Source organism: Stenotrophomonas sp. TWI700, assembly GCF_039673645.1.
Lineage (GTDB): Bacteria > Pseudomonadota > Gammaproteobacteria > Xanthomonadales > Xanthomonadaceae > Stenotrophomonas > Stenotrophomonas maltophilia_AA.
The window spans coordinates 1-54143 of sequence record NZ_JBDJMB010000016.1 but is presented as its reverse complement, the minus strand read 5'-3'; the positions used below and the strand labels follow the sequence as shown (position 1 = coordinate 54143).

General features: G+C 67.4%; 58 protein-coding genes and 1 pseudogene (1 of these 59 running past the window's edge). 20 read left to right on the top strand and 39 right to left on the bottom strand.

Going from position 1 to position 54143, the window contains the following annotated elements; genetic code table 11:
• The 5 genes from lptB to ABE473_RS12545 form a co-directional block, all read right to left on the bottom strand.
• On the bottom strand, positions 1-225 hold the start of the coding sequence (lptB, locus tag ABE473_RS12565) for an LPS export ABC transporter ATP-binding protein (protein WP_019185407.1). It extends 495 nt beyond the left edge of the window; only the first 225 of its 720 coding nucleotides appear in the window; its start codon is at positions 223-225; its stop codon lies off the left edge, out of view.
• Complete coding sequence (gene lptA / locus ABE473_RS12560; protein WP_179460945.1) at positions 225-773, bottom strand: lipopolysaccharide transport periplasmic protein LptA; 549 nt, start codon at positions 771-773, stop codon at positions 225-227. Before lptA ends, lptB begins: the two co-directional genes overlap by 1 nt.
• A 115-nt stretch (positions 774-888) precedes the next feature.
• Positions 889-1449, bottom strand: coding sequence for an LPS export ABC transporter periplasmic protein LptC (lptC, locus tag ABE473_RS12555; protein ID WP_346489705.1), 561 nt, complete (start codon positions 1447-1449; stop codon positions 889-891).
• A complete protein-coding gene (locus tag ABE473_RS12550; RefSeq protein ID WP_176990837.1) occupies positions 1446-1994 on the bottom strand; it encodes an HAD hydrolase family protein in 549 nt (182 codons plus the stop codon). Before ABE473_RS12550 ends, lptC begins: the two co-directional genes overlap by 4 nt.
• 43 nt (positions 1995-2037) lie before the next feature.
• On the bottom strand, positions 2038-3039 hold the full coding sequence (locus ABE473_RS12545; protein WP_346479505.1) for a KpsF/GutQ family sugar-phosphate isomerase: 1002 nt from the start codon (positions 3037-3039) through the stop codon (positions 2038-2040).
• Between the two features lie 53 nt (positions 3040-3092).
• Between ABE473_RS12545 and ABE473_RS12540 the strand changes: the two genes are divergently transcribed.
• From ABE473_RS12540 to ABE473_RS12530, 3 genes are all read left to right on the top strand, one after another.
• Complete coding sequence (locus tag ABE473_RS12540) at positions 3093-3323, top strand: BolA family protein (protein ID WP_088432818.1); 231 nt, start codon at positions 3093-3095, stop codon at positions 3321-3323.
• A gap of 82 nt (positions 3324-3405) precedes the next feature.
• Positions 3406-4680 carry a UDP-N-acetylglucosamine 1-carboxyvinyltransferase gene (gene murA, locus ABE473_RS12535; protein ID WP_179460949.1) on the top strand — a complete coding sequence of 425 codons (1275 nt, stop codon included), beginning with the start codon at positions 3406-3408 and terminating at the stop codon, positions 4678-4680.
• Positions 4677-4985 carry an EF-hand domain-containing protein gene (locus tag ABE473_RS12530; protein WP_176990833.1) on the top strand — a complete coding sequence of 103 codons (309 nt, stop codon included), beginning with the start codon at positions 4677-4679 and terminating at the stop codon, positions 4983-4985. Before murA ends, ABE473_RS12530 begins: the two co-directional genes overlap by 4 nt.
• Before the next feature lie 33 nt (positions 4986-5018).
• Here the strand turns inward: ABE473_RS12530 and ABE473_RS12525 are convergent, their stop codons facing one another.
• From ABE473_RS12525 to purM, 5 genes are all read right to left on the bottom strand, one after another.
• A complete protein-coding gene (locus tag ABE473_RS12525; RefSeq protein WP_176990832.1) occupies positions 5019-5702 on the bottom strand; it encodes a DUF3108 domain-containing protein in 684 nt (227 codons plus the stop codon).
• Between the two features lie 2 nt (positions 5703-5704).
• The gene (locus ABE473_RS12520; RefSeq protein ID WP_346489726.1) at positions 5705-6448 is read right to left on the bottom strand and encodes a DUF3108 domain-containing protein; all 744 of its coding nucleotides are present in this window, start codon (positions 6446-6448) and stop codon (positions 5705-5707) included.
• A gap of 101 nt (positions 6449-6549) precedes the next feature.
• The gene (gene purN, locus ABE473_RS12515; RefSeq protein ID WP_346489704.1) at positions 6550-7203 is read right to left on the bottom strand and encodes a phosphoribosylglycinamide formyltransferase; all 654 of its coding nucleotides are present in this window, start codon (positions 7201-7203) and stop codon (positions 6550-6552) included.
• Positions 7200-7682, bottom strand: a complete 483-nt coding sequence (locus tag ABE473_RS12510) for a hypothetical protein (RefSeq protein ID WP_346489703.1) — start codon at positions 7680-7682, stop codon at positions 7200-7202. Before ABE473_RS12510 ends, purN begins: the two co-directional genes overlap by 4 nt.
• An 8-nt stretch (positions 7683-7690) precedes the next feature.
• Positions 7691-8716 carry a phosphoribosylformylglycinamidine cyclo-ligase gene (purM, locus tag ABE473_RS12505; RefSeq protein WP_346489725.1) on the bottom strand — a complete coding sequence of 342 codons (1026 nt, stop codon included), beginning with the start codon at positions 8714-8716 and terminating at the stop codon, positions 7691-7693.
• Positions 8717-8854: 138 nt separating this feature from the next.
• Between purM and ABE473_RS12500 the strand changes: the two genes are divergently transcribed.
• The 3 genes from ABE473_RS12500 to hda are packed head-to-tail and all read left to right on the top strand — an operon-like array spanning position 8855 to position 11849.
• A complete protein-coding gene (locus ABE473_RS12500; protein WP_257018780.1) occupies positions 8855-9973 on the top strand; it encodes a DUF2066 domain-containing protein in 1119 nt (372 codons plus the stop codon).
• Positions 9970-11142 carry an AI-2E family transporter gene (locus ABE473_RS12495; protein ID WP_346489702.1) on the top strand — a complete coding sequence of 391 codons (1173 nt, stop codon included), beginning with the start codon at positions 9970-9972 and terminating at the stop codon, positions 11140-11142. The genes ABE473_RS12500 and ABE473_RS12495 overlap by 4 nt, the downstream gene beginning before the upstream one ends.
• On the top strand, positions 11139-11849 hold the full coding sequence (hda, locus tag ABE473_RS12490; RefSeq protein WP_176990827.1) for a DnaA regulatory inactivator Hda: 711 nt from the start codon (positions 11139-11141) through the stop codon (positions 11847-11849). Before ABE473_RS12495 ends, hda begins: the two co-directional genes overlap by 4 nt.
• 8 nt (positions 11850-11857) lie before the next feature.
• On the opposite strand, the gene murU is transcribed toward hda, so the two are convergent.
• Genes murU through ABE473_RS12470 form a run of 4 tightly spaced genes read right to left on the bottom strand, consistent with a single transcriptional unit; the run spans position 11858 to position 15466 of the window.
• Positions 11858-12562: an N-acetylmuramate alpha-1-phosphate uridylyltransferase MurU gene (gene murU, locus ABE473_RS12485; RefSeq protein WP_346489701.1), complete on the bottom strand. Its 705-nt coding sequence runs from the start codon at positions 12560-12562 to the stop codon at positions 11858-11860.
• The gene (locus ABE473_RS12480; RefSeq protein WP_346489700.1) at positions 12559-13584 is read right to left on the bottom strand and encodes a phosphotransferase; all 1026 of its coding nucleotides are present in this window, start codon (positions 13582-13584) and stop codon (positions 12559-12561) included. Before ABE473_RS12480 ends, murU begins: the two co-directional genes overlap by 4 nt.
• Before the next feature lie 58 nt (positions 13585-13642).
• Positions 13643-13912, bottom strand: coding sequence for a GlsB/YeaQ/YmgE family stress response membrane protein (locus ABE473_RS12475; RefSeq protein WP_176990824.1), 270 nt, complete (start codon positions 13910-13912; stop codon positions 13643-13645).
• Positions 13913-13972: 60 nt separating this feature from the next.
• A complete protein-coding gene (locus ABE473_RS12470; protein ID WP_346489699.1) occupies positions 13973-15466 on the bottom strand; it encodes a M20 family metallopeptidase in 1494 nt (497 codons plus the stop codon).
• A 253-nt stretch (positions 15467-15719) separates the two neighbouring features.
• Here ABE473_RS12470 and ABE473_RS12465 point away from each other — a divergent pair, with 253 nt between their 5' ends.
• The 4 genes from ABE473_RS12465 to ABE473_RS12450 all read left to right on the top strand — a co-directional run bounded on the left by ABE473_RS12465 (position 15720) and on the right by ABE473_RS12450 (position 18823).
• Positions 15720-15995 carry a ComEA family DNA-binding protein gene (locus ABE473_RS12465; protein WP_179461006.1) on the top strand — a complete coding sequence of 92 codons (276 nt, stop codon included), beginning with the start codon at positions 15720-15722 and terminating at the stop codon, positions 15993-15995.
• Between the two features lie 383 nt (positions 15996-16378).
• Positions 16379-17440: a L,D-transpeptidase gene (locus ABE473_RS12460; RefSeq protein ID WP_346479515.1), complete on the top strand. Its 1062-nt coding sequence runs from the start codon at positions 16379-16381 to the stop codon at positions 17438-17440.
• 27 nt (positions 17441-17467) lie between these two features.
• Entirely contained in the window at positions 17468-18175 is a 708-nt protein-coding gene (locus ABE473_RS12455) for a murein L,D-transpeptidase catalytic domain family protein (protein ID WP_346489698.1), read from the top strand.
• 36 nt (positions 18176-18211) lie between these two features.
• The gene (locus ABE473_RS12450) at positions 18212-18823 is read left to right on the top strand and encodes a HutD family protein (RefSeq protein WP_346489697.1); all 612 of its coding nucleotides are present in this window, start codon (positions 18212-18214) and stop codon (positions 18821-18823) included.
• A 16-nt stretch (positions 18824-18839) separates the two neighbouring features.
• Here ABE473_RS12450 and ABE473_RS12445 read toward each other — a convergent pair whose 3' ends face one another.
• From ABE473_RS12445 to ABE473_RS12390, 12 genes are all read right to left on the bottom strand, one after another.
• Positions 18840-20453 carry a flavodoxin domain-containing protein gene (locus ABE473_RS12445; RefSeq protein WP_346489696.1) on the bottom strand — a complete coding sequence of 538 codons (1614 nt, stop codon included), beginning with the start codon at positions 20451-20453 and terminating at the stop codon, positions 18840-18842.
• Positions 20450-21430, bottom strand: coding sequence for an FAD:protein FMN transferase (locus ABE473_RS12440; protein WP_346489695.1), 981 nt, complete (start codon positions 21428-21430; stop codon positions 20450-20452). The genes ABE473_RS12445 and ABE473_RS12440 overlap by 4 nt, the downstream gene beginning before the upstream one ends.
• Positions 21431-21552: 122 nt before the next feature.
• On the bottom strand, positions 21553-22359 hold the full coding sequence (locus tag ABE473_RS12435) for a DUF4198 domain-containing protein (RefSeq protein ID WP_346489694.1): 807 nt from the start codon (positions 22357-22359) through the stop codon (positions 21553-21555).
• 25 nt (positions 22360-22384) lie between these two features.
• Positions 22385-22903 (bottom strand): DUF2271 domain-containing protein, encoded by a 519-nt coding sequence (locus ABE473_RS12430; protein ID WP_102789113.1) that lies wholly within the window; start codon positions 22901-22903, stop codon positions 22385-22387.
• Positions 22904-22926: 23 nt separating this feature from the next.
• Positions 22927-23565, bottom strand: coding sequence for a PepSY-associated TM helix domain-containing protein (locus ABE473_RS12425; protein ID WP_346489693.1), 639 nt, complete (start codon positions 23563-23565; stop codon positions 22927-22929).
• Positions 23566-23685: 120 nt separating this feature from the next.
• Positions 23686-26109 carry a TonB-dependent receptor gene (locus tag ABE473_RS12420; protein ID WP_346489692.1) on the bottom strand — a complete coding sequence of 808 codons (2424 nt, stop codon included), beginning with the start codon at positions 26107-26109 and terminating at the stop codon, positions 23686-23688.
• Between the two features lie 140 nt (positions 26110-26249).
• On the bottom strand, positions 26250-26687 hold the full coding sequence (locus ABE473_RS12415) for a hypothetical protein (protein ID WP_346489691.1): 438 nt from the start codon (positions 26685-26687) through the stop codon (positions 26250-26252).
• A 120-nt stretch (positions 26688-26807) separates the two neighbouring features.
• A complete protein-coding gene (locus ABE473_RS12410; RefSeq protein WP_346489690.1) occupies positions 26808-27494 on the bottom strand; it encodes a Fe2+-dependent dioxygenase in 687 nt (228 codons plus the stop codon).
• A gap of 51 nt (positions 27495-27545) precedes the next feature.
• Entirely contained in the window at positions 27546-29867 is a 2322-nt protein-coding gene (locus ABE473_RS12405) for a catecholate siderophore receptor Fiu (RefSeq protein WP_346489689.1), read from the bottom strand.
• A gap of 146 nt (positions 29868-30013) precedes the next feature.
• Positions 30014-30394 carry a hypothetical protein gene (locus ABE473_RS12400; RefSeq protein WP_346489688.1) on the bottom strand — a complete coding sequence of 127 codons (381 nt, stop codon included), beginning with the start codon at positions 30392-30394 and terminating at the stop codon, positions 30014-30016.
• 89 nt (positions 30395-30483) lie between these two features.
• Positions 30484-30816, bottom strand: coding sequence for a non-heme iron oxygenase ferredoxin subunit (locus tag ABE473_RS12395; RefSeq protein ID WP_176990811.1), 333 nt, complete (start codon positions 30814-30816; stop codon positions 30484-30486).
• The gene (locus tag ABE473_RS12390; RefSeq protein WP_346489687.1) at positions 30813-31349 is read right to left on the bottom strand and encodes a GNAT family N-acetyltransferase; all 537 of its coding nucleotides are present in this window, start codon (positions 31347-31349) and stop codon (positions 30813-30815) included. Before ABE473_RS12390 ends, ABE473_RS12395 begins: the two co-directional genes overlap by 4 nt.
• A gap of 642 nt (positions 31350-31991) precedes the next feature.
• On the opposite strand from ABE473_RS12390, the pseudogene ABE473_RS12385 reads away from it, so the two are divergent.
• A pseudogene (locus ABE473_RS12385) lies at positions 31992-32438 on the top strand (RHS repeat-associated core domain-containing protein); the annotation flags it as partial.
• A gap of 690 nt (positions 32439-33128) precedes the next feature.
• On the opposite strand, the gene ABE473_RS12380 reads toward ABE473_RS12385, so the two are convergent.
• Positions 33129-33494: a hypothetical protein gene (locus ABE473_RS12380; RefSeq protein WP_346489686.1), complete on the bottom strand. Its 366-nt coding sequence runs from the start codon at positions 33492-33494 to the stop codon at positions 33129-33131.
• 72 nt (positions 33495-33566) lie between these two features.
• Here ABE473_RS12380 and ABE473_RS12375 point away from each other — a divergent pair, with 72 nt between their 5' ends.
• A complete protein-coding gene (locus tag ABE473_RS12375; protein ID WP_346489685.1) occupies positions 33567-34019 on the top strand; it encodes a hypothetical protein in 453 nt (150 codons plus the stop codon).
• 120 nt (positions 34020-34139) lie between these two features.
• Here the strand turns inward: ABE473_RS12375 and ABE473_RS12370 are convergent, their stop codons facing one another.
• From ABE473_RS12370 to ABE473_RS12345, 6 genes are read right to left on the bottom strand one after another with little or no spacing between them, the layout of a single operon-like run.
• Positions 34140-35396, bottom strand: coding sequence for a cysteine desulfurase (locus ABE473_RS12370; protein WP_346489684.1), 1257 nt, complete (start codon positions 35394-35396; stop codon positions 34140-34142).
• The gene (sufD, locus tag ABE473_RS12365; protein ID WP_346489683.1) at positions 35393-36655 is read right to left on the bottom strand and encodes a Fe-S cluster assembly protein SufD; all 1263 of its coding nucleotides are present in this window, start codon (positions 36653-36655) and stop codon (positions 35393-35395) included. Before sufD ends, ABE473_RS12370 begins: the two co-directional genes overlap by 4 nt.
• On the bottom strand, positions 36655-37419 hold the full coding sequence (gene sufC / locus ABE473_RS12360; RefSeq protein ID WP_319207732.1) for a Fe-S cluster assembly ATPase SufC: 765 nt from the start codon (positions 37417-37419) through the stop codon (positions 36655-36657). The genes sufD and sufC overlap by 1 nt, the downstream gene beginning before the upstream one ends.
• Positions 37420-37464: 45 nt before the next feature.
• On the bottom strand, positions 37465-37872 hold the full coding sequence (locus tag ABE473_RS12355; protein WP_319207730.1) for a lysozyme inhibitor LprI family protein: 408 nt from the start codon (positions 37870-37872) through the stop codon (positions 37465-37467).
• Positions 37869-39344: a Fe-S cluster assembly protein SufB gene (gene sufB / locus ABE473_RS12350; protein ID WP_176990805.1), complete on the bottom strand. Its 1476-nt coding sequence runs from the start codon at positions 39342-39344 to the stop codon at positions 37869-37871. Before sufB ends, ABE473_RS12355 begins: the two co-directional genes overlap by 4 nt.
• A 13-nt stretch (positions 39345-39357) precedes the next feature.
• The gene (locus ABE473_RS12345; RefSeq protein ID WP_026070170.1) at positions 39358-39810 is read right to left on the bottom strand and encodes an SUF system Fe-S cluster assembly regulator; all 453 of its coding nucleotides are present in this window, start codon (positions 39808-39810) and stop codon (positions 39358-39360) included.
• Between the two features lie 173 nt (positions 39811-39983).
• Between ABE473_RS12345 and ABE473_RS12340 the strand changes: the two genes are divergently transcribed.
• Together ABE473_RS12340 and ABE473_RS12335 are read left to right on the top strand one after the other, a co-directional pair.
• A complete protein-coding gene (locus ABE473_RS12340) occupies positions 39984-40451 on the top strand; it encodes an SET domain-containing protein-lysine N-methyltransferase (RefSeq protein WP_176990804.1) in 468 nt (155 codons plus the stop codon).
• A gap of 121 nt (positions 40452-40572) precedes the next feature.
• Complete coding sequence (locus tag ABE473_RS12335; RefSeq protein WP_346489682.1) at positions 40573-41115, top strand: type 1 glutamine amidotransferase domain-containing protein; 543 nt, start codon at positions 40573-40575, stop codon at positions 41113-41115.
• A gap of 37 nt (positions 41116-41152) precedes the next feature.
• On the opposite strand, the gene ABE473_RS12330 is transcribed toward ABE473_RS12335, so the two are convergent.
• From ABE473_RS12330 to ABE473_RS12315, 4 genes are all read right to left on the bottom strand, one after another.
• Complete coding sequence (locus ABE473_RS12330; RefSeq protein ID WP_346489681.1) at positions 41153-41749, bottom strand: DUF1439 domain-containing protein; 597 nt, start codon at positions 41747-41749, stop codon at positions 41153-41155.
• 98 nt (positions 41750-41847) lie between these two features.
• Positions 41848-42381: a hypothetical protein gene (locus tag ABE473_RS12325; protein WP_346489680.1), complete on the bottom strand. Its 534-nt coding sequence runs from the start codon at positions 42379-42381 to the stop codon at positions 41848-41850.
• A 52-nt stretch (positions 42382-42433) separates the two neighbouring features.
• Positions 42434-42745 (bottom strand): DUF3861 family protein, encoded by a 312-nt coding sequence (locus ABE473_RS12320; protein ID WP_346489679.1) that lies wholly within the window; start codon positions 42743-42745, stop codon positions 42434-42436.
• Between the two features lie 290 nt (positions 42746-43035).
• Entirely contained in the window at positions 43036-43434 is a 399-nt protein-coding gene (locus tag ABE473_RS12315; protein ID WP_019185677.1) for an HU family DNA-binding protein, read from the bottom strand.
• A gap of 363 nt (positions 43435-43797) precedes the next feature.
• Between ABE473_RS12315 and ABE473_RS12310 the strand changes: the two genes are divergently transcribed.
• Together ABE473_RS12310 and ABE473_RS12305 are read left to right on the top strand one after the other, a co-directional pair.
• Complete coding sequence (locus tag ABE473_RS12310; protein ID WP_176990800.1) at positions 43798-44232, top strand: OsmC family protein; 435 nt, start codon at positions 43798-43800, stop codon at positions 44230-44232.
• An 86-nt stretch (positions 44233-44318) separates the two neighbouring features.
• The gene (locus ABE473_RS12305) at positions 44319-45992 is read left to right on the top strand and encodes an amidohydrolase (protein ID WP_346489678.1); all 1674 of its coding nucleotides are present in this window, start codon (positions 44319-44321) and stop codon (positions 45990-45992) included.
• 12 nt (positions 45993-46004) lie between these two features.
• Here the strand turns inward: ABE473_RS12305 and ABE473_RS12300 are convergent, their stop codons facing one another.
• The gene (locus tag ABE473_RS12300; RefSeq protein WP_346489677.1) at positions 46005-46880 is read right to left on the bottom strand and encodes a PhzF family phenazine biosynthesis protein; all 876 of its coding nucleotides are present in this window, start codon (positions 46878-46880) and stop codon (positions 46005-46007) included.
• A gap of 204 nt (positions 46881-47084) precedes the next feature.
• On the opposite strand from ABE473_RS12300, the gene ABE473_RS12295 reads away from it, so the two are divergent.
• The 3 genes from ABE473_RS12295 to murD are packed head-to-tail and all read left to right on the top strand — an operon-like array spanning position 47085 to position 52464.
• A complete protein-coding gene (locus ABE473_RS12295) occupies positions 47085-49688 on the top strand; it encodes a bifunctional aspartate kinase/diaminopimelate decarboxylase (protein ID WP_346489676.1) in 2604 nt (867 codons plus the stop codon).
• Positions 49689-49721: 33 nt separating this feature from the next.
• Entirely contained in the window at positions 49722-51074 is a 1353-nt protein-coding gene (gene murL, locus ABE473_RS12290) for a UDP-N-acetyl-alpha-D-muramoyl-L-alanyl-L-glutamate epimerase (RefSeq protein WP_346489675.1), read from the top strand.
• Positions 51055-52464 (top strand): UDP-N-acetylmuramoyl-L-alanine--D-glutamate ligase, encoded by a 1410-nt coding sequence (murD, locus tag ABE473_RS12285; protein ID WP_346489674.1) that lies wholly within the window; start codon positions 51055-51057, stop codon positions 52462-52464. The genes murL and murD overlap by 20 nt, the downstream gene beginning before the upstream one ends.
• Positions 52465-52470: 6 nt before the next feature.
• On the opposite strand, the gene ABE473_RS12280 is transcribed toward murD, so the two are convergent.
• Positions 52471-53067, bottom strand: a complete 597-nt coding sequence (locus ABE473_RS12280) for an SMI1/KNR4 family protein (RefSeq protein WP_346489673.1) — start codon at positions 53065-53067, stop codon at positions 52471-52473.
• Between the two features lie 217 nt (positions 53068-53284).
• On the opposite strand from ABE473_RS12280, the gene ABE473_RS12275 reads away from it, so the two are divergent.
• On the top strand, positions 53285-54079 hold the full coding sequence (locus ABE473_RS12275) for a dienelactone hydrolase family protein (RefSeq protein ID WP_346489672.1): 795 nt from the start codon (positions 53285-53287) through the stop codon (positions 54077-54079).
• The last annotated feature ends 64 nt before the right edge of the window (positions 54080-54143 follow it).

Here is a 54143-nt window from a genome sequence, read left to right as displayed (position 1 = left end):
CTTGGCGCGGGTGTACATCGGGTCGCTGGTGATGTCCTTGCCGTCCAGCACGATGCTGCCGGCGTCGGTCTCGACCAGGCCGACGATCATGTAGAAGCAGGTGGTCTTGCCGGCACCGTTGGGGCCGAGCAGGCCGACCACTTCACCGGCCTCCAGGGTCAGCCCGAAATCCTTGACGACTTCACGCTGCTTGTAGCGCTTGCGCAGGCCTTTGGCGACGAGCATTACTTCTTGCTCCCGGGGGTCGGTACGGTGGTCTTGGCGGCCGGCGTGGCCGGCGCCGCGGTCTTGTTCTTGGGCTGGATCACGGTGCGCACGCGGGTGCCGTCGCCACCGCTGTTCATCTCGCCGGTGCGGGTGTTGTACGTCATCTTCTGGCCGGCATTGGTGCCGCGCGCGCTCTTGACCTGGTAGTTGCCGGTCATGGTCAGCACTTCGGCCTTGATGTCGTAATCGATGCGGTCGGCGCTGGCGTCCATCCAGCTGCCGTCATCGAGCTGCTGCTTGAGCTTGGCCTGCTTGCCGGTGAACACGGCGCGCACCGCTTCGCCGTCCTTCATGTAGATCTCGGCATCGGCGCTGCGCAGATCGAGCGTGCCCTGGGTGACCACCACGCCCTGGGACAGCGTGGTCTTGCCATCGCCCACCAGCGTGCCCGACTGGGTGCCGGCATCGATGGTCATCGGTTCATTGCGGTCGGTGGACTTCGCGCTGGCCGCGAACGCGGGGGCGAGAAGACTGATCGCGCATGCGGCTGCAAATAGGATCTTCATTGAATGGGTCTGTCCTGCCAGAGTAGGGGTCGTGACCAGCGGTAAGCCTGGCCGGTGAATCGGGGTTCCTGTGCAGCCGGCGCCGGTCGGTGGACGTCGCCGGGGCTGCCGTGGCTCAGCGCTGGGGCGTGTAACGGCCCTTGGCCTGGCTCAGGAAATGGTAGGTCTTGGTTTTGGAATCCAGCTCGAAACCAACGCCGGACTGGCTCATGCCCGGGCGGGTCATGGTGACCAGGGCATCGGTCTTGGCGCGGCTTTCGTTCGGGAACACATCCAGGTGATCGGTGCGGAAGGTGGTGGGCGGCACGCTGGCGATCTTCGGGCTGTCGCCGCTGACGTTGCCGACCAGCTTCAGCTGATCGCCCTTCGCGCTGACCCAGCCGGTATCACTGCGCAGTTCCCAGTGATTGCCGTCCTGATCGGGCAGCAGGAACAGGGGCGTGGTGATGTTCATCGTCTCATCGCTGCGCGCACGTTCCAGCAGCGGGGCGCGCAGGGTGGTGGATTCCTTGCCCTGTTCGTCCAGCGCCACGATCTGGAAATCATGCAGCACGTAATCCTTGGTGGCGTCGTCCCCCACCTCGGCCGTGCCTTTGTCGCGATCATGCAGCGCCAGCCAGCCGGTGAAGGCGGCAGCCACCAGCAGACCGATGCCGAGAGCGCTACGCATGTTCATGCGCCGAACCTCGCCAGCACCGCATCCACATGGCCCTGCGCGGCCAGCAGCACATCGCAGAGCTCGCGCGCCGCGCCCTGGCCGCCGTCGCTGCGGGTCTGCCAGTGCACGCGTTCGGCGATCCACGGGTGGGCGTTGGCCGGGGCGACCGCCAGGCCGACCGCGCACAGCGGCGCCAGGTCGGGCAGGTCATCGCCCATGAAGGCCACCTGGTCCAGGCCGATGCCGTGCTGCCCGCACAGCGCCTTGACGCTGGCCAGCTTGTCGCCGACCGCGATCTGGGTATCGATGCCCAGGTCCGCGCCGCGCCGGAGCGCGGACTGGCTGTTGCGCGCGGTGATCAGCACCGGGTGGATACCATGCTGCTGCAGTAGTTTCAGGCCGAGTCCGTCCTGCACGTAATACGCCTTGCTCTCGTTGCCGTCCTTGTCGTAGTAGAGCCGACCGTCGGTGAGCGTGCCGTCCACGTCGAAGCAGGCCAGCCGGATACGGCCGGCGGCGGCATGCAGGTGGGACGGAAAACCGGGCAACGGGGAGTAAGGCATCGTCTGGGGGGAGCTCAGCTGAATGGAGGAAGACAACTGTGGTTTAAACCACCCGGGCCCGCAACAGGTCATGAATGTTGAGCGCGCCGACCAGGTGGCCCTCGGCATCGACCACCAGCAGGCCGGTGATCTTGTGGGCTTCCATCAGCTGCGCCGCCTCGGCCGCCAGCTGATCGGCGCCGATCGTGCGCGGGCCACGGGTCATCACATCGGCGATCCGCGCGCTGCGCACGTCCAGGTCGGTATCCAGCGCGCGGCGCAGGTCGCCATCGGTGAACAGGCCGATCAGACGGTTGTCCGCATCCACCACGGCGGTCATGCCCAGGCGCTTGCGGCTCATTTCCACCAGGGCCTCGCTGAGGCTGGCATCGACGCCGACCCGCGGCAGCTCATCGCCGCTGTGCATGACGTCGGTGATGTGCAGCAGCAGGCGGCGGCCCAGGCTGCCGGCCGGGTGCGAGCGGGCGAAATCGTCGGCGGTGAAGCCGCGGGCATCCAGCAGGGCCACGGCCAGCGCATCGCCCATGGCCAGCGAGGCGGTGGTGCTGGAGGTCGGGGCCAGGGCCAGCGGGCAGGCCTCGGCCGGCACGCTGACATCCAGATGAACGTCGGCCGCGCTGGCCAGGCTGGACTGCGGCCGGCCGGTCATCGCGATCAGGCGGTTGCCCTGGCGCTTGAGCACCGGCAGCAGCATCAGCAGCTCGTCGGACTCGCCCGAGTAGGACAGCGCCAGCACCACGTCGGCGCTGGTGATCATGCCCAGGTCGCCATGCCCGGCTTCACCCGGATGCACGTAGAAGGCCGGGGTCCCGGTCGAGGCCAGCGTGGCGGCGATCTTGCGCGCCACATGGCCGGACTTGCCCATCCCGGTGGCGACCACGCGGCCCTTGCTCTGCAGCATCAGCTGGCAGGCCTGGCTGAACGCTTCGCCCAGCCGGTCGGCGACCGCGCCCAGCGCATCGCGCTCGATCTCGAACACGCGGCGGCCGCTGGCGACCAGTGCCGCCGCGTCGGCCGGATGGGGGAGTTGGGGCGAGACAGCCATGCGAGCGCCACGTGGAAGAGTAGAATGAGCGCTCATTTTATTAGGAAAGCCCGTTGGACGCCGAGACCATCCGCAATCTGATCGAAACCGGCCTGCCTGGCGCCCGCGCGGACGTGCAGGGTGACGACGGCGTGCACTTCGAGGCCACCGTGGTCTGCGACGCCTTTGCCGGCAAAATGCCGCTGGCGCGCCACCGCATGGTCTACGCGACTCTGGGCGATCTGATGGGCGGGGCGATCCACGCGCTGGCGCTGAAGACCGTCACCCCGGCCGAAGCCGGCTAGTCAGCCGAGTGATGGTTGGCTATACCTCACCGATTCAATCAGCCGACCAACGGTCGGCTCTACCTCATTCCAAGTAGATTCCATGGCCAAGATCGTAGTGACCGGCGGCAAGCCGCTGCACGGTGAAGTGAACATTTCCGGCGCCAAGAACGCTGTCCTCCCCATCCTGTGCGCGACCCTGCTGGCCGATGCGCCGGTGGAGATCACCAACGTGCCGCACCTGCACGACGTGGTCACCACCGTGAAGCTGCTCGGCGAGCTGGGTGCCAAGGTCACCATCGACCAGGGCACCCTGTCGCGCGGCAGTGCGATCGTGGTCGACCCGCGTTCGGTGGACCAGCACGTGGCGCCCTACGAGCTGGTCAAGACCATGCGCGCCTCGATCCTGGTGCTGGGCCCGCTGCTGGCCCGCTTCGGCGCGGCCGAAGTGTCGCTGCCGGGCGGCTGCGCGATCGGCTCGCGTCCGGTTGACCAGCACATCAAGGGCCTGCAAGCCCTGGGGGCGGAAATCACCGTCGAGAACGGCTTCATCAAGGCCCAGGCCAAGCGCCTGAAGGGTGCGCACTTCACCTTCGACATGGTCAGTGTCACCGGCACCGAGAACGTGCTGATGGCCGCCGTGCTGGCCGAAGGCACCACCGTGCTGGACAACGCGGCGATGGAACCGGAAGTCACCGACCTGGCGCACTGCCTGATCGCGCTCGGCGCGAAGATCGAAGGCCTCGGCACCGCCCGCCTGGTGATCGAAGGCGTGGAGAAGCTCTCCGGCGGCCGTCATGAAGTGCTCCCCGACCGCATCGAAACCGGCACCTTCCTGGTGGCCGCGGCGATGACCGGTGGCAAGGTCACGGTCAACCGCGCGCGCCCGAACACCATGGATGCGGTGCTGGCCAAGCTGGTCGAGGCCGGTGCGAAGATCGAGACCACCGAAGACAGCATCACCCTGGACATGGAAGGCAAACGCCCGCGCGCGGTCAATCTGACCACCGCGCCGTACCCGGCGTTCCCGACCGACATGCAGGCGCAGTTCATGGCGCTCAACTGCGTGGCCGACGGTGTGGGCGTGATCAACGAGACGATCTTCGAGAACCGTTTCATGCACGTCAACGAACTGCTGCGCCTGGGCGCGGACATCCAGGTCGAAGGGCATACCGCGATCGTGCGCGGTGCCGAGCAGCTCAGCGGCGCGCCGGTGATGGCGACCGATCTGCGCGCCTCGGCCTCGCTGATCCTGGCGGGCCTGATGGCCGAGGGGGATACCACCATCGACCGCATCTACCACCTCGACCGCGGCTACGAGAACATCGAAGAGAAACTGTCTTCGCTGGGCGCCACCATCCGGCGTGTCGCGGCATGATCCTGCGCGGCCGGTTCACCCGCCGCCGCAAGGCGCTGCTGGTCCTGGTGCTGATCGTGCTGGCATGGCTGGGTTATGCCTGGTACGCCGGCATCGCGATCACCCAGGGCATCCAACAGGAAGACATGGACTGGAACGCGGACGGCACGGTCAGCCGTACCGAGGTGTTCCAGTCGTTCTATGCGGTCGGCGTGGAGAAGAAGGTCGACGGCAACCGCCACTGCAGCACCTACTACTGGCGCGACACGCGCCAGCAGATCCGGGTCGACTGCAGGACGGTGTTCGGCGAAGCCAAGCCGGAATGAAAAAACGCCCGCGCAAGCGGGCGTTTTTCTTGGTCAGTTCATGCCCTTGATCGTCAGATCCAGCGCATCCTTGCCGCTCTCACGCTGCAGCAGGCGCGCCGGCACCGGGAACTCCGGCACGATCCAGGCGATCAGTTCCTTGTTGCCATCCACGCGCGACACCTTGGTCGCGTCGTAGGACTTGCCTCCCACCGTGATCTTTTCCTTGCCGACCACCTTGTAGGACATCGGCTTGATCCGGCCTTCGTCGACCATGCGGTAATTCAGCGGCTTGCCGGCGGCCAGATCGCGCGCGATCGCCAGGTTGATCAGCAGGGCATCCATGTCACCGGCCTTGAGCGCGACCGGACCACGGCGGTCCGGCTTGACGTCGCCGGTCCAGGTGGCCTGGTTGCTGCTCCAGTTGTAGGTGGCATCCACGTTGCGCTTCTTGACCAGCAGCACCGAACGGTCGTTGCTGCTCAGCGGGCGCAGGCGGCCGTTGGCTTCCTCGAACACGGTGTTCTGGCTGAGGTCGGCCAGCTGGTTCTTGACGTTGAGGCTGTAACGCCACTTGTTGGCGCCTTCGCTGGTGAGGGTCATGGTGCCGTTGGCCTGCATGCCCATGTAGCTGGCCTGGTAATCGGCCTTGAACGGCTGCAGTGCCATCGCAGGCAGGCTCACCACGGCGAGCGCGCCAGCGGCGATCCAGGTCAGCGGACGGTTCAGTGTGGTCATGCTCAGACTCCTTGGTATTCGATCAGGCGCAGATCAATCCGATCTTCGCCGTCTTCGCGTTGCAGGATGCGCACCGGCGTGGGGACACCGTTGGCGATCCAGAGGATGGTTTCGTCATTGCCGCCGTTGGTGCGGTACACCCGCAGCGCGTTGTAGGACAGATCGCCGACCGGCACGTTTTCGGTGTCCGGCGCGGCCTGGTAGTCGTGCTGGCGGACGCGGCCCACGTCCACATAGCGGTAATGCATCTGCCCGCCGGGGCGGGCGTCGCGCATGATCGCCAGGTTCAGCAGCAGCGCGCTCTGGTCGCCGGGCTGCAGCGGAATCGGCTGGCGGCGTTCCTTCTTCAGGTCGCCCAGCCACTGCGCGGTGCCGGCCTTCCAGTCATAGGTGCCGGTGACCTTCTTGCCGAGGAACAGGCCTTTGCGCACCGTGCTCTGGCTCAGCGGCACATAGATGCCGTTGCGGTTCTCGAAGACGGTGCTCTGTTCCAGGTTCAGCCCGAGCACGCTGGCAAAGCCGCTGCGGCCGATCACCTGCATGTCCACGCGCCACTGGTCGCCGCCGGTGTGGGTGACGCGCATGGTCGCATCGCCGGCCTGCTTGCCCTTGTAGAGGGCTTGGTAGGTGGCGGTGAACGGCTGCAGCGGCGGCGCCTCCCAGTCCATGGCGGGCAACGCGGGCAGCGGTGGCGTGGGCGTCTCCTGCGCGTGGGCAAGAGCAGCGGTGCACAGCAGGGATGCCATCAGCAGCACGGGCTTGAACACAGGCGTTCTCATGCGGGCCGGTCGGGGGAGGAGGGGGAAAGAATGCCAGCGCCGGGATCAGCGGCGCGTGTGCGCGGCGCTTATCGGTTCAGCTGTCCGGCGCAATCTAGGCGCAGCGGGCTAAACAGGGGGTGACCATCGAGCTGGAGCTGACCTGCCTGTTCAGTTACGCGGCCGCTGACCAGCAGGGCCAGGCTGGCAATCAGCAGTGGATGCTCCACCGCCAGCACCCGCAGGGCCAGCGTTTCGGCGGTGTCGCCGGCGTGCACCGGCACCCGGGCCTGGGCCAGCACGGTGCCGGCATCCAGTTCGGGCACCACGAAGTGCACGCTGGCACCGTGCTCGGCATCACCGGCCTCGAGCGCGCGGGCATGGGTGTGCAGGCCCTTGTACAGCGGCAGCAGCGACGGATGGATATTGACCAGGCGCCCGTCGAAACGCGCCACGAAGGCCGGGCCGAGGATGCGCATGTAGCCGGCGCAGACGATCCAGTCCGGGGCGAAGGCCTCCAGCGCCTCGGCCATCGCCGCGTCGAAGGCGGCGCGGTCAAGGAAGTCCCTGGGCGAGCGTGCCCAGCGCTGCTCCGGGCCGACCTTGAGCAGGGCCGAGGCCTCGGGTTTGTCCGAGAGCACGGCCACAACCTGCGCATCCAGCCGCTGCGCGGCGATGGCGTCGAGGATGGCCTGCAGATTGCTGCCCCGGCCGGAGGCGAGTACGGCGATACGGCTGCTCATGCGGTTTCGAAGGCCGCCTTGACCGCCGGGCGTGACAGCACCACCAGGGTGAACACCCCGAGCGCGGTGCCGAACGGCATGAAGATGCAGGCGATGCCGGCCACGACCATGCACAGCAGGTAGCGTCGGCGCTGCGCCAGGCAGCGCCCGGCGTAGGCCATGTAGCCGGCCAGGACCAGTCCGGCCGCGCAGCCGAGGCCGCCGATCAGCACGAACACCCAGCCGATCAGGCGCGGATCGAACGGCGGCGGCGCCTCACCGGGCGCCAGCGGCGTCGGCGCGGCGAACATCACCGCCAGCCCCATCAGCAGGTAGATCAGCGGGAACAGCGAGAACAGGGCGGTCAGGCCGGCCACCACATAGTGGAAGACCGACAGCAGCTGCAGCTGCGAGGTGTCACCCGCGGTGGCCGGCAGGGCCGTCGCCGCTGCGACGGGCAGCGACGGCGGTTGAGCAGCAGCCTCCGGGCGGGGCTCCATGACCGGGCTCAGCCGATCTTGACGCGTTCAGCGCCGTCGGCGGTGGTCACTTGACCGATGGTCCAGTGCTCCAGGCCCTGCGCGGCCACGGCCGCACTGACCGCGGCGACCTCGTCGGCGGCCACGATCAGCACGAAGCCGATGCCGCAGTTGAAGGTGCGCCACATTTCGCTGTCGGCCACGGCGCCTTCCTTCTGCAGCCACTGGAACACCGGCGGCAGGGTCCATGCATCGGCCTGGATGTCCAGGCCCAGGCCCTCGGGCACCACGCGGATGATGTTCTCGGTCAGGCCGCCACCGGTGATGTGGGCCATGCCGTGGATCGCCGCGCCGTGGGTCTTCAGCAGCGCCAGGATCGGCTTGACGTACAGGCGGGTCGGCGCCATCAGCGCATCGACCAGCTTGACCCCGCCCTCCAGCTCCAGCTCGGCCGGCTGGCCGGCGCGGTCGTAGATGCGGCGCACCAGCGAGTAGCCGTTGGAGTGCGGGCCGGAGGAGGCGATGCCGATCAGCACGTCGCCGGCCGCCACGCTGGCGCCGTCCTTCAGTTCGCTTTTCTCGACGCCGGCGACGGTGAAGCCGGCCAGGTCGTACTCGCCCGGGGCATACATGTCCGGCATTTCCGCGGTTTCACCGCCGATCAGCGCGCAACCGGCCTCGGTGCAGCCGTTGGCGATGCCGCCCACGACCGCCGCAGCGGTGTCGATGTCCAGCTTGCCGGTGGCGAAATAATCCAGGAAGAACAGCGGCTCGGCGCCTTGGACCAGCACGTCGTTCACGCACATGGCGACCAGATCGATGCCGATCGTGTCGTGGCGGCCCAGCTGTTGTGCAAGCTTCAGCTTGGTGCCCACGCCGTCCGTACCCGAGACCAGGACCGGCTCGCGGTACTTGTTGGATAGGTCGAACAGGGCGCCGAAGCCGCCCAGCCCGCCCATGACTTCCGGGCGGAAACTGCGCTTCACCAGCGGCTTGATGCGCTCGACCAGCGCATTGCCCGCGTCGATGTCGACACCGGCGTCGCGGTAGGTCAGGGGAGAGGGATGGGACGGGGAATTGGTCACGGGCGTCGGCGCTGCGCTGGGGTGAAAGCGCGATTTTAACAGGCCACGTTGGCGCGCAGGCCCTATTCGGGCAACAATTCCCCCCGGATACGCTCAATGGAAGTCCTGATGCGCCGCAGCCTCTTTTTCATGATGTTCCTCGCGCTGTGCCTGCCGGTGGCCTCGATGGCCCAGAGCGGCCTGCGCACCGAAGGCGATGTGGCCAGTGCCAGTGGCGCTTACGAGGCCGAGGTCCCGGTCAACAGCCAGGCCGATTCGGACCGCAACGGTGCCCTGGCCAGGGCGCTGGGCAACGTGCTGGCCAAACTCTCGGGCGACCGCAGCGTGATGAGCCGCCCGGGGGTGATGCAGGCCCTGCGCAATGCCAAGGATTACGTGGCCAGCTATGACTACCGCCAGGACCAGAGCACCTCGGCCGGTGGCGCGCCGAGCTACCGCACGATCCTGGTCGCCCGGTTCCGCGAGGATGACGTTGACGGCCTGATCTCGGCCCTCGGCCTGCCGCTGTGGCCGCAGCCGCGTCCCAAGCCGGTGATCTGGCTGGCCATCGACGACGGCTCCGGCCCGCGCCTGGTGACCGTCCAGCAGGCCAATGCGGCCCGCCCGCTGCTGAATCGCGCCATCGAGCGCGGCTACAAGCTCGGCCTGCCCTCGGGCAGCGCGGCCGAGCAGGCGCTGGTCGGCGCGATCTGGCGCCAGGACACCGCGTCTGTCGCCCGTGCCTCGGCGCGCTACGCCCCGCCGATGCAGCTGATCGGCAAGCTGTACCGGCAGGGCAGCGGCTGGGTCGCCGACTGGGTGTTCGTCGACGGTGGCAAAGAGCTGAACAAGTGGACGACCAAGGACAGCGATGCCCGTCGCGCCATGGCCAGTGGCGCCGACGGTGCCGCCGATGCGCTGGTGCGCCGGTACGCCAAGGCCGGTGCCGCCACCGGTGCCGCCGGCACGTACACCATCGTGGTGCTGGGCCTGAACAGCGCCGAGGACTACATGCGCCTGGCCGCCGGCCTGCGTGAGACCGCCGTGGTCCGCAACGTCACCCCGGTGCGTGCCTCGGGCGACCGCCTGGAGCTGTCGCTGGAGATGACCACCGGCCTGGCCGGCCTGAACCGCATGCTGGGCGACAACGGCGTGATCGCGCCGACCGCGCCGCTGCCGGTGCCGATCGATGAAACCAGTCCCTCGGCCCTGCCGCCGCCTGCCAGCAACGAGTACCGCCTGCGATGATCCTCACCCCCGAAGCAGAAATCGCGCAGTTCCTCCGACGGTTGAAATTCGTACTGGTGGCGCTTTTCGCCGGCTGGGTGATCTGGCTGCTCGGCCCGATCCTGACCCCATTCGTGCTGGCGTTGGCGCTGGCATGGCTGGGCGACCCGCTGGTCGACCGGATCGAGGCCACCGGCCGCTCGCGCAACACCGGCGTGGTGCTGGTGTTCGTGGCCATGATCCTGCTGATCACCGCCGCGCTGCTGATCCTGGTGCCGATGATCGAGCGCCAGATCGCCACCCTGGTGGCGGCGATCCCGCAGGCACAGCAGTGGCTGATGGAAAAAGGCATCCCGTGGTTCGAGCAGAAGACCGGGCTGGAGATCATGCAGTGGATGGACCCGGACCGCCTGATCGAATGGGTGCGCAGTCACTGGCAGCAGGCCGGCGGGTTCGCCAAGACCTTCTTCGGCTACGTGCAGCGCTCGGGCTTCACCATGGTGACCTGGGTGGTCAACATCCTGCTGCTGCCGATCCTGGCGTTCTACTTCCTGCGCGACTGGGACAAGCTGGTCGAGCGCGTGGCCTCGATGATCCCGCGCAACCACGTCGGCACCATCACCAAGCTGGCGCGTGAGTCGGACGAGGTGCTGGGTGCGTTCATCCGTGGCCAGTTCCTGGTGATGATCGCGCTGGGCGTGGTGTACGCCGCCGGCCTGTCGCTGGTCGGCCTGAAGCTGGGCCTGTTGATCGGCCTGGTCGCCGGCCTGATCAGCTTCATCCCATACCTGGGCGCGACCACCGGCATCGTGATGGCGGTGGCGGCCGCGCTGGTGCAGGCGCAGGGCTTCGATCTGAAGCTGCTGATCCTGGTCGGCGTGGTGTTCACCGTGGGCCAGCTGCTGGAAAGCTACGTGCTGACCCCGCGCATCGTCGGCGACAAGATCGGCCTGCACCCGGTGGCAGTGATCTTCGCGGTGATGGCCGGTGGCCAGCTGTTCGGCTTCCTCGGCATGCTGCTGGCGCTGCCGGTGGCCGCGGTCAGCAACGTGCTGCTGCGTTACGCGCACCAGCGCTATCGCCAGAGTGATCTGTACGCCGGTGAAAAGTCGGCGATCGTGCTCGATGCCTATGCCGACAAGCCCGAGATCGTGGTCGTGGGCAATCCGAAGGGACCCGACGCGCAGTGAGTGTCGTCCCGCAGTTGCCGCTTGCCCTGCGCTACCCGCAGGACGAGCGGCTGGAGACCTTCATCGGTGCGCCGGACGGCGCGCTGGCGCAGCTGCGCGCCATTGCCGTGGGCGCCGCGCACGACTGGGTGTACCTGGAAGGCGCGCCGGGCACCGGCAAGACCCATCAGGCGCTGGCGATGTGCTCGCTGGCCGAACAGGCCGGCCGCCAGCCGACCTACCTGCCGCTGAAGGCGGTGGTCGGGCGCACGCGCGCCGCGCTGGAATCGCTGGAAGGCCGCGACTTGGTCGCGCTGGATGGGCTGGACGCGGTGGCCGGGCAGCGCGACGACGAAGTGGCGCTGTTCGATTTCCACAACCGTGCGCGCGCGACGGGGATCACCCTGCTGTACACCGCGCAGCACGCACCGGACCAGCTCGGGCTGGTGTTGCCGGACCTGCGTTCACGCCTGCAGCAGTGCGTGCGCGTGGTGCTGCAGCCGCTGGACGACGAAGGCCGTGCGGCGGTGCTGCGCGAGCGCGCGGCGCGACGTGGCCTGGCGATCGATGAGGCGGCGATCGAATGGCTGCTGACCCGCACCGGTCGTGAACTGGGCAGCCTGGTCAGCCTGCTGGACTGGCTGGACCGCGAATCACTGGCGGCGCAACGCCGCATCACCGTGCCGTTCCTGCGCCAGGTTCTGGAAGACGGTCCGCACCTGTTGTAAGGGCGGGGTCAGGCGTTCAGTTCCGCATCCAGCTGCGCCAGGCGTTCGGGCGTGCCCACATCGGTCCATCGCCCGCGATGGTGCTGGCCGGTCACGCGGCCCTGCGCCATGGCGTGCCGCAGTAGCGGGGCCAGGCCGAATTGCGGCGGGGTTGCGGCGGCGCCGACGGTCGCGCCGATCACCGCGCGCCACCCGTCGATGATCGCCGGGCGGTACACGCCCACACCGGCATAGGTGAGTCGCGCGCTGTCGCCGTCATCGCTGACGCGACCATCGGCGTGCAGGATGAAATCGCCGCGCGGGTGCTGCGCGGGATTGTCGACCAGCACCAGATGCGCGTCACCGGTGGGCATGCGCGGCAGCGTGGCGAGCTCCACATCCGTCCACACATCGCCGTTGATCACCAGGAACGGTGCCTCGCCGAGGATCGGCAGCGCGTTGAGAATGCCGCCGCCGGTTTCCAGCGGCACCGCGCCTTCGTCGACGAAGTGCAGCCTCAGGCCCCAGCGCGCACCGTCGCCGAGCGCGGGCGCGAACTGGTCGCCGAGCCACGCGGTATTGATCACCACCTCATCGATGCCGGCCGCTGCGAGCCGTTCCAGGTGCCAGACGATCAGCGGCTTGCCGCCGGCGACCAGCAGCGGCTTGGGCGTGTGCAGGGTCAGCGGGCGCATGCGCTCGCCCTTGCCGGCCGAGAAGATCATCGCTTTCATGGGCGCGCCAGCACCGGCTCGGCGATGCGGGCCAGGGCCGGTTTGATCCGCAGCTCGAACAGATCGTGCAGTGGTGCCAGTTCGGGATGGCGGGGCAGCACCTCGTCGAGATACTGGATGAAACGGGGGGCGTCCTCGAAGTAATGGCCCTTGCCGTCGCGGTCGCGCAGGCGCACGAACAGGCCGAGGATCTTCAGGTGCCGCTGCACGCCCATCCAGTCGGCGTCACGCAGGAACTGCGGCCATGGCCGTACCGGCAGACCGGCCGCCAGCGCCTGTGCGTGATAGCGCGCCAACCACGCGTCTACGCGCGCGATCGGCCAGCTCAGGAACGCGTCCTTGAACAGGCTGACCGGGTCGTACGCGATCGGCCCGCGCACCAGATCCTGGAAGTCCAGCACCGCCGGGCCACCGTCGATCGGCATCAGGTTGCGCGGCATGAAATCGCGGTGGGTCAGCACCTGCGGCTGCTGCAGCGCATTGTCCATCAGCAGGCGATGCATGCGCTGCAGGTTCTCGATCTCGCCGCAGTCCAGCTCCAGGCCGAGGTGACGCTGCAGGAACCATTCGTCGAACAGGCCGGCGTCGCGCTGCAGCAGCGCCTCGCCGAAGCTGCCCATGCCCTCCGGCACCGGGATCGACTGCAGCCGGATCAGCTGTGCGAACGCGGCCTCGAACCAGGCATCGGCGTTGTCGTTGTCGATATGGCGGGCCAGGGTGGGGCCGCCCAGGTCTTCCAGCAGCAGGAAACCGTTGTCCTCATCGCGCGCCAGTACCTGCGGCACGCGCACGCCATGGGGCTCGAGCAGGTCGTGCATGCGCAGCCACGGCCGCACGTCCTCCAGCCCGGGCGGGGAGTCCATCACGATGTGGCTGCCGCGCGCGCTGGTGGCGCGCCAGTAGCTGCGGTAACCGGCATCGACCGAGGCACGGTCGAGCGCGGTGGCCGGGTCGCCGAGGGCGGCGCAGGTCCACTGCCGGCGGAGTTCGGCGCGCAGCGGATCGGAAGCAGGATCGTTCATGGACGGGTACGTCGAAGCGGCGCCGGGGGGCGCGCGGGAAAGAAGAGAGGGGCGGTGCTCAGCGCTTGCTGCTGAACAGCCGAAGCACGGCCAGGACCACGACCGCGCCGAGGATGGCGCCGATGAACCCGGCGGGCTCGCCGCGCGCATACCAGCCCATGTACTGGCCGAACCAGCCGGCCAGCAGGGCGCCGACGATGCCGAGCACGATGGTCAGCAGGCAGCCCATGCGGTTGTTGCCGGGCATGAAGAAACGCCCGAGCAGACCGACGACGAAGCCGACCAGGATGATGTAGAGCCAGCTGGTGCTGCCAAACAGTCCGTTCATGCCAAAGACGTCAGTAGAGGGTGGACGCAGCCTAGCAAGGCCAGGCTGCGTCCGCCAACGTCAGCAGCAGCCGTGGCCGCCGTGACGGGTGCCGCTGTCGGCGGCGACCGGCGAACCGCTGGTCTCGCCACGCAGGCTGGCCGCGTAATGCTCGCTGATCACCTTGGACACGCACGAGGTCACGCGCTTGCCCATCGGGATGTGCAGGAACTCGTTCGGGCCGTGTGCATTGGAGTGCGGGCCGAGCACGCCGGTGATCATGAACTGCGCGCCCGGGAACTTCTCGCCGAGCATGCCCATGAACGGGATCGAGCCGCCTTCGCCCATGTACATCGCCGGCTTGCCGAAGAAGGTCTGGCTGGCATCGTCGATCGCCTGGGTCAGCCACGGCGCCATCGCCGGGGCGTTCCAGCCGCTGGAGGCCTTTTCCAGGTCCAGCTTAACTTCCGCACCGTTCGGCGGATCGCGCAGCAGGGCTTCCTTGAGCAGCTCGCCGCAGGCCTTGCCGTCCGCGGTCGGCGGCAGGCGCAGCGACAGCTTCACCGCGGTATGCGGGCGCAGCACGTTGCCGGCAGACGCCAGCGGCGGCAGGCCGTCCACACCGGTGACCGACAGCGCCGGGCGCCAGGTGCGGTTGAGCACCAGTTCGGCCAGGTCGTCGTTCATCGGGCGCAGGCCGTCGACCATCGGGAATTTCTCGAAGATCGCGGTGTCCACCACTTCGGCGGCACGCTTGGCCTGTTCCTGGCGCTCGGCCGGGATCTCGACGTTCATGCCGTCGATCAGGATGCGGCCGGTGTTCTCGTCCTCGATGCGCGAGATCAGCTGGCGCAGCAGGCGGAAGCTGGACGGGATCACGCCGGAGGCATCGCCGGAATGCACGCCTTCGTTGAGCACCTTGACCGAGAAGTTGCCGCCGGTCAGGCCGCGCAGCGAGGTGGTGCACCACAGCTGGTCATAGTTGGCGCAGCCCGAATCCAGGCAGACCACCAGCGACGGCTTGCCGATGCGGTCGGCCAGGTGGTCGACGTAGGCGGGCAGGTCGTAGCTGCCGGATTCTTCGCAGGCTTCGATCAGGATCACGCAGCGCGCGTGCGGCAGGCCCTGTTCCTGCAGCGCCAGCACGGCGGCCAGCGAACCGAACATCGCATAGCCGTCATCGGCGCCGCCGCGGCCATACAGCTTGTCGCCGCGCAGCACCGGGATCCACGGGCCGAGATCGTCGTCCCAGCCGGTCATTTCCGGCTGCTTGTCCAGGTGGCCGTAGAGCAGGATGGTGTCGTCGCCGGTCTCGGCGCCGGAGGCCGGGATTTCCAGCAGCAGCAGCGGGGTGCGGCCTTCCAGGCGCACGACCTCGACGGTCAGGCCCGGCAGCTTCTGGGCCCTGGCCCAGGTTTCCATCAGGGTGACGGCCTGTTCCATGTAGCCGTTGGCGACCCAATCGGCGTCGAACATCGGCGATTTGTTGGGGATACGGATGTAATCGACCAATTGCGGGACGATCTCGTTGTCCCACTTTTCACTGACGAATTGGCCGAGCTTGGCGCTGTCCATCTGAACTCCGGAGTGCTTTTGACAAGTCCCGCCATTCTACGCCTGCGCTGGGGTAGGTATTTCCCTACACCACGTCGGGTGTTAGGCCTGCTGTGTGAAGGTGCCGTGGACGATAGGCTGTGTGTATGTGGCGAGGGACGCTGGAACCTTCGACAGGATTGCCGGCAGGGGCCGGTTCCGAGCCACAAGGAGTTACACAGTGGGACCTTGGTTTTCGTGCAGGGCGCTGGTGCTGGGACTGCTGTTGAGCGGAATGGCCTTCGCGGCCGATCGGATCAACATCAATACGGCGGATGCGTCGACGCTGCAGCAGGGATTGGCGAACGTGGGGCCGATGAAGGCCGAAGCGATCGTCGCGTACCGGCGACAACACGGACCCTTCGAACGCGTCGAGGACCTGGCGCGGGTGAAGGGGATAGGGACAGCGACCGTCGAACGGAATCGACAACGGATGACGACCGGCGCCAGGCAGGCACCGGTCGAGGCACCGCCCAGGAGGGCAGCGCCGGCCTCCGTACCGAGGCGCTGAACAACAGGACGGGTCGGGACAGGCAGGACGCCGGTCACTGGTCGCCACGGCAGGAGGCCGCGGCGGCACCGACAGCTGCAGGACGCAGCACGCACGGAAGCGGCGCGGAAGGATTGGCGCGGACCCACCAGGACGGTGGCATCCAGACCCCGGGAAGGGCTGAGATGGCGGAAGCATATACGGCCGAGTGCACGGAGCATGGCCGGCACCCAGACTGGGCAGGATGCACAGGGGGAAGGCGGGATGCCGACAAGGATGTATCGATTGCCCGGTCTGCACAGGGATGTGTGGCCGGGCAATTACTTTTTGTCCGCCCTTGTTTTCGCGAACGCATGCAGGCACTTCGTGTAGCGTGGCGGCATCTCTTCGAATGGATGCACGACATGGCAGTACGCAGCACGCTGTTGAGTCTGGCGCTCGGGACGCTGCTGGCGACCGGGATGCTTCCCGCCACCGCCGCCAACACTGCGCCGACGGCCACCAGGACCACCGAGGCCCCACGCGGCCCGACCGATCTCAAGCCCGGCGAATTCCTCTGGCACCCCGAGATCTCCCCGGCCGGTCCGATCGTGCTGGTGGTCAGCCTGGATGAGCAGCGCGCCTACGTGTACCGCAACGGCATCGCGATCGGCATGAGCACGATCAGCTCGGGCAAGACCGGGCATGAAACGCCGACCGGTGTGTTCACGATCCTGCAGAAGGACAAGGACCACAAATCCAACCTCTACAACAGCGCGCCGATGCCGTACATGCAGCGCCTGACCTGGGATGGCATCGCGCTGCACGGCGGCAGCCTGCCCGGGCATCCGGCCTCGCACGGCTGCGTGCGGCTGCCACAGGCGTTCGCGCAGAAACTGTTCGGTGAGACCCATCGCGGCGATACCGTGGTGGTGGCCGATGCCAAGAGCGCACCGATGACGCTGGCCTATCCGGCGGTGCTGGCGCCGGTCAGCAGCACCGGCAAACCGCTGGTCGAGAGCACCGACGCACCCGCGCATTACTGGAACGATGCGGCGGCCCCGGCCGGCCAGGTGGGCATCCTGGTCAGCCTGCACGACCAGCGCCTGTACGTACTGCGCGACGGCGTGCTGATCGGTGAGTCGCGGCTGGAAGCCAAAGCCCTGCCGGCCTTCGAGGGGACGACCCTGTTCGTGATGGGCCAGGGTTACCAGGACAACCCCAGCCCGCTGGACCCGCACCGCCCGCTGCACCGCTGGACCGCCTATCCGCTGCTGGGCCAGACCGCCGCCAATGCGACGCCGGACCTGCTCGCCACGCCGAGCCTGCCGATGGCGCTGCCGCCGGAATTCGCCGAGCAGCTGTACAGCGTGCTGGTGCCAGGCACCACGCTGCTGGTCACCAGCCTGCCGGCGGTACGCCCCGTGGCCGATGAACAGAACCTGCAGCCCGTCTTGGAATCGGACGCCGGTGGGTCCACTTTGTAAGGGTTGCCTCCGGTTGGCGTGCTGCCCATGTCCGTTGTGAAATTGCTGCCTGCCGCGTTCTGCGGCCTGATCGCGTCCGCCACGGCCGGCGCGGCCAGCCCTGCGCCGGCCCCCACCGCCAGCCCGGTGCAGATGGCCGAGATGCTGGCCAAGGCCGCGCCGGCCGCGGACAAGCACGTGCTGCAGTTGGCGGCCCGTGCGATGCACTGCGCGCTGCGTCGTCCGGAACTCGGCATCGACCCGGGCAAACTGAGCGTGATCGATTACTCCCGGCCCTCGACCGAACCGCGCATGTGGATTTTCGATCTCACGCGCCAGCGGCTGCTGTTCGAGGAGTGGGTCGCGCATGGCCGCAACAGCGGTGACAACCGTACCCAGCATTTCTCCAACAAGGACGGCAGCTTCATGTCCAGCCTGGGCGCGTTCACCGCCAAGGAAACCTACATGGGCGGCAACGGCTATTCGCTGCGGCTGGAAGGGCTGGAACCGGGCTTCAATGACCATGCCCGCGACCGCGCGATCGTCATCCACGGCGCGCCGTACGTGAATCCCGCGATCGCGCGCCTGCAGGGGCGCCTGGGCCGCAGCCTGGGCTGCCCGGCGGTGCGTCTGTCCGTGGCCCGGCCGCTGATCGACAGCCTGCGCGGCGGCACGATGGTGTTCGCGTATTACCCGGACAAGGATTGGCTGGCGCGTTCGCGCCTGCTCGAACCCGATTGCGGCGGCGTGTCCTGACCGCACTGCGGTGCGCCGCTCAGGCACACTACGCGGATGTCGACCGATACCGTCCTGGGCGCGGCCAGCCGCGTCATTCCCTCCTTCGAGTACCGCCGCGAACGCTGGCGCAATGGCCTCGGCTGGACCCGCGAGATCCTGCGCCTGCCCGACAACGACGACTGGCAGGTACGCCTGTCGATCGCCGAGATCGAGCAGGACGCCGCGTTCTCCGCGTTTCCCGGCATCGACCGCGAACTGGTGCTGCTGCGTGGCGAAGGCCTGCGCCTGCGCTTTGCCGATGGCGCCGTGCACACACTGATGCCGCCGCATGAGCGCCTGCGCTTCGCCGGTGAAGCGCAGGTCATCGGCGAACTGATCGATGGCGTGACCCACGATTTCAATCTGATGTGGCGGCGCGATGCCGTGCAGGCCGAGCTGCTGCACCGGCCGCTGGTGGGCAGCATGTTCTTCTTCACCGAGCCCGAGGCGGCGTGGGCGATCCATCTGCTTGCCGGTCAGGCCGAATTCGAGGGCGAGCCGTCGCTGGCACCGCTGGCCGCCGGTGATACCGCCTGGTTGGCGGCCGGTGAGCGCCGTCGGTTTGCATTGCACGGCGGCGGGGAATTGCTGGCGATCCGCGTGAGCGCGGGCGGCCGCGCTGCGTGAGCAGCGGCACGCAACCTCAGTAAACGTCGCGCCGGTAGCGACCGGCCACGATCAACGCTTCTTTGCCATCGCGGCCCAGCGCCTGCTCGATCACCGCGTCCACCGCCGGGGCCATGCCCTGCAGGCTGCCGCAGACCAGGATCGTGGCCCCGTCATGCACCCACTGCTGCAGTTCGCCGATGTGCGCCTGCAGACGGTCCTGGATGTAGTGATGCTCGCCACCATCGCGACTGAACACCGTATCCAGCCGCGCGATCCAGCCATCGCGCTGCCAGGCGCGCAGGTCGTCGCCGAAGAAGAAATCGTGCGCGGCCGTGCGTTCGCCGAACAGCAGCCAGTTGCGGCGCGCGCCGGCGCTGATCCGCTCGCGCAGGTGGGCGCGCAGGCCGGCGATGCCGGTGCCGTTGCCGATCAGGATCAGCGGCGTCGCGGTGGCCACACCGTGGAAATTCGGGTTGCTGCGGAAGCGCAGATCGATCCGACTCTCCAGCGCGGCGTGATCGCACAGCCACCCGCTGCCCAGCCCCGGCGTCCCATCCGGACGCAGCTGGCGGCGCAGCAGCAGCTGCACCTGGCCTTCGGCAGGCAGGCTGGCGATCGAGTACTCGCGGTGCGGAAGCGGACGGAGTGTGGCCACCAGCGCGGCCGTGTCGGCCGATGCCGGAATTTCGTCGGCATCCGGGAGGTGCGCGCGCGCGAGATGCGCACGCAGCGGCCGTCCATCGATGTCCGCATCGCCCTCCCACGCGGTATCCCGCAGCCAGGCCTCGACCTCGGCCGGTGCATGCTGCGGTCCGATCTCGACCACGTCGCCGGCCTGCCACACCGGCAGCACGCCGTCGGCCGGCACCAGCGTGATGCGGTAGGTCGGCGCGCCCGGGCTGCCCGGGTTTTCCAGGTGCCGCGCCTGCAGTTGCCAAGGCAGATAGTCGGCCGGCGCCCAGTCCGGCAGTTCGGTGGCTTCACCGCCCAGCTGGCCGAGCAGTTGCTGCCAGTGGCGCAGTGCGCCGGGATCGGCGTTGTCCACCTCGACCGTGTCGAACAGCGGATGCGCGCCGTGCTGGCGCAGCCACGCATCGAGCTGGTGGCCGAACGCGCAGAAGTGCCCGTAGCTGCGGTCGCCCAGCGCCAGCACGCCGTACTGCAGCTGTGGCAGGGCCAGCGCCTGCGGCATCACGTTGCGCAGGAAGGGCAGCGCATGATCCGGCGCATCGCCTTCGCCGGTGGTGCTGACCACGAACAACACCTGCCCGCTGCGCTGCAGAAGCTCGGCCGTCACCGCATGCAGCGCGCGGATGCGGACCGGTAGCCCGGCAGCGCGCAAGGCGTCTGCACTGCGTTCGCAAAGCTGCTGCGCGAAACCGGTCTGGCTCGCCCAGACCAGCAGGATCGGGGCGGGTCCGTCATCGGCCACGCGCGCCTCGCGCGGTCGTCCACGCCACCAGATCAGCGTGCAGAACGCCGCATACAGCACCAGGCTGCCGGCGGCCCAGCGCCACTGCGCGGCCAGGGGGGCGCTCTGCCACCACGCTTCACCCAGATGCAGGCGGAGCAGCGCCCAGGCGACGGCCGCCAGCACCAGCATCGCCGCCAGGTTGCCCAGCCACGCACGGGAAGGACGCAGGCTCATGCCGCGTCCACGCGGTCGTCGGGGAGCAGGTGCTCGAATGCGGGACTCATGTGTTCCTCGATGCCGTGCGTCCCCCGGCTGACAAAGCGTGCGGCCAGCGCATGGGTGCGCGCGAATGCCATGCCGTCGTCGGCGCCCATCACCGTCAATGCGGTGGCCCAGGCATCGGCCTGCATGGCGCTGTCGGCCACCACGGTGACCGCGGCCGCGGCGCGTGTGACCGGCGCACCGATGCGCGGATCCAGGGTATGGCTGTACTGCTCACCGCCGTGCTCGAAATGGTGCCAACGATCACCGGAGGTGGCGACCGCACGCTCCGTCAGCGCGAGCACGCGCGGCGGATGGTCTGCCTGTGCATCGTCTTCCGGAGCGGATTCCACCAGCACGCGCCACGGCTGACCGTCGGGCTTGCGGCCGAACCCGTGCAGCTCGCCGCCGACGTCCACCAGCGCTGCGTGCACGCCGTTCTGGCGCAGCCATGCGCTGACCTGGTCGACCCCAAAGCCCTTGGCAATCGCCGAGAGATCCAGCGCCAGCCCACCGGGTTGCCGCAGGCGACCGGGCTGCCACTGCAGGCGTTGCCAGCCACACCGCGCACGGGTCGCGGCGAGGGCGGCCGCATCGGGAATCTGCCGGGCCTGGGCCTGCGCGCCGAATCCCCACAGCGCCACCAACGGGCCGACGGTCGGATCAAAGGCGCCGCCACTGCGCTGTGCGATCTCCAGCGCGCACTGCATCACCGTGTCGAACAACGGCGGCAACGCCTGCCATTCACCGGCGGGCGCCCGGTTGAAACGCGCGATATCGCTGTCGGCTTCCCACGTGCTCATCTGCGCCACGATGGCGTCCAGCTGCGCCTGGATGCCGGCGTGCAGCGGATGCAGGTTGCGGCTGCGCGCCACGGCCAGCTTTACCTGCCAGGTGGTGCCCATGGTGTGGCCGCCGAGGCTGGCGATGTCGAGATCCGGGTTGTTCATGGAGGTGGGCACGTCGGGGCCTAGTAAGCCCGATGGCCGGACTGCGTCGGGTGAAAAGCCCCCGTCGTGTCCACGGGGGCGGGTGAGGTGGAGGGCGCGTGCAGCGCCCGCGCCGCAGGCGGTTACTCCGGCAGCACTTCCAGCGTGGCCACGTAGCTCAGGCGACGCTTCCTGGCTTCCTTGATCGAGGTCTTGCTGTCCTCGGTGCCGGTTTCCAGCCAGTACATGCCCGCTTCCGGCCAGGTGACGGCGAACTCGCCCTTGGCATCGGTGCTGACCTTGATCTCGTCCTGCGCGTTGCGGTAACGGGTACCGCCGCGGGTGATCTCGAGTGCCAGGCCGGCGGTCGGCTTGCCGTCGACCAGCACGCGGAAGCGCGCGGCTTCACCGGCGACCAGATCGTTCGGGTGGGCCAGCGCGATCATCTCGATGCCCTGGTTGGTCGGCTTGAGCGCGGTGTCGTTCGGGGTGCCGTTGGTGACGAAGGTTTCCACGCGGCCGACCGACTGCGAGACCTGCAGGTTCTTCGCGTTCTTCGGCACCTCGGTGGCGAAGGTGGCCGGGGTACCACGCCAGCGCTTGGGCTTGCCGTCTTCTTCCCAGTTGGCCGACAGGCCGTTGTTGATCGTGGCCAGGCGGTAGGTGCCCTGCTGGGTCAGCTCGACATCGAACACGCTGCGGAACTTGCCGGTCGCCGCGTTCTGCGGCTGCACGGTGCTGCCATCGGGCGCGGTGATGACCAGGTTGTCCAGGCGCAGCGGCACGTGGTTGAAGTAGAACAAGTCGTTGGAGACCGCCGCATCGACGGTGATCCACGGGTGGGTGCCCGCGATCACGGTCTGCGAGGGCTGCAGCCAGGCCTTGTGGGCCAGGGCGGAGAACGGAAGTGCGGCGGCCATGGCGGCGGCGACGACGAGCGTGCGCTTCATCGAAAAACTCCAGGTGGATGGGGTATCAGGGCTTGGCGGACAGGGTGACCAGACCGAGTTCGGTCGCGCCCTGGGCCTTGCCCGTCTGTGCGGCCGTGACCGGCCAGGTGAAGGGGATCTTGAGCAGCTCGCGGCCGCCGACTTCGCGCACCGCTTCCACCACGAGGGTGTAGTTGCCCGGGGCGAGTGCCTTGAGCGCCGGCTGCTTGTCGTTGAACGACAGCGCATGCTTGCCGACCGGGCGGGTCGGACCGGTCACGCCGTCCACCGGCACCTCCAGGGTGCGGCCGCTCTTGCGCCACCACTGGCGCAGGTCAGGCAGCCACTTGGTGCCATGGCCTTCGCTGTTGCCGGTCTGCTGGTACCAGACCGACAGGTTGGCGGCGACCTTCTGGTCGGCACCTTCCAGCCACACGGCCACATACGGGCGGTGGTACTCGGCCACGTTGAGCTTGGGCACCTCGACATTGATGTCCAGGGTGGTGGCGTAGGCCGGCGAGGTGGCCAGCAGGCCGCTCAGGGCGATGGTCAGGGTGACGCGCATGGTGCGGCTCCGGGAAGGGAAGGTCAGTGGATGAGGATCAGGGCGATCAGCAGCGGGATCAGCAGGCCCAGGCCGACCAGCGGCCAGGTCATGCGGCGCTGGCGGGCATGCAGGTGCAGCAGGAACAGGCCGGTGATGCAGAACACCAGGCAGGCCACGGCGAAGGTATCCAGGAACCAGCCCCAGGCTGGCCCGGCATTGCGCCCTTTGTGCAGATCGTTGAAATAGGACACCCAGCCGCGCGCGGTGGATTCGTACTCCACGGCGCCCGATTCGCGGTCGATGCTCAGCCAGGCATCGGCCCCCGGGCTGGGCAGGGACAGGTAGATTTCGCCATCGGACCATTCGGCCGGGCGGCGCCCGATCGAGATGCCGAGCTGCGCATCCAGCCAGCGGGTGGCCACGCGGGGAATCGGTGCGTTGCCATCGGCGCGGTCGCCGAGCTTGCCGAGCAGGTCGGCAGGCAGCGCCAGCTGGCGACTGACCACCTCCGGCTTGGCTTCGATCCTGGACGCGTGGTTCAAGGTGATGCCGGTCGCGGCGAACAGCAGCATGCCGATCAGGCACACCGCGGAGCTGATCCAGTGCCACTGGTGCAGCATGCGCAGCCAGAAGCCGCGGCGTTGTTGTTGCACGCTGGAAGAGGGAGCGCTGGTGGCCACGGTCGCAGGAGGAAGTGCTGAGGGGCGAATTACACCATTGATGAGAATGATTCGCAATTTGTGGGCAAAAAAAGGCAGCGGACCGTTGCCGGCGCGCTGCCCGAGGTCAAGTCCGGTGCCTCAGAACCTGGCGTTCACTGAAATCCAGTAGCTGCGACGCTGGTCCTTGGTGGCGTAGTCGTCCACGCAGTTGAATTCGCTGTCGCTGATCAGCACGCAGGACTGCGAGACGAAGTCCTTGTCGAACAGGTTGTTGACCCGCGCGTTGACCGTCAGCCAGGTGTTGATGTCCCAGCTGCCACCCAGGTGGAAGATCGTGTAGTCCTCGTAGTAGCGGGTCTGCGAGCTGCTCACGCCGCCGACGTTGCTGACCAGCGTGTCGCGGTAGCGGTCGTAGCGGCCTTCGCCGATCAGCGACAGACTGACCGCCTCGCTGATCTGCCAGTTCAGGCTCGCATTGGCCATGTGCCTGGCCGGGTTGCCGGTGATGGGCAGGCCCTTGCCGGTGCCGCTGGTCTGCTCACTCCTGGTCCAGGTGTAGTTGCCGCGCAGCTGGAGGGTGTCGAGCAGATCGACCTGGGCGGCCGCTTCCACGCCGCGGGTTTCGGCCTTGTCGATGTTCACGCTCTGGCCGAAGGTGCTGTAGCCCAGCTCGGCCCAGCCCGGGCCGATGTCCACGCAGTAGCTGCCATCGTCCGGGGCGACTTCGCAGTTGGCGAAGGTGCCGCCGCTGGCGATCTTGTCGTCGAACGTGTTGAGGAAGCCGGTGACGTTGAAACCCCAGCGATCGCCCTCGTAGTACGCGGCGATTTCGTAGTTGGTGCTGGTTTCCGGCTTCAGGTTGGGCGAGCCGACCAGCGGGGTCACGCCCTGGCCGCCGAAGCCGACGATGCCGGGGAACAGCTGGTCCGGACGCGGGGTCTTGTAGCCGGTGCTCACGCCGCCCTTGAGGGTCCAGGCATCGTTGGCGTTCCATACCAGGTAGGCACGCGGGCTGACGTGGCTGCCGAAGATGTTGTGGTCGTCATAGCGCACGCCGACGGTGGCGGTCAGGGTGTCGGTCAGCGACCAGTTGTCCTCGGCGAACAGCGCCCACATGCGGTGCTGCTGCTTGACGTTGGTCTTGTAGCCGTTGCCGTCCATGCCGAACACGCCATCGACCATGTCGGTGTCGTTGTACTGGCCGCCGACGGTCAGCTTGTGCGCGCCGAAGGTCAGGTCGAGCATCGTGTCCAGCACGTTGCCTTTCAGTTCCATGGTGCGCAGCGGGCGCGGCAGGAACGCCTGCAGGCGCGCCAGCTCGGCGGCGTTGAGCGCGCCCAGCCCGTTGCGCGCGCCGGCCGCGCAGTTGGCGGCGGCGCCGGTGCGGCGGCACACGTCGTTCCACAGGGCCTGCAGATCCGCGCGCTCGTCCAGCGTCAGCGGCAGCGAGCGGCCGAGGTTGTTGCTGGTGATGTGGGTCAGCGTGGTCTGCCAGGTGCCGAATTCATAGCGGCCCTGGTGGGTCAGCGCCAACTGGTCACGCTCGTAACGCTGGTAGGCGGTGTAGCCCACGCGCGGCTGCACCACGCGGCGGCTGACGGTGCCGGTGCCATTCGGGTTGGGGATCGTCGCGCTGCCGACGCGCCACAGGCTGGCCAGGCTGTCCAGGGTGCCGGTCTGGCCTTCGCTGTTGTCGTACTTCTGGCGCGACACGTCGTAGTCCAGCCACAGCTCGTGGTCGTCGTTGACGATGAAGTTCAGGCGCAGGCCGGTGTTCCAGTTGGTGTTGGCCACCGCCTTGCCGCCGCCACCGAAGCCGATGCTGCGCGACCACATCGTGCCGTCGGGCAGCTGGAGGTCGTCCCACTCCGGGTTGGAGGCGTTGGCGTCGTAGTAGCTGCCGCGCACCGACAGGCCCAGTCGGTCCTTGATCAACGGGCCGCTCAGGTAGACATCGGTGCTGCGCGCGTCACCGAACTGGTCGTCCTGCTGCAGGGTGAAGCCCTGGGTGACCGCGCCATGCCACTCGGTCTGGTTGCGACGGGTGATGATGTTGATCACCCCGCCCATCGCATCCGAGCCGTACAGGGTCGACATCGGGCCGCGCACCACTTCGATGCGTTCGATCGCATCCAGCGGCGGCATGTACGAGAACTGGCCGCCGCCGAAGTTGTTCGGATACAGGTTGCCGGCGTTGCTCTGGCGGCGACCGTCGATCAGCACCAGGGTGTAGTCCGACGGCATGCCCCGCATGGAGATGGTGGCGCGGCCGTTCTTGTCGGTCGGCTCCATGCCCACGTCGATGCCTTCCACGTCGCGCAGCGCATCCACCAGGCTGGTGTACGGGCGCTTGCTCAGTTCTTCGCGGCTGATCACGCTGATGCTGGCCGGGGCATCGGCGATTTTCTGCTCGAAGCCGGCGGCGGTGACCACCACCTTGTCCAGCGTGGTCGGACCGGCGGCGTCGCCGTTGGCGAAGGCCGGGGCGCTCAGCGCACCGAGCAGGGCGAGGGACAGGGTGCAGCGGGACAGGGACGTGCGACGACGATGGCGCTGGGCCATGGGGGCAACCTCGGAAAGGAGAAAACGGACGCGACGTGGCAGGCCGCAGGGCGGCAGCACGCGCAGGTATCAGGGACGCCCGGGGCGGGCGGAACACGCAGGACCGGAGGCGGGCGCGATGGCGCCGCCGGGGGGACGAATCAGCCCTGCGGTGGGGCTTGGCCGCGCTGGACGCGCAGGCCGGGTGCGGCAGGCAGCGGCGTGGCCGGTGCCGAATCGATGGCGGGCACGATCCGCGGCGGCTGTGCCACCAGGGTGGCCATCAGCGAATCCAGGGATTCCACGACCGGCGGCAGTGAAGGCGGCTGCGGCGGCGTCGCGGCAGGGCGCGCGCTGGCGACCCGGCGCGGCTTGGCCGGGGCTTCTTCCTGCGGGGTGGTCTCGCCACCGCCGGCCGGGCGCTCGTCCATCGGCATCTGCAGGACCATGACGGTGCTGCCGGGGGCTGCCCGTTCCAGCACCGGTAGGCCGGTAAAGAGCATCGCCAGCACTGCCAGCCACGCCAGCACCACGGGCAGCGCAGGGCGTTGCCCGCGCATGGCCGTGGCGAAGCTGCGATGGCGGTGAGGGTGGCGCAAAAGAGGGTCCGGTAGCGGCGGACCGGATGTCCGGTGCGCAACGCGCCGAGATTGTAGTGAGATATGTTCCCAAGCGCAAATGGGAATGATTTGCGATTGCGGCGACCTACGGAGCCGGGCTCAGATCTCGCTCCAGCGTCGCAGGAGGTTGTGATACACGCCGGTCAGCTGCAGTACGGCCGCGCTGTCGGCACCGGTGGTGCGCAGCGTTTCGATCGCACTGTCCATCTCGAGCAGCGTGCGCCGCGCACTGTCATCGCGCACCATGCTCTGCACCCAGAAGAATGAGGCCAGCCGCGACCCACGGGTGACCGGGTTGACGCGGTGCAGGCTGCTCGAGGGATACAGCACCAGATCGCCGGCGGGGAGCTTCACCTCGTGCTCGCCGTAGGTATCGCTGATCACCAGCTCGCCGCCGTCATAGTCGTCCGGCGCGGTGAGGAACAGCGTGCACGATACGTCCGAACGCAGATGACTGCGCTGTCCGTCCAGCGGGGTGATCATCACCGCCCCATCCACGTGGAAGCCGTACTCGCCGCCGCCCTGGTAGCGGTTGAAGCGGGGCGGCAGAATCCGCAGCGGCAATGCCGCCGCGAAGAACAGCGGATGCCGGTCGAGGGCGCCCAGCACGATCCGGCCCAGCTCGGCCTTCAGGGGCGAGGCGTCGGGCAGTTGTTCATTGCGCTTGACCTGTGCGCCCTGCACGCCGACGGTCTCGCGCCCATCGGCCCATGCCGCCTCGGCCAGCGCGCGCTGGAGGTGGGCCAGTTCATCGGCGCTCAGTACGTCGGGAACATGCAGCAACATGACAGGGTCCTTGTGCGACGCAGGGGAGGGCTCCCCTGCGCCGGCCGGTGGTCAGAAGCGGACGTCCGCACTGAACAGGACGGTGCGCGGGGCACCCGGGGTGTAACGGTAGCCGCTCTTGTTGATCGCAGCCACGTACTGCTTGTCGAACAGGTTGTAGGCGTTCAAGCGCAGCACCAGATGCTCGTTGATCGCATACGAAGCCACCGCATCGTAGACCGTGTAGGACTTGGTGAACGCCGGGGTACCGACCGCACCGTCCGTGCCGCGATGCATCTGGCCGGCGTAGCGCACGCCGCCGCCGATCGTCAGGCCGAATGGGAAGGCATAGCTGGTCCAGCTGGTGAAGGTGTCGCCCGGGGTGTAGGTCAGGTTGCGGGTGCCGTCGGCGGCGACGTTGGCGCCTTCGTCCACCTCGGTATCCAGATGGCTGTAGCCCGCCGACACCGACCAGTTGTCGGTGATGCGGCCCACGGTGGAGACCTCGATGCCCTGCACCGACTTCTTGCCGGTCTGGGTCGGGTTGCCTGCATCGTCCAGGACCTGCGTGTTGATCTCGTTGCTGACCTCGGTCTTGAACAGCGCCACGTTGAAGGCGAGTGCGTCATCGAGGAAGGCCCACTTGGTCCCCACTTCGATGGTCCTGGCCTTCTGCGGATCCAGGCTCGGGTTGTCGGCGCTGCTGGCGGAGCTGCTCAGCTGGAAGTTGCTGCCGCCCGGCGGCTGCTGGGAGAGGGCGTAGTTGGCGTACAGGCTGACGATGTCATCGACCTTGTAGACCGCGCCGAGCTTCCAGTTGAGCAGGGTGTCCGAATGTTCCAGCGAGGGATTGGCGATCACCGTGCCGACCGGGTTGGCGCCACAGGCCGGACCACGGCCGCCGCACACCGACGCACTCTGGTACTCGGTCGTGTAGTGGTCCGCGCGCAGGCCCGCGGTGACCAGCAGGCTTTCGCCGAAGTTGAGGGTGTCGAACAGATAGACCGAGGAGGTGGTGGTCTTGCCGTGGCTATCGGCGCCGTTGTGTGCCCAGGTCAGTCCGGTCGCGTTCCAGTCCGGGGCATACAGGTTGGCCGGCGACCAGGTGGTGCCACCGGTGGCGGCCTGGCCGAAGCTCTTGAGCTCCTCGCGGGTGAATTCCAGGCCGGCGCTCAGGTTGTGCACGATCGCCCCGGTGGTGATGTCCGCGCGCAGGTTGAGCTGGTCGGTCAGGATCGTGTTCTGCTGGTCCTTGAAGGTCGGCAGGCTGCGCGCGATGGTGTAGCTGGCTGGATCGGCCGGGTTGGTGAAGCGGATGTTGCCGGTCGGTGCGCCATTGGCACCGCGCGTGCCGGTACCCATGAACGCGGTCAGCAGGTAATCCTGGTCGGTGCGGCCCCAGCGGGCGGTGTTGGTCACGCGCACGGCGTCGTTGACGTCGTGCTCGATGCGGAACGTCGCCATCTTCGCGGTGACATCGTCGTGGTCGGCGCGGGTACCGTAGAAATTCTCCGGATCGACCGGCTGCCCGGCCAGCCGCTCCAGGCTGGGCTGCGGCGTCCAGCCCGGCAGGCCCAGGGTCGGCACGCCGCCGTCGGGCACGTTGTCCTGGTCCACGTAGAGCAGGTTGAGGAAATAACGGGTGCTGGTGCCGAGGCCGAACGCCAACGACGGTGCGATGCCCCAGCGGCGGTTGATGACGTGGTCGCGGCCGGGCTGGTCGCTGTCCTGCCACATCGCATTCACGCGCAGCGCACTGGTCGCGCCGAGCGCCTGGTTCCAATCGGCGGTGCCGCGCTGCTGGCTGTCGGTACCGGCCGAGACCGTGCCCGATACGGCGTTGTGCAGGTTGGCCTGTTTGCTGACCATGTTGATCGCACCCGTGGGTGCCGAACGGCCGTTGTCGGTGCCGGCCGGGCCCTTGGCCACCTCCACCTGCTCGGTATTGAACACATCCCGCGAGATCGAGCCGAGGTCGCGCACGCCATCGACGAAGATGCTGCTGGAGGTGTCGAAGCCGCGCATGAAGATGCTGTCACCGGTGTTGGTGTTGCCGTTCTCACCCACGTAGAACGTACCCACCCCCGGGCTGTTGCGCAGCGCATCGGTCAGCGTGGTCGCACCCTGCTGGTTGAACAGGTCGCTGGTGATCACCTGGATCGTCTGCGGGGTGTCCTGCAGCGACTGGGTGAACTTCGGGGAAGCGACCTTGTCGGCCTTGAAGCCGCGCACGCCGCGCACATCGATCTGATCCAGGGTCTGCGGCGTGTTGCCGCTGGACTGTGCGTGCGCGATGACTGGCAGGACAGCCAGGCTCAGCCCGGTGACCAGGCCGGCAGTGGCGCGGCCGGCAGCGGTGCGCGGAAAGGAAGAATGCTTGCGGCTCTTGATCATGGTGTGGACGATCCGGGAAGGGAAAGACAGGCGGAGCGGTGTGCGCGGGGCACAGCGACAGGCAATGGAGAAGCGGGCACGCGAAGCCGTTCGCACTGCGCACAGGCGCAGGCACGGAACGCCCCACGCGGTGCGCGGGGCAGGGATCAGGCGTCGGGAGGCGCGTGGCCGGGGTTGAGCCGCAGCGAAGGTTCCAGCCGCTGCCGCCGCAGCGCATCGGACGGCCACAACGGGACCAGGGCCGTCCAGGCGGTACGCCGCTGACGCAGGGGCACGCCGACATGGCCGAGTTCGGGATCGGGGCCGGACTCGGCGGCCGGCAAGGGCTCTACCGCCGGGAGTTCGGGCAGCGGCGTATCCGGGGCGGTCGCCGTCGGCGAGAGGTCCCAGGCGAGCGAGGTCTTTGCCGGCGCGTTGCCTGGCTCAGCGCCGACCGGCGTTCCGCTCAGCCCGCGGCACGCCAGCAGCACCACGCAGAGCGTGGCCCACAGGGCGAGAGCACCAAGAAGAGAGCGGTGGGCGGACACGGGCTACCGGACAGGCGCGACCGGTTGGCCGCAATGCCTATCGTAATAGGAACAATTCGCGTTTTCAAAACGCCGGCGTTCAGCCCGGGTCAGTCGCGGTCGTCGCGGGCCCAGACGGCGTCGTGTTCCCGCTTGACCGGGAACTTCGCCACCGGTGAGTAGGCCGGGGCGCACAGCGCGGCTCCGTCGCGGATGTCGAAGCGGGCCCCGTGCAGGACGCACTCGATGCTGGCCTCGCCGGTATCGAAGGTGCCCGAGGACAGCTCGAACTCGTCGTGGGTGCACTGGTCTTCCAGCGCGTACAGCTCGCCGTCCAGGTTGAACACCACGATCGGCGTGCCGGTCACTTCATCGAAGGTGCTCTTCATTTCGCCGGGCAGCAGCTCGGCGCTGGCGCAGACGAAGGTCCAGGTTTCGCTCACGCGGGCACCACCAGCGGCTTTTCCAGGATCTCGAAGCGCAGATCGTCGCGCTTGGGAATGCCGAAGCGCTCGTCGCCGTAGGGAAAGGGCTTCTTGATCCCCGTGCGCTGGTAGCCCCGGCGCTCATAGAAGGCGATCAGCTCGTCGCGGATGTCGATCACCGTCATCTGCATGACCGATACCCCCCACTCGCGTGCGGCGTGGGCCTCGGCCGCCAGCATCACCTGCTTGCCGATGCCGCCGCCCTGCTGGGCCGGATCCACCGAGAACATGCCGAAGTAGCCCTTGCCGTGGTCATCGGCCACGTGCGCGCAGGCCAGCAGCTGGCCATCGCGCTCGGCGAGCAGGATGGTGCTGCGCGGGCGCTCGAGGTCAGCCTGCAGGCCCTGCGCGTCGATGCGGGCGCCATCGAGGATGTCGGCCTCGGTGGTCCAGCCGGCGCGGCTGGCATCGCCCCGGTAGGCGGAGGTGACAAGGGTGATCAGGGCGGGGATGTCGGCCGGCGTGGCGGCGCGGTAGGTCAGGGTCCTCATGCCGACATTCTAGGCGCGGCAGGCCGACACGGGGAGGGGGAGTCGTGCTGCGACAGCCACCCCTGATGGGTGACGGTAGTGCCGAGCCATGCTCGGCAGCCTCCGACATTTCAACCCCCCGTATCCAATCACCACGCACCACTAACCGAACGATAAAAAAGAAACGTCAGAGAATACCTACATTCTGAGACGCAGTTATCGAAATTTACAGCGCCGCTTGTAAGAATCATTAAAATACGCCCGACATTTTGATGAAGCGCTTGACCCATCGCGCAGCGTCATTCATAACTGCGCAACATCGGGTCGCCGGTATCCGCGCTGTTGATTACAGAAATGTATCCGCATCAGCGAAGTCCCAAGATGTCCCCCGCACCGCTCAGGTTTCCATCCAGGAAGGAAGGAGTACAGGGATGTTGAGTTTGATCATGGCTGGTGGCCGCCACGTGTCGTGGCTGCTGATCGTCTGCGCCGCGCTCCCGCTTGTCGCGCACGCGCAAGAGGTCGAGAAGAAGTGGACCAGCATGGCGTCATTCGGTCAGACGCGCAGCACGGAGAAGGCGGTCCAGGCCGATATTGAGAAAGCGTTTGAATCCTACCAGGCTGCGGGGCCGTTCAGCTGGTACGTCAAGAGCCAGGCATTCGATTGGCAACTACAGCGCCACCGGCCAGTCGCTGCAACAGGCCATCTGGCTGGACAGCTATCTGGTTGCGCTGATCAGTTCGCCAAGTGCTGGCGTGCCGGAAGTGGCGTACATCCAGCCGGATCACCTGGGCACGCCGCGCGTAGTGATCGACCCGGTGCGTGATGTTGCGATCTGGGAGTGGAGCAGCAAAAGCGAGGTGTTTGGCAATCAGGCGCCCAATGCCGATCCTGACGGTGATGGCGTGGCCTTCGACCTGGCGTTACGCTTCCCGGGGCAGTAGGCGACCGCTGCCAGTGGGATGTTCTACAACTACCAGCGGGAGTACGATCCTGCGGTGGGGCGGTATTCGCAGAGTGATCCGATCGGTCTTGTTGGCGGCATTAGTCTATATGTCTACGGATCGGCAACTCCGACTCTGCGAGTCGATCCTGAGGGTCTTCTGGATGTCTGGGTGTGGATGCCCCTTCCGTACGAAGGGGGGATTCCAAGCTATGGGAAGCTGCACTCATCTTTTGGCCACGTTTCATCTACGGCCGCGGGTATTAATTACTCATTTGGGCCGGGCGGAAATTTGGAGTGCTGAAAAGGAGGCTGCAGTAGGTGCGTGCCTGGCGAGAGCGCAGGGAAAGTACAGTGTGCTAACGAATAACTGCGCAACACCAATACAAAACTGCTTGCGTGAAAATGGTTTCAAGATGCCGCCAAACAATCTTGTGCTTCCGGAGTCGCTTAATCACTTCATGTGGTGGATGTTCGATAGTTCAACAGTTGTTCCTGTCGAGAAATGGACATGCATAGAGTGATGATAATGGGTATGACTATGGTGGTGGTTCTTGTGATGGGCTGCGCGCGGCCCTCGGAAGAACTCGTGCCTAGCGGCACAGTCTATGTTTATGATAATTCTGAAGGTGGGGAGCTCTTGGGGGTGGCCGATGGCCCGATGGCCATTGTTGGATATGTCTATCCTGATAAGACAAATTACGTTGTAAAAGTCTGTTTTCGGGGCAGAGTTGGCTACGTGCGGGATGGGCCAAAATCTATCCGAAGGGTCGGGTCGAATCGGAGATCTCACTGCTGATGCCGATGGCGATTTCCTCAGTTCGCCCGCAGCGCTTGGTCGCGTGCGTCAGATTACTCAGGGAAGTTCTACCTGTGTCCGGATGGCGATGCTGGTCGATGGGTCCTGCACGATGAAGAACTGGGCCTTGTTTACAGCAGAGTAACGTTCTGAGTGGGCTGCCTCCATTGAAGTCATGATGCCGCGCCAAGCGCGGGGCGTATCGCGAAATAAGAAAATATAGGCCGACGATGTTGCTGAGCGCCTGTGCTCGGTGCGCCGCCACACCGGACCCATTGAAAAGATGCGCGCACCCAACGCGATTGGAATGGCGCGATGAATCGACCAACGATAGTTCATTGAAATACTGCGTTGGCGCACGCCTTCAGGCGCGCCTACGATGGTTTGGCTGCCTTTAAAACACGGTAGGTGACGCAATCGCATCGCTTACATCGGGGCACTGGCGAAGCGTCGCGTGGTGCTGCTATTCCCTTCTGTTCCTCTGGTGCCTTATCGATGAAACGGTACTCGCTGCTGTGTCTGTTGTTGCCTGCCCTGGTCGCGTGCCAGAACGACCCGCCCAGCAATTCTGTCTACCTGTCTGCCGATGAAAAGGCGGGGGTGCTCGCGATGGCGAAGACCGATGACCTGGCGGCGATCAAGCGCTTGATCGCCCATTACGAAGCCGGCCCTGCCGAAGCGGTGGCGGTGGAAAACTGGCGGGCGCGGGCACGCAAGCTGGGCGACCCGCAGGAGCTGTACCACCACGCGGCGCGTCGTTTCGCGCAGGCGCAGGAGGAGGCCGATCCGGAGCAGCGCGCGGCATTTCTTGCAGAGGCACTGGGCGCAGCGCAGCAGTCGCATGCCGGCAGTGGCGATCCGTCAACGATGCTGTTGGTCGGGCAGATCGAGCGTGCGCAGGAGCAGGACGCAGTGCCGAGGCCCTCACCCGACGTGAATCGAAGCTAATAACCAATGGGTTGTCTGCGCAGGCGATGGCGCAGCAACGCCGGTCGTGCAGCGTGGCGCCAATGCAGAACACCGCGATCTCTCGCGGCGTTCTGCAGAGTCCAGCCCGGTGCCGCAGGCTCAGCCCAGCAGCTTGCGCACCTTGTTCAGCGCCACGATGAAGCGTTCGATTTCTTCATGCGTGTTGTAGAACGCCAGCGACGCACGGCAGGTCGCGGCGACGCCGTAGTACTGCAGCAGCGGGTGCGCGCAGTGCTGGCCGGAGCGGACCGCGACGCCTTCCAGATCGAGCAGGGTGGCCAGGTCGTGCGAATGCGCGCCGTCCACCAGGAAGGAGACCACCGCCGCTTTGTCCGGCGTGGTGCCGAAGATGCGCAGGCCGTCGATTTTGTTCAGCTCTTCCGTGAAGTGCGCCAGCAGCTCGCCTTCGCGGGCTTCCACGTGCTCCAGGCCCAGCGACTCCAGGTAGTCCACCGCCACGCCCAGTCCGATGAAGCCGGCGATGTTCGGGGTGCCGGCTTCGAACTTGTGCGGGGCATCGTTGAACACGGTGCCCTCGAAGCTGACTTCCTTGATCATCTCGCCCCCGCCGAGGAACGGCGGCATGGCATCCAGGTGCTCGCGCCTGGCCCACAGCGCACCGGTGCCGGTCGGGCCGCACATCTTGTGGCCGGTGATGGCGTAGAAGTCGCAGCCGATCGCGGGGATGTCGACCTTGCGGTGCGGTACAGCCTGCGAGCCGTCGACCACGGTGATGATGCCGCGCTTGCGGGCCTCGCGGCAGATCTCGCGGACCGGGTTGACCGTGCCCAGCACGTTGGACACGTGGGCGACCGCGAGCAGCTTGACTTCGGGGGTCATGGCCCTGCGCAGCGCGTCCAGGTCCAGCGCGCCGTCCGGGGTGATCTCGGCCACGCGGATGGTCGCGCCGGTGCGCTGGGCGACCAGCTGCCACGGCACGATGTTGGCATGGTGCTCCATGCGCGAGACCAGGATGACATCCCCGGCCTTCAGCCGCGGCAGCGCCCACGAATACGCGACCAGGTTGATCGCGAAGGTGGTGCCGCTGCACAGCACCAGCTCGCTGGCGCGCACGTTGAGGAAGCGCGCCAGCTTGTTGCGCGCGCCCTCGTAGGCATCGGTCGCTTCGGTGCCCAGCGCATGCACCGCGCGGCTGACGTTGGCGTTGTAGCGGCGGTAGAACTCGTCCACCGCGCCGATCACCTGCACCGGCTTCTGGCCGGTGTTGGCGTTGTCGAAGTACACCAGCGGCTTGCCATGCACTTCGCGCATCAACAGCGGGAAGTCCAGGCGCACGCGATCCCAGTCGGGCGCGGCGCCGGTATCGGCGACCGGGCGCGGCGTGGACAGGTTCATGCGACGCCCGCCAGGGCCAGCGCTCGGGTGAGCTGGGCGGTGAGCTGCTCGGTCAGGCGTGCGTCGAGGACGTTCAGCGGTTCATGGCAGAACGCCGCGCTCAGCAGCTGCTGCGCGCGATCGGCCGGCAGGCCGCGCGAGCGCAGGTAGAACAGCGCATTCGCATCGAGCTGGCCGACCGTGGCGCCGTGCGCGGCCTTGACCTCGTCGGCATCGATCACCAGCGTGGGCTGGGTGTCGATCTCGGCATCCGCGGAAAGCAGCAGGTTCTTGTTGGACAGGTTGGCGTCGGTGCCATCGGCACCTTCGCGGATGTGGATGCCACCGTGGAAAACCACGCGGCTGCGGTTGGCCGCCACGCCACGCCAGACCATTTCCGAGCTCGTATCGCGCGCGATGTGTTCGATGCCCAGGCGGGTGTCGACATGGCGACGGCCGTTGCCGAGCAGCACGCCGTTGGCGGTCAGCTGGGCGTTGTCGCCTTCCAGGCGGACGTTGAGCTCATGGCGGCTCAGCGCGGCGCCCAGCTCCAGATCGACGCGGCGGTACTGCGCGTTGCGGGCCAGCACGGCGTCGGTGCGCAGCAGCGAGGTGGCGCGGGTGGCATCGGCCTGCACGCGGGCATGCGAGAGCACGGCGTCCTGCGCGAGGTGGACGTGCACCAGGGTGTTGTCCAGGTGCGCGGCATCCCCGACATGCAGGTGATGCTCGACCACGCCCAGCGCGGCACCGCTGCGCAGTTCGATCAGGTGGCGGTGGTGCCAGGACAGATCGGTATCGCCGGCCACGCTGATGAAGACCAGCTGCAGCGGCGCTTCGACCTGCACGCCTTCCTCCACGCGCAGCAGCACGCCTTCATCGGCAAGCGCGGCGTTGAGGCGGGCGAACACTTCCTCGCTGCGCTCGAATCGGCGGCCAAGGAAGCGCGCGGCTTCATCGCCGGCGGCCAGCGCCGAGGACAGCGTGGCCAGCTGTACGCCGGCCGGCACCGCCGCGACATCGCTCAGCGCGCCGGACGGACGGCCGTTGACGAACACCAGCCGCGGCGACGGAATGTCGGCCAGCAGGGCGGCATCGATCACGGCCGGGGCGAGCGGCGCGGGCTGGAAGCTGCGGCGCTCCAGTTGGCGCAGCGAGGTGTATTTCCAGGCTTCGGTACGCGGGCCGGGCAGGCCGGCCTGCAGGGCGGCGTCCAGCTCGGCGCGACGTGCATCGCTGCCGCAGAAGCCGCTGGCGAGGGAATCGAGCAGGGCGCTCATCAGACCGCTGCCTCCGGCACCACGCGGTCCTTCAGGAAGTGGTAGCCGTGGGCTTCCAGTTCCAGGGCCAGTTCCGGGCCGCCGCTCTGCACGATCCTGCCGTCGGCCAGCACATGCACCACGTCCGGCTTGATGTAGTCGAGCAGGCGCTGGTAATGGGTGATCACGATGAACGAACGGTCCGGCGAACGCAGCGCGTTGACGCCGTCGGCCACGCTCTTGAGCGCATCGATGTCCAGGCCGGAGTCGGTTTCATCCAGGATCGCCAGCTTCGGCTCGAGCACGGCCAGCTGGAAGATTTCGTTGCGCTTCTTCTCGCCACCGGAGAAGCCTTCGTTGACACCACGGTGCAGCAGCTCGTCCTTCAGGTGCAGCACGGCCAGCTTCTGGCGGACCAGCTTGAGGAACTGCATCGAATCCAGCTCTTCCTCGCCGCGCGCCTTGCGCTGGGCGTTGAGCGCGGCGCGCAGGAAGTAGGTGTTGTTCACGCCGGGGATTTCCACCGGGTACTGGAAGGCGAGGAACAGGCCGGCGGCGGCGCGTTCTTCCGGGGCCAGATCGAGCAGATCCCTGCCTTCGAACTGCACGCTGCCTTCGCTGACGTCATAGCCTTCGCGGCCGGCCAGGACATTGCCCAAGGTGGACTTGCCGGCGCCGTTGGGGCCCATGATGGCGTGTACCTGGCCCGGCTTCACGTCGAGCGAGAGGCCCTTCAGGATGTCTTTTTCGCCGATGCGTGCGTGGAGGTTGTCGATCTTCAACATGTCGATAATCGTCTTGTCAGATAGGGGAACTGGAGGCAGCGCGACTCAGAGGTCGTATTCGCTGCGCTCGAGGAATTCGTTGCGCAGGTAAGCGGTACGCGTGGTGGTCAATGCCGCCTTGGCGCCGGAATACAGCATCGGGTACATCGAGCCGTACAGGAAACGCGGATTCTCATCCGCGCCCACCGGGTAGCGCGCTTCCAGGTCGGCGTCACGCAGCTGCACCCACAGCCGCTGTGCCGCTTTCACCTTCGCCAGCGCCACGGGCTCGCCGGCAAGCCGGGTCACGATCTGGCGGTAGACGGCATTCAATTCGGCATCGGCCTTCCTGAATTCCTGATCGGCGCAGGCATTGAGTTCGAGCTGATTGCCGCCGGGATTGCACACCACGTCCTGCGCGAACGCCGGTGCCGCCGCGCACAGCAGCACGGCCAGGGTGAGCAGGCGCTTCATCCGACCGAGCCTTCCAGGCTGACGTCCAGCAGCTTCTTGGCTTCCACCGCGAACTCCATCGGCAGCTCGCGGAAGACCTGCTTGCAGAAACCGTCGACGATCATCGAGACCGCGTTTTCCTGGTCGATGCCGCGGGCGCGGCAATAGAACAGCTGGTCGTCGGAGATCTTGGACGTGGTGGCTTCGTGCTCGACCGTCGCGCTGGGATTCTTCACCTCGATATAGGGGAAGGTGTGCGCGCCGGACTTCTTGCCGATCAGCAGCGAATCGCACTGGGTGTAGTTGCGCGCACCCTCGGCGCCGCGCTCCATCTTGACCAGGCCGCGGTAGGTGTTCTGCCCGTGGCCCGCGCTGATGCCCTTGCTGACGATCTTGCTCTTGGTGCGCTTGCCGATGTGGATCATCTTGGTGCCGGTATCGGCCTGCTGACGGTGGTGGGTCAGCGCGACCGAGTGGAACTCGCCGACCGAATCATCGCCAAGCAGCACGCAGGACGGGTACTTCCAGGTGATCGCCGAGCCGGTCTCGACCTGGGTCCAGGTGACCTTGCTGCGCGCGCCACGGCATTCGGCACGCTTGGTGACGAAATTGTAGATGCCGCCCACGCCGTTCTCATCGCCCGGGTACCAGTTCTGCACCGTCGAGTACTTGATCTCGGCATCTTCCAGCGCGACGAGTTCGACCACCGCGGCGTGCAGCTGGTTCTCATCGCGCATCGGCGCGGTGCAGCCTTCCAGGTAGGACACGTACGCCTTGTCCTCGCAGATGATCAGCGTGCGCTCGAACTGGCCGGTATGGCCGGCGTTGATGCGGAAGTAGGTGCTCAGCTCCATCGGGCAACGCACGCCCTTGGGGATGAACACGAAGCTGCCATCGGAGAACACCGCCGAGTTGAGCGCGGCGAAGTAGTTGTCGCCGACCGGGACCACGGTCCCCAGGTACTGCTTGACCAGCTCCGGGTGCTCCTTGATCGCTTCGGACATGGAGCAGAAGATCACGCCCTTCTCGGCCAGTTCCTTGCGGAACGTGGTGCCGACCGAGACCGAATCGAACACCGCATCCACGGCCACGCCGGCCAGCCTGGCGCGCTCATGCAGCGGCACGCCGAGCTTGTCGTAGGTGTCCAGCAGTTCCTTGGGCACATCGTCCAGCGAGGCGTACTTCGGGCCCTTCGGCGCGGAGTAATAGCTCAGCGCCTGCAGATCGATCTGGGCGATCTGCAGCTTGGCCCAGTCCGGCATCGGCATGGTCAGGAAGTGGCGGTAGGCATCCAGGCGCCACTGCGTCATCCATTCCGGCTCTTCCTTCTTGGCCGAGAGGGCACGGATGGTGTCCTCGTCCAGGCCGGGCGGCAACGAGTCCGATTCGATGTCCGTGATGAAGCCCGCCGAATACTTGCGGCCGAGCTGCTCATGGATCTCGCGGTTGGGGGTATCGCCGGTGGCGACGGTATCAAGGGTATCGGTGGCCATGGGGGCTGCCTGATCAGGAGACGACATCCGCCGCGATCGCGCGGCGGTGGGCGTCAACAAGGGGAAGAGGGGGCAGGATCTGCGCCAGGGTGACCGCGCGCAGCGCTTCGGACACCACGTCGTTGATCATCCGCCAGCTGCTGCGCGCGCCACACTGCAGCTCGCGGCCGCACTGGCTGTGGTCGTGGGCGCACTCGGTCAGGCCGAGCGGCCCTTCCATGGCTTCCACGATCTCGAACAGCGTGATCTGGTCCGCCGCGCGGGTCAGCCGGTAGCCGCCGCGGACGCCGCGCAGGCCCTCGACCAGACCGGCCTGGGCCAGCGGCTTGAGCAGTTTGCTGACAGTCGGCGGTTCCAGACGGGCAAACTCGGCCAGTTCAGTCGCACTGAGCACCTCGCCCGGACGGGCGGCGAGCACGGTCAACACAACGGTGGCGTAATCGGTAAGCTTGGTGACGCGGAGCATGGTGGGGTGCAGAACCATAAAGCGGACTGAAATTGTACGCTTTTCTCCGGCGGCATCCAACCCGCCCGTTCAGGCGCCCGCAGGGTGGCCTTGGACGCCTATTGGACCGCATCGCTTTGGCAATCACGAAGATTAAGCGAGAATCGGGACTTCCCACCGCAACGGTCAGCCAGATGCCCAAGAAGATCCAGGCCCGCAAGTCCACCATCCATGGCAATGGCGTGTTCGCGCTGGCGCCGATCAAGAAGGGCGAGCGGGTCATCCAGTACAAGGGTCTGCTGCGCAGCCACGCCGACGTGGATGCCGACGACACCGGGGATGTGGAGAGCGGTCATACCTTCCTGTTCACCCTCAATGACGACTACGTCATCGATGCGAACTACAAGGGCAACGACGCGCGCTGGCTCAACCACAGCTGCGACCCGAACTGCGAGGCCGTGATCGAAGAAGCCGAGGGCGACAACCGGCGCGAGGACAAGGTCTTCATCGAAGCGATCAAGGACATCAAGCCGGGCGATGAGCTGACCTACAACTACGGCATCACGCTGGCCGAGCGTCACACCGCGCGCCTGAAGAAGATCTGGGAATGCCGCTGCGGCTCGAAGAAGTGCACCGGCACGATGCTGCAGCCCAAGCGCTGATCCCGCTGGCAGCCACCGACCGTGGGTCGGTGGCTGCGCCGACACGCTGTGCACATCGTGGTCACCGTCGCCCAATGCGCGCGTGCCCACACTGGGCGCTCCCACTTACTGGAGCCGCTCCATGGCACACGCACTCAACGGCAAGCACATCGCGATCCTCGCTACCGATGGTTTCGAGCAGTCCGAGTTGCAGGAACCCAAGCGCCTGCTGGAATCCTGGGGGGCCTCGGTCAAGGTGATCGCGCCCGGCGACGCCAGCCAGATCCGCGGCTGGAAAGACAAGGACTGGGGTGAGGACGTGAAGGTCGATGCGCCACTGAAGGGCGCCAAGGCCGACGACTACGACGCGCTGGTCCTTCCCGGCGGCGTGATCAATCCCGACAAGCTGCGCATCGACACCGACGCGGTCGCCCTGATCAAGGCATTCGGTGCGGCAGGCAAACCGGTCGCGGCGATCTGCCACGGCCCGTGGCTGCTGGTCGAGTCGGGCCTGGCCAAGGGCCGCAAGGTCACATCCTGGCCTTCGTTGAAGACCGATCTGGGCAACGCCGGCGCCGAATGGACCGATGCCGAGGTTGTCGTGGATGGTGGCCTGATTACCAGCCGCAAGCCGGGCGACATTCCGGCGTTCGCCGATGCGGTGGCCAAGGCGTTGGCCGGTTGAGCGTGTAGGCACCGACCGTTGGTCGGTGCCATCCCGGTTACTTGCCCAGCACCCCGGCCGGCACGAGTGCGCCGAGATCCTGGTTGAAGGTGACCACCAGCTTGCCGTTCTCCACCTGGGCCGACTGCACCTGCAGCGCGCCGAGCAGGGCGCCCACGCTTGGGTCGATCTTGTAGATCGGCTCGCGCTGGGCGTAGTCGGCGAGCCAGGCGTTGAGCAGGCTGCGCGTGCGTGAATCCAGCTTGCCGCCGTTGTTGGCCGGTGTGAAGTCATCCACCGTCGGCTCCTGCAGATGGAAGCCCTGGGTCTGCGCGTCATAGCGCAGGCCGCTGCTGAGTTTCACCTTGCCCAGCGGTGCCGGGCTGCTGCCGGCCGTGGCCATGGCCACATCGAAGCCCAGGTCCAGTCGGCTGCCCTGCGGCAGGGTCAGCTGCGGGTGACTCATCGTCATCGCGATCAATCCACCCAGCGCGTCCTGGGTACGCGGGAAGCTGCCATCGAGATACTGCTGCACATCGGTGGCACCGACCGACAACTGGCGGCCGGAGACGCTGGGTGCGGCCTGCGCGCCAATGGCGGCGGCAAGCAGCACGGTGCAGGCGGCGAGGCGGGACAACAGCGGGCGAACGTTCATGGCGGCAGGCCGTGGGGAATGAGAGCCCAACAATAGCGCGTGCGGCTGAATCCAGCTTTGACGTACGCGCCCGCGGATCAACGTCCTTTCCGCTGCGGTCAGTTCACCACCGGCTGGATCGAGGCGCCATGGATTTCCCAGCCGCTGCCATCCACGCGGGGCTGCAGCCGATACCAGCCCTCGAAGCGCAGCGTGCCGGTTGCCGTGCCGACCCGGATCTGGACCGGCACTTCGCGCAGCCGCGAGGGCGTGGCCGTGTCGCGGGCGATCGGTGCCTGGGTCTTGATGCGCAGCCCGCGGAACCCGGGCAGTGCACGCAGGACCGCATCGTCGGGATGGCCGCCCGGTCCGCCGCCGGTCCAGTGGGCATCGGCGGTGGCGAGGTCGCCCTGCGCCAGGGCGCTGATGTAGCGGTGGACCACCGAGGGCTCATCCAGCGCGTCGGCAGCCACCGCGCTGGGGGCGGCAGCGATCGGCGTGGAGAGGGACGGTGATGGCGACGCGTCCTCGCCCGACGCCTCTGGTGCGGCGGCGTTGTCCGCCGCCACGACGGCATCGGGCGCAGCGGCATGCGGCTGGCAGGAGCAGCCGTGCAGGATCAGCAGCGGCAGTAACAGGACGGCACGGCGCATGCAGGAGTCTCCCCGGAGAGCGCCGAGTGTAGCGCCGCCGCAGGCGCCTGGTTCAGGGCGCGCCCTGGATCGATTCCAGCGCGGCCAGTACCTCCTCCAGCTGTGGCTGCAGCACGGTCAACGGATGGTCGGGTTCGTCGGCGTGGCGCCGGGCGAGATCGCGCAGCAACTGGGTGGCGACGATCGCCGCGGCACGCTCGTCACCGCTGAGCCCGGTAGTGCGCCGCGCGGTTTCTAGCAGGCGCATCCAGTCCTGCTGCGCGCGATGTTCCAGCTCGATGGTGCAGCGCCCGCTGCACTGCAGGCCGTCCTTTTCGATCGGGGTGACGGTGATGCGGTAACGCTGGGAAGAAGAGCTGGCCATGGCTGCCTGCACGGTGGGGACAAGGCCACCATAGGCTGCGATCCGTACCTCGACGACAGGCGCGGTCGCACGCAGTGTTCCACCCTGTGCGTTCCGGTCGGCTCTGCCATGCCGTGGATCGCGGCAGGGCAGGTGTTTCCGTGCGCTTTGCTCCCCCGACGCGTGTTCGGAAACGCTGTGTTTCGCTGCGCACGCCGAGCCCCGCAGCGACCGGCAGGCCCCTCGCAAAATCCAAAAAAAGACGGGACGGCGTGAGCCGTCCCGTCCAGGTGCTGCAGGAAGCGCGCGTGTTAGAGCGCGGCGTCCTTGAGCTTCTTGAGCGGACGCACCTTCAGCTTGGTGGAGGCCGGCTTGGCGGCGAACCACTGCTCTTCCTTGGTGAACGGGTTGATGCCCTTGCGCTTCGGCTTGGCCGGCACGCTGACGGTGGAGATCTTCAGCAGGCCCGGCAGGGTGAAGCTGCCAGCGCCCTTCTTGTGCACCGAAGCGGCGACGGCGCCTTCCAGCGAGGCGAGCACGGCGCGCACGTCCTTGGCGACAACGCCGGACGCTTCAACGATGTGTGCAACCAGACCAGACTTGCTCAGCACTTCCTTGATCGGCTTGGGAGCGGCCGGCTTCGCGGCTGCCTTCGTAGCGACTTTCTTTACTGCCTTCTTCGGGGCAGCCTTCTTAGCGGTCTTTGCCATGGTTTCCTGTTCCGTGAACGGTTGGTTGTTTGGTCGCGCCGAACCCCGTCGGCAAGCGAAATGTAGGGCAACTATGGGGCGCCGCCAATAGGCAAATGCATAAAAATTCGTGTTTTCCACGCCCTTCGTTACCGCAGTGCATCAGGTCATAGCCAAAAAACAGGGTCCGCCCTCGCGGCGGAGGCCATCGGTCATGGACCGTCGCACCCCGACTGTCGCACGAAAACCACTTGAAAACAGCATCCGTATTGAAATCCGATTCAGCTGGGGCGGCGCCTGCCGAGCGCCTGACGGCAGCCAGACACGGTGCTAACGCGGACCGGTCTAGGCTGGCCAGGCCATTCATCCCGCAGGAGATCAACGATGGGTATTTCGCGTCATGCCACCGCGCATTGGGAAGGTGACCTCAAGACAGGCAAGGGACAATTGAGTACGCCCCAGAGCGGCTTGATGGACAAAACCCGCTATGCCTTCAGCAGCCGCTTCGGCGACGAGAAGGGCACCAACCCGGAAGAACTGATCGCCGCCGCGCACGCCGGGTGCTTCACGATGGCATTATCGGCCAAGCTCACCGAGGCCGGTTTCGTGCCGACCTCGCTGGATACCGAAGCCAAGGTCGACCTCTCGATGGAAGGCGGCCCGCAGCTGTCGCAGATCACGTTGAAGGTGAAGGCCGTGGTGCCGAACATCGAGGCCACCCAGTTCCGCGCCATCGCCGATGACGCCAAGCAGAACTGCCCGGTGTCCAAGGCACTCAGCGCGGTACCGATCACGCTCGAGGCCGAGCTGGCCGGCTGATCCGCGCAGATGGATTGGTGCACAGCAGATTGTGATGGGAAAGCGGCGGCCGCATAGTCGCCGCTTTCCTGTTGTGGGGTTTCTGCATGCGTCCGACCGCTCTTGCCGCCCTGATCGCCTGCCTGCTGGCCGGCACCGCGCAGGCCGATGTCCGCCTGCTGACCGCTGCGACGATCCACACCGGCGATCCCGATGCACCGGCCGCCACTGCGCTGGCCTGGGATACCGATACCGGGCGCGTGCTTGCGGTCGGTGACCGGCAGGCGATGCTCACGCTGTATCCACTCGCGGCATTGACCGACGTCGGCCAGGCAACCGTGATTCCGGGCCTGATCGACGCGCATTCCCACCTGATGTTCCTCGGCGGCACCCTGATGCAGGCCGACCTCACCGGCGCGACCAGTACCCGGGACATCGTCGCGCGGCTGCAGCGCTTCGCGGCTGACAATCCCGAGGGCTGGCTGCTGGGCAGCGGCTGGGACCAGAATCGCTGGCCGGACAAACAGTTCCCGACCGTGGCCGATCTCGACGCGGCGTTCCCGGACCGGCCGGTCTGGCTGGGCCGCATCGATGGCCATGCCGGCTGGGGCAACAGCGCGGCACTGCGTGCCGTCGCACGGCAGCCCGGGCAACGCGCGTTGAAGGGCAGCTGGCAACCGGCCGGTGGGCGCATCGTGCGCGATGCCAAGGGGCAACCGAGCGGGGTGTTCGTCGATGAAGCGATGTCGCTCGTGCAGGCCGCGATCCCGGCACCGAGCGAGGCCGCGCGCGAGCAGATGCTGGCCCGCGCCCTGGACAAGGCGGTCAGCCAGGGCCTGACCGGCGTGCACGACATGGGCGTATCGCGCGCTGATCTGGCCCTGATGCGCCGCTTCGCCGATGCCGGCAAGCTGCCTCTGCGCATCGATGCGTATGCCGATGGCAATGGCGATGCCCTGGCGGATCTCTGTGCACAGGGCGCGTACCAGCACGCCGGTGGCCGCCTGGAAATGCGCGGGGTGAAGCTGTTCATGGATGGCGCGCTGGGCAGCCGCGGGGCCGCGCTGTTGGCCGATTACAGCGACGACCCGCACAACCGTGGATTGCTGGTGACCTCACCCGACGACTTTGAAACGGCGGTGCGCAGGGCCGATACCTGTCATGTCCAGGTCGCTACCCATGCGATCGGCGACCGCGGCAACCGGATCGCACTGGACACCTATCAGAAGGTGCTGGGCGAGCGCCGCGGCAGCGACCATCGCTGGCGGATCGAGCATGCGCAGGTGGTCGCGCTGGAGGACATTCCGCGCTTCGCCCAGCTCGGCGTGATCGCCTCCATGCAGCCTACCCACGCCACCTCGGACATGGGCTGGGCGCAGGATCGGGTCGGTCCCGAGCGCATCCTTGGTGCCTATGCGTGGCGACGGATGCTGGCCTCCGGTGCGCGGCTCGCGCTCGGCTCGGATTTTCCGGTCGAGCAGGTCGACCCACGCCTGGGCCTGTACGCCGCGGTAACCCGGCAGGATCGTGCCGGCCAGCCACCGGGGGGCTGGCAGCCCGATCAGCGCCTGACGGCGGCGGAAGCACTGCGGGGTTTCACCGCCGACGCCGCCTGGGCAGGGCATGACGAAGCCCAGGTGGGACGATTGCAGCCGGGACTGCGCGCGGACTTCGTCGTGCTCGACCGCGACCCGCTGAGCGTGCCGCCGGCCGGGCTGGCCGACCTGCAGGTGCGCTCGACCTGGGTCGATGGCGCACCGGTATACGAGGCGGCGCGCTGAGGCGCGGCGGGTTTACCAGTCCAGCGTGCCGCGGATGACGGTCTGCACCTGGCCGCCGGACCAGACGTCACCATGATCGTCGATGCGCAGGGTCAGGCGTGCATCGTGGCCGACTTCCCGGCCCTGGCTGACCACGTACCCGTGCGCGGTGCCCGGCAGCGCGTCGCGGCTGTCCAGCCAGGCGGCGAGCACGGCATTGGCCGCACCGGACGCGGCATCTTCAAAGCGACGGCCATTGCCGACGAAGGCGCGGACCGCGAGATCCCAGGCCTGGCCCTGGCTGCGCGCATAGGCGAACACACCCATGCTGTCGGTCGCCTCGGCCAGCGTTGCCACGGCGTCCCACTCCGGGGTGAGCGCGCGCAGGGCGGCTTCGTCAGCCAGTTCCACCACCCACCAGCTGCGGCCACCGGCCATGCGCGCCGGCGGCAGGCTGCCCAGCGACCAACCGGCCAGGACGGCCTGCAGGCGGGGATCGGCGGCGGTGGTCACTTCGGCCACGGCCGCGCGCGGGGTGCGGATCGCGATGGTGCGGGCCTCACCGGTGCCGTCCACGCGCAGCGGCAGGGCCCCGGCGATGCCGTCCTGGATCAGCACGCCCTCCACCGGCGCGGCCAGGCCCAGTTCCAGCACCGCATGGGCGGTGCCCACGCTCGGATGGCCGGCGAACGGCACTTCCTTCTGCGGACTGAACATGCGGATGCCGTAGCTGGCGCCCGGGGCCTGCGGCGGGAACACGAAGGTGGTCTCGGGCAGCCGGGTCCAGCGGGCGATGGCCTGCATCGCCGCCTCGTCCAGGCCCTGCGCATCGAGCACCACGGCCAACGGGTTGCCGGCGCCGGGGTAGGGCGAGAACACATCCAGCTGCAGGAAACGACGGGAGGTCATGGCGGTACGCTCGACGAAAACGGGCGGGCAGCTTACCAACCGGCGCCCCCTCCCGGGCCGTGTACGGCGGCGCGTGGACCGGTGTCGGCACAAATCCGGCCCGCCGGGGCCGCCCGGGCCCTGCAACGGCCGGGCTTGGCATAGAATCGGGGGTTCGGCCCGGCGTGCCGGGCGATCCCCCTCACTACCCAAACCTCCACCTCCATGTCAGCTTCCCCCCTTGTCGATCGCTGGATCGTACTGAAGTTCGGCGGCACCTCCGTGTCGCGTCGTCACCGCTGGGACACCATCGGCAAACTGGCGAAAAAACGGGCGGAAGAGACGGGCTCGCGCGTGCTGGTGGTGGTGTCGGCGTTGTCCGGGGTGACCAATGAACTCACCGCGATCGCCGATGGCGCCGCCGACAGCCGCGACCGCGTCGCCGCGCTGGTCGCGCGCCACCGTGAATTCCTGACCGAACTCGAGCTGGACGCCACCGCGCTGGACGTCCGCCTGGCCGCGCTTTCCGGGCTGCTGGACGATCCGCGCGCCGCCGGGCGGCCGCTGGAGTGGCAGGCCGAGGTGCTGGGCCAGGGCGAGCTGCTGTCCTCGACCGTTGGCGCCGCCTACCTGCGCGCCAGCGGCCTGGATTTCGGCTGGATGGACGCGCGCGAATGGCTTGATGCGCTGCCGCCGCAGCCCAGCCAGAGCGAGTGGTCGCAGCGCCTGTCGGTGAATTGCCAGTGGCGTGCCGAGACCGACTGGGCCACGCGTTTCCGCGCCCAGCCGACCCGCATGCTGATCACCCAGGGCTTCATTTCCCGCCACGCCGATGGTGGCACCGCCATCCTCGGTCGCGGTGGTTCGGATACGTCCGCGGCGTACTTCGGTGCACTGCTCGGCGCGAGCCGCGTGGAGATCTGGACCGATGTGCCGGGCATGTTCAGCGCCAACCCGAAGGACGTGCCGGATGCGCGCCTGCTGACCCGCCTGGACTACTACGAAGCGCAGGAAATCGCGACCACCGGCGCCAAGGTGCTGCACCCGCGCTCGATCAAGCCGTGCCGCGATGCCGGCGTGCCGATGGCGATCCTGGATACCGAACGCCCCGAGCTGCCGGGCACCAGCATCGATGGCAACGCCGCGGCGGTGCCGGGCGTGAAGGCGATCAGCCGCCGCAACGGCATCGTGCTGGTCTCGATGGAAGGCATCGGCATGTGGCAGCAGGTCGGCTTCCTGGCCGACGTGTTCGGGCTGTTCAAGAAGCATGGCCTCTCCGTCGACCTGATCGGTTCGGCCGAAACCAACGTGACCGTCTCGCTGGACCCGTCCGAAAACCTGGTCAGCACCGATGTGCTGGCCGCGCTGTCAGCCGACCTGTCGCAGATCTGCAAGGTCAAGATCATCGTGCCGTGCGCGGCGATCACCCTGGTCGGCCGCGGCATGCGCTCGATGCTGCACAAGCTCTCGGACGTGTGGGCCACCTTCGGCCGCGAACGCGTGCACATGATTTCGCAGTCGTCCAACGACTTGAACCTGACCTTCGTCATCGACGAGGCCGATGCGGATGGGCTGCTGCCGATCCTGCACGCCGAGCTGATCGACAGCGGCGCGATGCCGGTGGAAGAGGGCGAAGTGTTCGGCCCGCGCTGGCGTGAAATCGCGGGCACCATCCGCCCGCGCGAAACCGCCTGGTGGCGCGGCCAGCGCGAGCACCTGCTGACCCTCGCCCAGGCCGGTACGCCGCGTTACGTGTACAACCTGGCCACGGTGCGGGCGCGTGCGCGCGCGCTGAACGCGATCAAGGCCATCGACCAGCGCTACTACGCGATCAAGGCCAACTCGCACCCGGCCATCCTGGAAGTGCTGGAGCAGGAAGGCTTCGGCCTGGAGTGCGTCTCGCACGGCGAGCTCAAGCACGTGTTCAACACGCTGCCGACGCTGTCGCCCAAGCGCGTGCTGTTCACACCGAGCTTCGCGCCGCACGCCGAGTACGATGCCGCGTTCGCGCTGGGCGTGACCGTCACCCTGGACAACGTGGAAGCGCTGCAGCGCTGGCCGGAACTGTTCAGCAACCGCGAGCTGTGGCTGCGCGTGGACCTGGGCCGTGGCGAAGGCCACCATGCCAAGGTCCGCACCGGTGGCAAGGACTCCAAGTTCGGCCTGCCGATCGCCCGCGTGGATGAGTTCGTGCGCATCGCCGGCGAGCTGGGCACCCGCGTGGTCGGCCTGCATGCGCACCTGGGCAGCGGCGTGGAAACCGCGCAGCACTGGCGCCTGATGTGCGATGAACTGGCCGGGTTCGCCCGCCGCATCGGCAGCGTCGAGACCATCGACATCGGCGGTGGCCTGCCGATCCCGTACAGCGCCGATGACGAGCCGTTCGATCTGGAGGCCTGGGCCGTTGGCCTGGCCGAAGTGAAGGCGGTGCACCCCGCGTTCCGGCTGGCGATCGAGCCGGGTCGTTACCTGGTGGCCGAGTCCGGCGTGCTGCTGGCGCGGGCCACCCAGGTGGTCGAGAAGGACGGCATCCGCCGTGTCGGCCTGGATGCGGGCATGAACACGCTGATGCGTCCGGCCCTGTACGACGCCTGGCATGACATCGAGAACCTGAGCCGCCTGAGCGGCTACTCCGAAGCGATGTTCGATGTGGTCGGGCCGATCTGCGAATCCAGCGATGTGTTCGGCAAGCGCCGCCGCCTGCCGGCCTCGACCGCGCCGGAGGATGTGATGCTGATCGCCGACGCGGGCGCGTACGGCTACGTCATGGCCAATACCTACAACCAGCGCGAGCTGCCGCGCGAGGACGTCATCGATGATGGCCCTTGACCGCTGCCTGTCGCCTTTCAAACCGGATACACCATGACTGCTTTTGATAAACACCAGGTTGCCGTCTTCCGCTTCGTCCGCTGCGAATTCGCCGCGGACACCGGCGTGGCGCAGCTGGTCTACGCCTTCGATGACGGCCCGGAGCTGATCGAGACGGTCACCATCCCGGGCGCGCCGTTCGTGCTCGAGGGTGACCGCGCCGAGGCGGTGCAGCGCGCCCTGCGCCTGCTGCACCTGATCGCCGGCGTGAGCTACTACAAGGCCGGCGTGCCCGAGCAGGTGCGCATCGACAGCTACACGATCGATGCGGCGACCGCGGCGCTGGTCGAGACCGTGTACCTCAACGGCCTGGGCGAATTCGCCTACCGCAATGGCCTGAACCTGCGTGGCCGCTTCCGCCTGCCGGTGGAGGGCGAGGCCTTCGCGGCGCCGGCACTGGGCCTGCGCGAACACGCGCTGGTCGCCATCGGCGGCGGCAAGGATTCGCTGGTCAGCATCGAAGCGCTGCGCAGCCTGGGCATCGCCGAAACGGTCACGTGGATCGGCGGCTCGCAGCTGATCCGCGCCTGCGCCGAGCGCACCGGCCTGCCGATCCTCAACATCGGCCGCACGCTGGCCCCGGAGCTGTTCGAGCTCAACCGCCAGGGCGCCTGGAACGGCCATATCCCGGTCACCGCGGTGAACTCGGCGATCATGGTGCTGGCCGCGCTGCTGCAGGGCGTGGACCAGGTGGTGTTCTCCAACGAGCGCTCGGCCAGTTATGGCAGCCAGATTCCGGGCACGGGCGAGGTCAATCACCAGTGGTCGAAGGGCTGGGCGTTCGAGCAGGCCTTCGGCGAGCATCTGGAACGGCACGTCGCCGCGGACCTGCACTATTACTCGCTGCTGCGCCCGCTCTCGGAGCTGGCGGTGGCGCGTCAGTTCGCCAAAAGCGATGTCTACGACGCGCATTTCTCCAGCTGCAACCGCAATTTCCACATCCTGGGCGAGCGCCCGGTGAACCGCTGGTGCGGCGTCTGCCCGAAGTGCCACTTCGTGTTCCTGGCGCTGGCCCCGTTCATGCCGAAGATGCGCCTGGTCGGCATCTTCGGCCGCAACCTGCTCGACGATATCGAGCAGGCCCCGGGCTTCGATGCACTTCTGGAATTCCAGGACCACAAACCGTTCGAGTGCGTGGGCGAAGGCCGCGAATCGCGCGCCGCGATGGCGACCCTGGCCGCGCGACCGGAATGGAATGAAGACGCGCTGGTGAAGCGCTTCGTCCACGAGATCCGCCCGCAGCTGGAGGCCACCGAACTGCAGATCGAGCCGCTGCTGGCGCTGGAAGGCGAACACCGCATCCCGCCGGCGATCTGGGAGCGTCTGCGTGCGAATTTCGCAGCTTGAAGGCAAGCGCGTTGCGTTGTGGGGATGGGGACGCGAGGGACGCGCGGCGTTCCGCGTCCTGCAGCAGCGGCTGCCGTCGCTGCCGCTGACCCTGTTCTGCCCGGAGGCCGAGGCTGCCGGTGCGCACGAGGAAACCCACGGCGCGCTGACGGTCCGTTCGGATGTCAGCGGCGAGGCACTGGCCGCGTTCGAGGTGGTGATCAAGTCGCCGGGCATCAGCCCGTATGGCGAAGCTGCGTTGCACGCCACGGCGCAGGGCACGCAGTTCATCGGCGGTACCTCGCTGTGGTTCGCCGAACAGGCCGCCGCCGACGGCATCGTGCACGACACCGTGTGCGTGACCGGCACCAAGGGCAAGAGCACCACTACCGCGCTGCTGGCGCATCTGCTGCGCGCCTCGGGCGCGCGCACCGGGCTGATCGGCAACATCGGCCTGCCGCTGCTGGAAGTGCTGGACCCGCAGCCGGCGCCGCGGTACTGGGCGGTGGAGCTGTCCAGTTACCAGACCGGTGAGGTCGCGCGCAGTGGCGCGCACCCGCAGGTCGCCATCGTGCTGAACCTGTTCCCCGAGCACCTGGACTGGCACGGCAGCGAGGCACGCTACATCGAGGACAAGCTGCGGCTGGTCACCGAGGCCGCGCCGCGGATCGCGGTGCTCAACGCCGCCGACCCGCACCTGGCAGGGGTGTCGCTGCCTGAGAGCGAGGTCATCTGGTTCAACCAGCCGCAGGGCTGGCATATGCGTGGCGATGTCGTGCATCGCGGTGAGCAGGCGGTGTTCGACACCTCACATACGCCGCTGCCGGGCCGGCACAACCGCGGCAACCTGTGCGCGGTGCTGGCCGCGATCGAGGCCTTGGGCCTGGACGCGGTGGGGCTGGCCCCGGCGGTGCAGGATTTCCGCCCGCTGCCCAACCGCCTGCAGACGATCGGCATGCGCGACGGCATCACCTTCGTCAACGATTCGATCAGCACCACGCCGCACGCGAGCCTGGCCGCGCTGGAGTGCTTCGCCGGGCGACGCATCGCGCTGCTCGTCGGTGGACATGATCGTGGCCTGGATTGGCACGACTTCGTCGCGCACATGGCGCACGACGTGCCGCCGGTGGAGATCGTCACGATGGGGGCCAACGGGCCACGCATCCACGCGCTGCTGCAGCCACTGGCCGATGCGGGCCGCTTCGGGCTGCATGCCGCTGTTGACCTGCCCGAGGCCATGGACCTGGCCGGCAAGGCGCTGGGCGGGCAGGGCGGGGTGGTGTTGCTGTCCCCGGGAGCGCCGAGCTATGGCGTATACCGCGACTACGTCGCCCGTGGCCGCCACTTCGCTGAACTGGCCGGCTTCGATCCGGACCAGATCACGGCGATCCCGGGCATCGGGATCGCCTGAGTCGCGTCAGACCTCTTCCTCATCGATGAAGGCGTAGTCGTTTTCGATGAGCTGCTGCAGGTAGGCATCGAAGCTCGGCGCGATCACCCGGTAGCTGTCGGGGTCGTGCAGATAGCGCAGCACCTGGCCGATCGTGCCACCGGGGGCGGGATCGAAATCCAGATACAGCATCGAGCTGCCGCCGTTGTTCATGCAGTGCGAGAAGCACAGGCGCTTGCCCATCGGCAGGTCGGCATCGATGCCGTCGCCGAGAATCTCGGGGTCTTCCTCCAGCCATTCCTCGTAGATCGAGCGGATGCTGTCATCCCACTGCGCGCTGTCCTCGAAGACCTGGTCCACCGAGCGCAGGTAGTACGGGTAATGCCCCTCTTCGACGTCCGAGCCCAGCATCAACACCACGACCTCGCCACCCGGGTATGGGCGGAAATGCGTGCCATCGACCCGCGCCAGCAGTGCGAGCAGGCTCTCGGGCACCTGCGGCCAGCGCTCGCGCAGGCGCGCCAGGTCGGCGGCGCTGGCCCCTTCGACCCAGGCCCACATCCGCGCATCGTCTTCGGGCAGGCGCGGCACCAGGCCGGACAGGAAACGGTCGACAAGGCTCATGAAGTGTTCCGTAAACAGGGCCGGCCAGCCTGCCATAACAGGGACGGAGGTAGTTAATTCAATAACAGGGACGGAGGTGGTTAATTCACATGAGGCGCGGCTTACCCGGGCGCGGCCGGTCTGCCGGATCACGGGGGGCACACGGACCCGGCGCTTCTACACGGTCCCGTCAACCGGCCGTCATACACTCGGGGCTCTTTCTGTCGGGAGCAGACGCATGAACAGGCAATGGCGGTGGGGTGCGGCGGTGCTGTTGGGGATGACGGCGCTGCCCGCGCTGGCGGCGATGCAGGCCAAGCCGGTGGAGTGGACCCAGGATGGCACCACCTTCAGTGGCGTGCTGGTCTACGACGACGGTGACAACGACAAGCGTCCGGGGCTGGTGATGGTGCCCAACTGGAAGGGCGTCAACGACTCGGCCATCGCCAAGGCCAAGCAGCTGGCCGGCGACGACTACGTGGTGCTGGTCGCCGATGTGTACGGCAAGGGCGTGCGCCCGAAGACCGATGCCGAGGCCGGGCCGGTGGCGACCAAGCTGCGCAATGACCGTCCGGTGCTGCGGGCGCGTGCGCTGAAGGCGATCGAGGTGCTCAAGGCCCAGGCAGGGAAGGCGCCGTTGGATGCCAGTCGGATCGGCGCGGTCGGCTTCTGCTTCGGCGGCACGACCGTGCTCGAGATGGCGCGCGCCGGTGCGCCGCTGGCCGGTGTGGTCAGCCTGCATGGCGGGCTGGGCTCGCCGCTGCCGGCCAAGGCCGGTGGCACGCATCCGTCCGTGCTGGTGCTCAATGGCGCCGACGACAAAAGCGTGAGCAAGGAGGACATCGCCAGCTTCGAGCAGGAAATGAACGCGGCCAAGGTCGACTGGGAATTCACCAATTACAGCGGCGCGGTGCACTGCTTCGCCGAATCGGACGCCAACAGCCCGCCGGGCTGCGTGTACAACCCGCGTGCCGCCAAGCGTGCGTGGAAGGCACTGGATGAGTTCTTCGACGAGCGGTTCGAGACGCGCTGAGACGCGGGGTATCGGCCAGCGCTCGGTGGGTAGTGCCGGCCGCTGGCCGGCAGCCCTGCGGAGC

What these genes read in the sequence shown, in the direction of transcription:
- lptA (WP_179460945.1), bottom strand. Translation starts at nt 773, where the DNA reads ATGAAGATCCTATTTGCAGCCGCATGCGCGATCAGTCTTCTCGCCCCC.
- lptC (WP_346489705.1), bottom strand. Translation starts at nt 1,449, where the DNA reads ATGAACATGCGTAGCGCTCTCGGCATCGGTCTGCTGGTGGCTGCCGCC.
- ABE473_RS12550 (WP_176990837.1), bottom strand. Translation starts at nt 1,994, where the DNA reads ATGCCTTACTCCCCGTTGCCCGGTTTTCCGTCCCACCTGCATGCCGCC.
- ABE473_RS12545 (WP_346479505.1), bottom strand. Translation starts at nt 3,039, where the DNA reads ATGGCTGTCTCGCCCCAACTCCCCCATCCGGCCGACGCGGCGGCACTG.
- murA (WP_179460949.1), top strand. Translation starts at nt 3,406, where the DNA reads ATGGCCAAGATCGTAGTGACCGGCGGCAAGCCGCTGCACGGTGAAGTG.
- ABE473_RS12530 (WP_176990833.1), top strand. Translation starts at nt 4,677, where the DNA reads ATGATCCTGCGCGGCCGGTTCACCCGCCGCCGCAAGGCGCTGCTGGTC.
- ABE473_RS12525 (WP_176990832.1), bottom strand. Translation starts at nt 5,702, where the DNA reads ATGACCACACTGAACCGTCCGCTGACCTGGATCGCCGCTGGCGCGCTC.
- ABE473_RS12520 (WP_346489726.1), bottom strand. Translation starts at nt 6,448, where the DNA reads ATGGCATCCCTGCTGTGCACCGCTGCTCTTGCCCACGCGCAGGAGACG.
- purN (WP_346489704.1), bottom strand. Translation starts at nt 7,203, where the DNA reads ATGAGCAGCCGTATCGCCGTACTCGCCTCCGGCCGGGGCAGCAATCTG.
- ABE473_RS12510 (WP_346489703.1), bottom strand. Translation starts at nt 7,682, where the DNA reads ATGGAGCCCCGCCCGGAGGCTGCTGCTCAACCGCCGTCGCTGCCCGTC.
- ABE473_RS12500 (WP_257018780.1), top strand. Translation starts at nt 8,855, where the DNA reads ATGCGCCGCAGCCTCTTTTTCATGATGTTCCTCGCGCTGTGCCTGCCG.
- ABE473_RS12495 (WP_346489702.1), top strand. Translation starts at nt 9,970, where the DNA reads ATGATCCTCACCCCCGAAGCAGAAATCGCGCAGTTCCTCCGACGGTTG.
- murU (WP_346489701.1), bottom strand. Translation starts at nt 12,562, where the DNA reads ATGAAAGCGATGATCTTCTCGGCCGGCAAGGGCGAGCGCATGCGCCCG.
- ABE473_RS12480 (WP_346489700.1), bottom strand. Translation starts at nt 13,584, where the DNA reads ATGAACGATCCTGCTTCCGATCCGCTGCGCGCCGAACTCCGCCGGCAG.
- ABE473_RS12475 (WP_176990824.1), bottom strand. Translation starts at nt 13,912, where the DNA reads ATGAACGGACTGTTTGGCAGCACCAGCTGGCTCTACATCATCCTGGTC.
- ABE473_RS12470 (WP_346489699.1), bottom strand. Translation starts at nt 15,466, where the DNA reads ATGGACAGCGCCAAGCTCGGCCAATTCGTCAGTGAAAAGTGGGACAAC.
- ABE473_RS12465 (WP_179461006.1), top strand. Translation starts at nt 15,720, where the DNA reads ATGGCCTTCGCGGCCGATCGGATCAACATCAATACGGCGGATGCGTCG.
- ABE473_RS12460 (WP_346479515.1), top strand. Translation starts at nt 16,379, where the DNA reads ATGGCAGTACGCAGCACGCTGTTGAGTCTGGCGCTCGGGACGCTGCTG.
- ABE473_RS12455 (WP_346489698.1), top strand. Translation starts at nt 17,468, where the DNA reads ATGTCCGTTGTGAAATTGCTGCCTGCCGCGTTCTGCGGCCTGATCGCG.
- ABE473_RS12450 (WP_346489697.1), top strand. Translation starts at nt 18,212, where the DNA reads ATGTCGACCGATACCGTCCTGGGCGCGGCCAGCCGCGTCATTCCCTCC.
- ABE473_RS12445 (WP_346489696.1), bottom strand. Translation starts at nt 20,453, where the DNA reads ATGAGCCTGCGTCCTTCCCGTGCGTGGCTGGGCAACCTGGCGGCGATG.
- ABE473_RS12440 (WP_346489695.1), bottom strand. Translation starts at nt 21,430, where the DNA reads ATGAACAACCCGGATCTCGACATCGCCAGCCTCGGCGGCCACACCATG.
- ABE473_RS12435 (WP_346489694.1), bottom strand. Translation starts at nt 22,359, where the DNA reads ATGAAGCGCACGCTCGTCGTCGCCGCCGCCATGGCCGCCGCACTTCCG.
- ABE473_RS12430 (WP_102789113.1), bottom strand. Translation starts at nt 22,903, where the DNA reads ATGCGCGTCACCCTGACCATCGCCCTGAGCGGCCTGCTGGCCACCTCG.
- ABE473_RS12420 (WP_346489692.1), bottom strand. Translation starts at nt 26,109, where the DNA reads ATGGCCCAGCGCCATCGTCGTCGCACGTCCCTGTCCCGCTGCACCCTG.
- ABE473_RS12410 (WP_346489690.1), bottom strand. Translation starts at nt 27,494, where the DNA reads ATGTTGCTGCATGTTCCCGACGTACTGAGCGCCGATGAACTGGCCCAC.
- ABE473_RS12405 (WP_346489689.1), bottom strand. Translation starts at nt 29,867, where the DNA reads ATGATCAAGAGCCGCAAGCATTCTTCCTTTCCGCGCACCGCTGCCGGC.
- ABE473_RS12390 (WP_346489687.1), bottom strand. Translation starts at nt 31,349, where the DNA reads ATGAGGACCCTGACCTACCGCGCCGCCACGCCGGCCGACATCCCCGCC.
- ABE473_RS12380 (WP_346489686.1), bottom strand. Translation starts at nt 33,494, where the DNA reads ATGCGATTGCGTCACCTACCGTGTTTTAAAGGCAGCCAAACCATCGTA.
- ABE473_RS12375 (WP_346489685.1), top strand. Translation starts at nt 33,567, where the DNA reads ATGAAACGGTACTCGCTGCTGTGTCTGTTGTTGCCTGCCCTGGTCGCG.
- ABE473_RS12370 (WP_346489684.1), bottom strand. Translation starts at nt 35,396, where the DNA reads ATGAACCTGTCCACGCCGCGCCCGGTCGCCGATACCGGCGCCGCGCCC.
- sufD (WP_346489683.1), bottom strand. Translation starts at nt 36,655, where the DNA reads ATGAGCGCCCTGCTCGATTCCCTCGCCAGCGGCTTCTGCGGCAGCGAT.
- sufC (WP_319207732.1), bottom strand. Translation starts at nt 37,419, where the DNA reads ATGTTGAAGATCGACAACCTCCACGCACGCATCGGCGAAAAAGACATC.
- ABE473_RS12355 (WP_319207730.1), bottom strand. Translation starts at nt 37,872, where the DNA reads ATGAAGCGCCTGCTCACCCTGGCCGTGCTGCTGTGCGCGGCGGCACCG.
- sufB (WP_176990805.1), bottom strand. Translation starts at nt 39,344, where the DNA reads ATGGCCACCGATACCCTTGATACCGTCGCCACCGGCGATACCCCCAAC.
- ABE473_RS12345 (WP_026070170.1), bottom strand. Translation starts at nt 39,810, where the DNA reads ATGCTCCGCGTCACCAAGCTTACCGATTACGCCACCGTTGTGTTGACC.
- ABE473_RS12340 (WP_176990804.1), top strand. Translation starts at nt 39,984, where the DNA reads ATGCCCAAGAAGATCCAGGCCCGCAAGTCCACCATCCATGGCAATGGC.
- ABE473_RS12335 (WP_346489682.1), top strand. Translation starts at nt 40,573, where the DNA reads ATGGCACACGCACTCAACGGCAAGCACATCGCGATCCTCGCTACCGAT.
- ABE473_RS12330 (WP_346489681.1), bottom strand. Translation starts at nt 41,749, where the DNA reads ATGAACGTTCGCCCGCTGTTGTCCCGCCTCGCCGCCTGCACCGTGCTG.
- ABE473_RS12325 (WP_346489680.1), bottom strand. Translation starts at nt 42,381, where the DNA reads ATGCGCCGTGCCGTCCTGTTACTGCCGCTGCTGATCCTGCACGGCTGC.
- ABE473_RS12320 (WP_346489679.1), bottom strand. Translation starts at nt 42,745, where the DNA reads ATGGCCAGCTCTTCTTCCCAGCGTTACCGCATCACCGTCACCCCGATC.
- ABE473_RS12315 (WP_019185677.1), bottom strand. Translation starts at nt 43,434, where the DNA reads ATGGCAAAGACCGCTAAGAAGGCTGCCCCGAAGAAGGCAGTAAAGAAA.
- ABE473_RS12310 (WP_176990800.1), top strand. Translation starts at nt 43,798, where the DNA reads ATGGGTATTTCGCGTCATGCCACCGCGCATTGGGAAGGTGACCTCAAG.
- ABE473_RS12305 (WP_346489678.1), top strand. Translation starts at nt 44,319, where the DNA reads ATGCGTCCGACCGCTCTTGCCGCCCTGATCGCCTGCCTGCTGGCCGGC.
- ABE473_RS12300 (WP_346489677.1), bottom strand. Translation starts at nt 46,880, where the DNA reads ATGACCTCCCGTCGTTTCCTGCAGCTGGATGTGTTCTCGCCCTACCCC.
- ABE473_RS12295 (WP_346489676.1), top strand. Translation starts at nt 47,085, where the DNA reads ATGTCAGCTTCCCCCCTTGTCGATCGCTGGATCGTACTGAAGTTCGGC.
- murL (WP_346489675.1), top strand. Translation starts at nt 49,722, where the DNA reads ATGACTGCTTTTGATAAACACCAGGTTGCCGTCTTCCGCTTCGTCCGC.
- ABE473_RS12280 (WP_346489673.1), bottom strand. Translation starts at nt 53,067, where the DNA reads ATGAGCCTTGTCGACCGTTTCCTGTCCGGCCTGGTGCCGCGCCTGCCC.
- ABE473_RS12275 (WP_346489672.1), top strand. Translation starts at nt 53,285, where the DNA reads ATGAACAGGCAATGGCGGTGGGGTGCGGCGGTGCTGTTGGGGATGACG.